Annotated in this window: 52 protein-coding genes and 2 pseudogenes (1 of these 54 cut by a window edge); 13 read left to right on the top strand and 41 right to left on the bottom strand. The window is 62.0% G+C overall.

All coding sequences use genetic code 11. From position 1 onward, the window contains the following. Positions 1-33, top strand: the final stretch of a protein-coding gene (locus PHA8399_RS02405; protein WP_058284617.1) for a heavy-metal-associated domain-containing protein. 165 nt of this gene lie to the left of the window's left edge; 33 of the gene's 198 nt are visible here — the last part of the coding sequence; its start codon lies off the left edge, out of view; it ends in the stop codon at positions 31-33. Positions 34-216: 183 nt separating this feature from the next. On the opposite strand, the gene petA is transcribed toward PHA8399_RS02405, so the two are convergent. The 16 genes from petA to PHA8399_RS02330 form a co-directional block, all read right to left on the bottom strand. Continuing rightward, positions 217-765: a ubiquinol-cytochrome c reductase iron-sulfur subunit gene (gene petA / locus PHA8399_RS02400; protein ID WP_058284616.1), complete on the bottom strand. Its 549-nt coding sequence runs from the start codon at positions 763-765 to the stop codon at positions 217-219. 319 nt (positions 766-1,084) lie between these two features. Beyond that, positions 1,085-1,375: a DUF2933 domain-containing protein gene (locus PHA8399_RS22930; protein WP_082649436.1), complete on the bottom strand. Its 291-nt coding sequence runs from the start codon at positions 1,373-1,375 to the stop codon at positions 1,085-1,087. After that, entirely contained in the window at positions 1,372-2,757 is a 1,386-nt protein-coding gene (locus PHA8399_RS02395) for an APC family permease (protein ID WP_058284615.1), read from the bottom strand. Before PHA8399_RS02395 ends, PHA8399_RS22930 begins: the two co-directional genes overlap by 4 nt. Positions 2,758-2,998: 241 nt before the next feature. Beyond that, positions 2,999-5,359: a copper-transporting P-type ATPase gene (locus tag PHA8399_RS02390; RefSeq protein WP_208856256.1), complete on the bottom strand. Its 2,361-nt coding sequence runs from the start codon at positions 5,357-5,359 to the stop codon at positions 2,999-3,001. A gap of 47 nt (positions 5,360-5,406) precedes the next feature. Continuing rightward, complete coding sequence (locus PHA8399_RS02385; protein WP_058284613.1) at positions 5,407-6,309, bottom strand: ribose-phosphate diphosphokinase; 903 nt, start codon at positions 6,307-6,309, stop codon at positions 5,407-5,409. Continuing rightward, the gene (locus PHA8399_RS02380; protein WP_058284612.1) at positions 6,306-7,811 is read right to left on the bottom strand and encodes a thymidine phosphorylase family protein; all 1,506 of its coding nucleotides are present in this window, start codon (positions 7,809-7,811) and stop codon (positions 6,306-6,308) included. The genes PHA8399_RS02385 and PHA8399_RS02380 overlap by 4 nt, the downstream gene beginning before the upstream one ends. Beyond that, entirely contained in the window at positions 7,808-9,193 is a 1,386-nt protein-coding gene (locus PHA8399_RS02375) for an MBL fold metallo-hydrolase RNA specificity domain-containing protein (RefSeq protein WP_058284611.1), read from the bottom strand. The genes PHA8399_RS02380 and PHA8399_RS02375 overlap by 4 nt, the downstream gene beginning before the upstream one ends. A 60-nt stretch (positions 9,194-9,253) precedes the next feature. Continuing rightward, the gene (locus PHA8399_RS02370; RefSeq protein WP_208856255.1) at positions 9,254-9,628 is read right to left on the bottom strand and encodes a DUF5676 family membrane protein; all 375 of its coding nucleotides are present in this window, start codon (positions 9,626-9,628) and stop codon (positions 9,254-9,256) included. Positions 9,629-10,172: 544 nt separating this feature from the next. Beyond that, a complete protein-coding gene (locus tag PHA8399_RS02365; protein WP_058284610.1) occupies positions 10,173-10,853 on the bottom strand; it encodes a TVP38/TMEM64 family protein in 681 nt (226 codons plus the stop codon). A 218-nt stretch (positions 10,854-11,071) separates the two neighbouring features. Further along, complete coding sequence (locus PHA8399_RS02360) at positions 11,072-11,803, bottom strand: DsbA family protein (RefSeq protein ID WP_058284609.1); 732 nt, start codon at positions 11,801-11,803, stop codon at positions 11,072-11,074. After that, on the bottom strand, positions 11,800-12,231 hold the full coding sequence (locus PHA8399_RS02355) for a c-type cytochrome (protein ID WP_058284625.1): 432 nt from the start codon (positions 12,229-12,231) through the stop codon (positions 11,800-11,802). Before PHA8399_RS02355 ends, PHA8399_RS02360 begins: the two co-directional genes overlap by 4 nt. Positions 12,232-12,278: 47 nt before the next feature. Further along, positions 12,279-13,580 (bottom strand): multicopper oxidase family protein, encoded by a 1,302-nt coding sequence (locus PHA8399_RS02350; protein WP_244270138.1) that lies wholly within the window; start codon positions 13,578-13,580, stop codon positions 12,279-12,281. 407 nt (positions 13,581-13,987) lie between these two features. Then, entirely contained in the window at positions 13,988-14,575 is a 588-nt protein-coding gene (locus tag PHA8399_RS02345) for a L,D-transpeptidase (RefSeq protein WP_058284607.1), read from the bottom strand. Between the two features lie 175 nt (positions 14,576-14,750). Further along, positions 14,751-15,089 carry an SHOCT domain-containing protein gene (locus tag PHA8399_RS21800; protein WP_244270137.1) on the bottom strand — a complete coding sequence of 113 codons (339 nt, stop codon included), beginning with the start codon at positions 15,087-15,089 and terminating at the stop codon, positions 14,751-14,753. 1 nt (position 15,090) lies between these two features. Next, positions 15,091-16,491, bottom strand: a complete 1,401-nt coding sequence (locus PHA8399_RS02335; protein ID WP_058284606.1) for an ATP-binding protein — start codon at positions 16,489-16,491, stop codon at positions 15,091-15,093. After that, complete coding sequence (locus PHA8399_RS02330) at positions 16,488-17,213, bottom strand: response regulator (protein WP_058284605.1); 726 nt, start codon at positions 17,211-17,213, stop codon at positions 16,488-16,490. Before PHA8399_RS02330 ends, PHA8399_RS02335 begins: the two co-directional genes overlap by 4 nt. Positions 17,214-17,349: 136 nt before the next feature. Between PHA8399_RS02330 and PHA8399_RS22745 the strand changes: the two genes are divergently transcribed. Continuing rightward, positions 17,350-17,955 carry an EF-hand domain-containing protein gene (locus PHA8399_RS22745; RefSeq protein ID WP_244270136.1) on the top strand — a complete coding sequence of 202 codons (606 nt, stop codon included), beginning with the start codon at positions 17,350-17,352 and terminating at the stop codon, positions 17,953-17,955. Positions 17,956-18,474: 519 nt separating this feature from the next. Then, on the top strand, positions 18,475-18,834 hold the full coding sequence (locus PHA8399_RS02320) for a hypothetical protein (protein ID WP_058284604.1): 360 nt from the start codon (positions 18,475-18,477) through the stop codon (positions 18,832-18,834). 382 nt (positions 18,835-19,216) lie between these two features. On the opposite strand, the gene PHA8399_RS02315 is transcribed toward PHA8399_RS02320, so the two are convergent. The 12 genes from PHA8399_RS02315 to PHA8399_RS02260 all read right to left on the bottom strand — a co-directional run bounded on the left by PHA8399_RS02315 (position 19,217) and on the right by PHA8399_RS02260 (position 28,719). Then, positions 19,217-19,396 (bottom strand): hypothetical protein, encoded by a 180-nt coding sequence (locus PHA8399_RS02315; RefSeq protein WP_058284603.1) that lies wholly within the window; start codon positions 19,394-19,396, stop codon positions 19,217-19,219. Positions 19,397-19,555: 159 nt separating this feature from the next. Next, the gene (locus PHA8399_RS02310) at positions 19,556-19,924 is read right to left on the bottom strand and encodes a hotdog family protein (RefSeq protein ID WP_058284602.1); all 369 of its coding nucleotides are present in this window, start codon (positions 19,922-19,924) and stop codon (positions 19,556-19,558) included. Next, positions 19,918-20,274 (bottom strand): MaoC family dehydratase, encoded by a 357-nt coding sequence (locus PHA8399_RS02305; RefSeq protein ID WP_058284601.1) that lies wholly within the window; start codon positions 20,272-20,274, stop codon positions 19,918-19,920. Before PHA8399_RS02305 ends, PHA8399_RS02310 begins: the two co-directional genes overlap by 7 nt. After that, positions 20,267-21,757 carry a class I adenylate-forming enzyme family protein gene (locus PHA8399_RS02300; protein ID WP_058284600.1) on the bottom strand — a complete coding sequence of 497 codons (1,491 nt, stop codon included), beginning with the start codon at positions 21,755-21,757 and terminating at the stop codon, positions 20,267-20,269. The genes PHA8399_RS02305 and PHA8399_RS02300 overlap by 8 nt, the downstream gene beginning before the upstream one ends. A gap of 5 nt (positions 21,758-21,762) precedes the next feature. Further along, positions 21,763-22,530 (bottom strand): enoyl-CoA hydratase/isomerase family protein, encoded by a 768-nt coding sequence (locus tag PHA8399_RS02295; RefSeq protein WP_167592822.1) that lies wholly within the window; start codon positions 22,528-22,530, stop codon positions 21,763-21,765. After that, positions 22,527-23,123 (bottom strand): TetR/AcrR family transcriptional regulator, encoded by a 597-nt coding sequence (locus tag PHA8399_RS02290; protein WP_058284599.1) that lies wholly within the window; start codon positions 23,121-23,123, stop codon positions 22,527-22,529. Before PHA8399_RS02290 ends, PHA8399_RS02295 begins: the two co-directional genes overlap by 4 nt. Then, complete coding sequence (locus PHA8399_RS02285) at positions 23,123-23,905, bottom strand: alpha/beta fold hydrolase (RefSeq protein ID WP_082649433.1); 783 nt, start codon at positions 23,903-23,905, stop codon at positions 23,123-23,125. The genes PHA8399_RS02290 and PHA8399_RS02285 overlap by 1 nt, the downstream gene beginning before the upstream one ends. Beyond that, on the bottom strand, positions 23,902-24,960 hold the full coding sequence (locus PHA8399_RS02280; RefSeq protein ID WP_058284597.1) for a branched-chain amino acid ABC transporter permease: 1,059 nt from the start codon (positions 24,958-24,960) through the stop codon (positions 23,902-23,904). The genes PHA8399_RS02285 and PHA8399_RS02280 overlap by 4 nt, the downstream gene beginning before the upstream one ends. Before the next feature lies 1 nt (position 24,961). Next, a complete protein-coding gene (locus tag PHA8399_RS02275; protein WP_058284596.1) occupies positions 24,962-25,993 on the bottom strand; it encodes a branched-chain amino acid ABC transporter permease in 1,032 nt (343 codons plus the stop codon). Between the two features lies 1 nt (position 25,994). Further along, on the bottom strand, positions 25,995-26,717 hold the full coding sequence (locus PHA8399_RS02270) for an ABC transporter ATP-binding protein (RefSeq protein WP_058284595.1): 723 nt from the start codon (positions 26,715-26,717) through the stop codon (positions 25,995-25,997). After that, a complete protein-coding gene (locus PHA8399_RS02265; RefSeq protein ID WP_058284594.1) occupies positions 26,710-27,474 on the bottom strand; it encodes an ABC transporter ATP-binding protein in 765 nt (254 codons plus the stop codon). Before PHA8399_RS02265 ends, PHA8399_RS02270 begins: the two co-directional genes overlap by 8 nt. A gap of 69 nt (positions 27,475-27,543) precedes the next feature. Continuing rightward, a complete protein-coding gene (locus tag PHA8399_RS02260) occupies positions 27,544-28,719 on the bottom strand; it encodes a substrate-binding domain-containing protein (RefSeq protein WP_058284593.1) in 1,176 nt (391 codons plus the stop codon). A 520-nt stretch (positions 28,720-29,239) separates the two neighbouring features. Between PHA8399_RS02260 and PHA8399_RS02255 the strand changes: the two genes are divergently transcribed. Both PHA8399_RS02255 and PHA8399_RS02250 read left to right on the top strand, forming a co-directional pair. After that, a complete protein-coding gene (locus PHA8399_RS02255; RefSeq protein ID WP_244270135.1) occupies positions 29,240-29,737 on the top strand; it encodes a methylenetetrahydrofolate reductase C-terminal domain-containing protein in 498 nt (165 codons plus the stop codon). Next, the gene (locus tag PHA8399_RS02250) at positions 29,737-30,702 is read left to right on the top strand and encodes a methylenetetrahydrofolate reductase (RefSeq protein ID WP_244270134.1); all 966 of its coding nucleotides are present in this window, start codon (positions 29,737-29,739) and stop codon (positions 30,700-30,702) included. The genes PHA8399_RS02255 and PHA8399_RS02250 overlap by 1 nt, the downstream gene beginning before the upstream one ends. Before the next feature lie 72 nt (positions 30,703-30,774). Here the strand turns inward: PHA8399_RS02250 and PHA8399_RS02245 are convergent, their stop codons facing one another. From PHA8399_RS02245 to phnD, 5 genes are all read right to left on the bottom strand, one after another. Beyond that, positions 30,775-31,677 carry a TIGR01459 family HAD-type hydrolase gene (locus PHA8399_RS02245; protein WP_058284590.1) on the bottom strand — a complete coding sequence of 301 codons (903 nt, stop codon included), beginning with the start codon at positions 31,675-31,677 and terminating at the stop codon, positions 30,775-30,777. Between the two features lie 151 nt (positions 31,678-31,828). Next, positions 31,829-32,641 (bottom strand): phosphonate ABC transporter, permease protein PhnE, encoded by an 813-nt coding sequence (gene phnE / locus PHA8399_RS02240; protein ID WP_058284589.1) that lies wholly within the window; start codon positions 32,639-32,641, stop codon positions 31,829-31,831. After that, positions 32,638-33,432, bottom strand: a complete 795-nt coding sequence (gene phnE, locus PHA8399_RS02235) for a phosphonate ABC transporter, permease protein PhnE (RefSeq protein ID WP_058284588.1) — start codon at positions 33,430-33,432, stop codon at positions 32,638-32,640. Before phnE (PHA8399_RS02235) ends, phnE (PHA8399_RS02240) begins: the two co-directional genes overlap by 4 nt. Then, on the bottom strand, positions 33,429-34,202 hold the full coding sequence (gene phnC / locus PHA8399_RS02230) for a phosphonate ABC transporter ATP-binding protein (protein ID WP_058284587.1): 774 nt from the start codon (positions 34,200-34,202) through the stop codon (positions 33,429-33,431). Before phnC ends, phnE (PHA8399_RS02235) begins: the two co-directional genes overlap by 4 nt. A 117-nt stretch (positions 34,203-34,319) precedes the next feature. Further along, positions 34,320-35,303 (bottom strand): phosphate/phosphite/phosphonate ABC transporter substrate-binding protein, encoded by a 984-nt coding sequence (gene phnD, locus PHA8399_RS02225; protein ID WP_058284586.1) that lies wholly within the window; start codon positions 35,301-35,303, stop codon positions 34,320-34,322. A gap of 263 nt (positions 35,304-35,566) precedes the next feature. Here phnD and PHA8399_RS02220 point away from each other — a divergent pair, with 263 nt between their 5' ends. From PHA8399_RS02220 to PHA8399_RS02205, 4 genes are all read left to right on the top strand, one after another. Then, positions 35,567-36,289, top strand: coding sequence for a response regulator transcription factor (locus tag PHA8399_RS02220; protein ID WP_058284585.1), 723 nt, complete (start codon positions 35,567-35,569; stop codon positions 36,287-36,289). 6 nt (positions 36,290-36,295) lie between these two features. Then, positions 36,296-38,794, top strand: a complete 2,499-nt coding sequence (locus PHA8399_RS02215) for an ATP-binding protein (RefSeq protein ID WP_058284584.1) — start codon at positions 36,296-36,298, stop codon at positions 38,792-38,794. A gap of 332 nt (positions 38,795-39,126) precedes the next feature. Beyond that, complete coding sequence (gene rsgA / locus PHA8399_RS02210; RefSeq protein ID WP_058284583.1) at positions 39,127-40,206, top strand: ribosome small subunit-dependent GTPase A; 1,080 nt, start codon at positions 39,127-39,129, stop codon at positions 40,204-40,206. Between the two features lie 4 nt (positions 40,207-40,210). Further along, on the top strand, positions 40,211-40,984 hold the full coding sequence (locus PHA8399_RS02205; protein ID WP_058284582.1) for a VOC family protein: 774 nt from the start codon (positions 40,211-40,213) through the stop codon (positions 40,982-40,984). Positions 40,985-41,259: 275 nt separating this feature from the next. Here the strand turns inward: PHA8399_RS02205 and PHA8399_RS02200 are convergent, their stop codons facing one another. The 6 genes from PHA8399_RS02200 to PHA8399_RS02175 all read right to left on the bottom strand — a co-directional run bounded on the left by PHA8399_RS02200 (position 41,260) and on the right by PHA8399_RS02175 (position 48,254). After that, a complete protein-coding gene (locus PHA8399_RS02200) occupies positions 41,260-42,990 on the bottom strand; it encodes a methyl-accepting chemotaxis protein (protein WP_158509248.1) in 1,731 nt (576 codons plus the stop codon). 204 nt (positions 42,991-43,194) lie between these two features. Next, the gene (locus PHA8399_RS02195; RefSeq protein ID WP_058284580.1) at positions 43,195-43,971 is read right to left on the bottom strand and encodes a type 2 periplasmic-binding domain-containing protein; all 777 of its coding nucleotides are present in this window, start codon (positions 43,969-43,971) and stop codon (positions 43,195-43,197) included. Between the two features lie 900 nt (positions 43,972-44,871). Further along, positions 44,872-45,468: an SDR family oxidoreductase gene (locus PHA8399_RS02190; protein WP_058284621.1), complete on the bottom strand. Its 597-nt coding sequence runs from the start codon at positions 45,466-45,468 to the stop codon at positions 44,872-44,874. 26 nt (positions 45,469-45,494) lie between these two features. Then, a complete protein-coding gene (locus PHA8399_RS02185) occupies positions 45,495-46,109 on the bottom strand; it encodes a glutathione S-transferase family protein (RefSeq protein WP_058284579.1) in 615 nt (204 codons plus the stop codon). Beyond that, entirely contained in the window at positions 46,106-47,482 is a 1,377-nt protein-coding gene (locus tag PHA8399_RS02180) for an NAD-dependent succinate-semialdehyde dehydrogenase (protein WP_058284620.1), read from the bottom strand. The genes PHA8399_RS02185 and PHA8399_RS02180 overlap by 4 nt, the downstream gene beginning before the upstream one ends. A 463-nt stretch (positions 47,483-47,945) precedes the next feature. Continuing rightward, positions 47,946-48,254 carry a hypothetical protein gene (locus tag PHA8399_RS02175; protein ID WP_058284578.1) on the bottom strand — a complete coding sequence of 103 codons (309 nt, stop codon included), beginning with the start codon at positions 48,252-48,254 and terminating at the stop codon, positions 47,946-47,948. Between the two features lie 189 nt (positions 48,255-48,443). On the opposite strand from PHA8399_RS02175, the gene PHA8399_RS02170 reads away from it, so the two are divergent. The 3 genes from PHA8399_RS02170 to PHA8399_RS02160 all read left to right on the top strand — a co-directional run bounded on the left by PHA8399_RS02170 (position 48,444) and on the right by PHA8399_RS02160 (position 50,990). Next, on the top strand, positions 48,444-48,845 hold the full coding sequence (locus tag PHA8399_RS02170) for a hypothetical protein (RefSeq protein WP_058284577.1): 402 nt from the start codon (positions 48,444-48,446) through the stop codon (positions 48,843-48,845). An 88-nt stretch (positions 48,846-48,933) separates the two neighbouring features. Then, positions 48,934-50,244 carry a hypothetical protein gene (locus tag PHA8399_RS22740; RefSeq protein WP_058284576.1) on the top strand — a complete coding sequence of 437 codons (1,311 nt, stop codon included), beginning with the start codon at positions 48,934-48,936 and terminating at the stop codon, positions 50,242-50,244. Next, complete coding sequence (locus tag PHA8399_RS02160; protein ID WP_058284575.1) at positions 50,241-50,990, top strand: COG3904 family protein; 750 nt, start codon at positions 50,241-50,243, stop codon at positions 50,988-50,990. Before PHA8399_RS22740 ends, PHA8399_RS02160 begins: the two co-directional genes overlap by 4 nt. Positions 50,991-51,402: 412 nt before the next feature. On the opposite strand, the gene PHA8399_RS02155 is transcribed toward PHA8399_RS02160, so the two are convergent. Further along, complete coding sequence (locus PHA8399_RS02155; RefSeq protein WP_058284574.1) at positions 51,403-54,816, bottom strand: chemotaxis protein CheB; 3,414 nt, start codon at positions 54,814-54,816, stop codon at positions 51,403-51,405. Positions 54,817-55,022: 206 nt separating this feature from the next. Further along, positions 55,023-55,583: pseudogene (locus tag PHA8399_RS02150) on the bottom strand (transposase); the annotation flags it as partial. Positions 55,584-55,651: 68 nt separating this feature from the next. Between PHA8399_RS02150 and PHA8399_RS21795 the strand changes: the two are divergent. Continuing rightward, a pseudogene (locus PHA8399_RS21795) lies at positions 55,652-56,086 on the top strand (transposase); the annotation flags it as partial.

Here is a 56,086-nt window from a genome sequence, read left to right as displayed (position 1 = left end):
AAAGCGGAAGGCTACGCGTCCGAAGTTTGCTGACACTGTTCAAGGGTGCCGCTAACTGCGGCACCCTTGTTTTTGGCTAGGGACACATTTTTCCCGCGTTTCCGCTGCCGGACAAGCCATGGTTTCGCCAGCGCCTTCCGGGCAGCCATCAGTCCTTCGACAGTTCCGTTGCCCTTCGCACAACAGGCAAAAGCACCACAGCAGAATTCCGCGGCATCAGCCGATCTTCACCAGCGTGTCGGTAACAAATTCGTAGGTCGGCACATCCAGGTTGCGCGGAGCCGGGCCCTTTCGGATACGGCCGGAAGTATCATAGTGCGAGCCGTGACAGGGGCAAAACCATCCCCCGTATCCGCCAGTCGGATCGCCACTTCCCTGGCCTAACGGGATACAGCCCAAGTGAGTACACACGCCGACCACTATCAGCCACTCGGGCTTCTGTACCCGCTCGGCGTCCAATTCCGGATCTATCAGCGTCTCTGCGTCATCCGCGCGCGCCTGAGCAATCCGGACTTCGGTCCGGTGGTCGATGAAGACGGGTTTGCCTTTCCATTTCAACGTGATCCGGCTGCCTGGCTCGACACCCTCAAGGTCGACCTGCACAACCGAAAGCGCCGATACATCTGCACTCGGGTTCATGCTGTCGATCAGTGGCCAGACGACGGCTCCTGCTGCCACGGCTGCGGTCCCTCCCGTTGCATAGTAAAGGATGTCGCGCCGGGTGCCGGGGCCGGAATGTTCCGGATGGGCATTGTCCTGTACCATTGTCAATCTCCCTTCCATTTGAGTGACAGCCGGGCGAGCTTCAGCGGCTGTGCCCAACTGTCATAGTGCCCCCCTCTCCAGTCCTTTTTGTGCTTCGATTGGCTTCGCCTTGGCGACGCATCGTGCTCATCCCATGTCTGGGTATGGCAATTTTCGAAGGAGCTTCCGCTTACTTTCAAGATGCCGTGAGACGGCACCCATCCATCTGTCCGTCGGTCCCGGACGGGAGCTCAAGACGGTCCGGCACACCGCCCCCGTTGGCCCGGGAGCAACGGACCGCTCTCCAAAATTGACCCGATACAGCGCCCGGAGATGACCCTTATGATGGATCGCCGGGCCCATCTGCGCCCTCCCCTTCCTTTTCGCGCCTTCCGGAACTGTGTGTCCCCGCGTGGCCCCGATGCCCCCGGTGCATCAAGAAATGCATTGCCAGGCAGGCAACCAAAAGTGAGGCCGGCGACCAGATAAGCGGCAATACGAACTCACGGTATTCCCATCCCAGTACAAGTGCGCCAAGGGCAAGTGACCCAGCCAATGGCCCCCATTTGCGCCAGATGGATGGCTTCGGGGTGTTTCGAACGATGCTGTCCTGTCCGGTTTCGCTACTCATTGCAGGTTCCTTTCTTCTTTATGTTCAGATGGCTGGGGGTGTTGGCTGTGTGTGCCGACTGCATTGTCGCGCTGCCCGTTGCGGGCAAGAAACAACCGCTCAGCCAGCAGCACCAAGGCGATGGCCGCCAGGGCAATCACCACAATCAATGGATCCGACTGCCACTTGATCGCTGAAAATGCCGCCAGAACCGCCGCGTCGAGAGCCAATGCAATCAGCAGGACCCAGCCACGCACTTCGATCTTGTGCCGCAAGTTCCGCCAGACGCCCCAATGCACTGCCATATCCATGACCAGATAGAAGAACGCCCCCAGCGAGGCGATGCGCCCAAGGTCAAACAGCACGGTCAATGCACCGGCAACAAACACGGTATAAATCAGCATGTGCGACCGGATGGAGCCGGACATGCCGAAATGGCTGTGCGGGATCATCTCCATGTCGGTCAGCATGGTGAGCATGCGGGAAACGGCGAAGATACTGGCGATCAGCCCCGACGCAGTTGCCACCATCGCCAGTGCCACGGTCAGGTAGAAGCCAACCTGCCCGAGCACCGGGCCCGCGGCCTCGGCAAGGGCGTAATCCTGCGCTGCACGGATCTCCTCTGTGCTGAGGCTGGCGCCGACAGCCAAGGCCACCAGCAGATACACTGCGGTACAAATGGCGATTGAGATCAGGATAGTCCTGCCGACACTGCGGTGCGGATCGGTGATTTCAGCACCGCTGTTGGTTATCGTGGTGAAGCCCTTGAACGCCAGGATGGACAGGGCCACCGAGGCAGCGAAGCCCAGTCCGCTGGTTTCTGCACCGCCGTTCCCTGATTGCCATTCACCGCCGCTGGCCCAGAGTGCCGCAATGCCGAACAACGCGATCCCTGCGATCTTTACGGCGGCCATCACCATCGACCAGCGACCGACCGAACGGTTTCCGGAAACATTGACCATATACGCGAAGACGATCAGCGCCACGCCGATTAACGGCACCAACGGTCCGCCATCGATACCGAAAGGCCGAAGCGCGTAAGTCGCAAAGGTGCGCGCCACCAGGCTTTCGTTGATCACCATCGACAGCGCCATAAGAACCGAGGCCGCAGCCGCCACCGTACCCGGACCATATGCCTTGGTCAGGATCATCGCGATTCCGCCGGCGGAGGGCCAGGCGTTGGACATCGCAATATAGCTGTAGGCGCTGAACATCGTGACCAGCGCACCTGCGGCGAACGACAGAGGGAACCAGGGCCCAGCCAACCCCGCAATCTGCCCCGTTAGCGCAAAGATTCCAGCCCCGATCATCACGCCGGTGCCCATCGAAACAGCCCCGGTCAGGGAAATCGACCCGGACCTATAGTCCGCGGCCTGGGGGTGTCCTTCACCTTCCTCGCTCATCGCGGGCTCCTATGAACTAATTGCCTGGTTTCATTGCGGTTTGCTTTTGCGCCTGAGATCCGGCGCGGGCCTCCCCAACCTCCTGCACCACCACGCTCTCCGCTCACGGCCCGGCCCCGGCTGTTCACTCGCCTAGTGTCGAAACAGCTGCCTGCGGCCGTCTGGCTCTGAACGCGGCGACCATACCTGGCTGCGCTTGCAACACCGTACAGAGAGGCGAGGAAAAGGAGAGTATGCCCGGTCATATCTTTACCCCGCGTAGGCGCAGGGAATTGAGCACCACGGAAACTGATGACGCGCTCATTGCAAAAGCGGCAAACATCGGACTGATCAGAATGCCGAAGAACGGAAACAGTACCCCGGCCGCGACCGGCACCCCGGAGGCATTGTAGATCAACGCAAAGAACAGGTTCTGGCGGATGTTGCGCATGGTCGCGCGCGCCAAGCGCCGGGCCCGCACAATGCCGTCCAGGTTGCCCTTGACCAGAGTGAAACCCGCACTTTCGATGGCCACGTCGGCGCCGGTGCCCATGGCGATACCGACATCCGCCTGTGCCAGCGCGGGCGCGTCATTCACGCCGTCCCCGGCCATGGCGACGCTGCACCCCTGTTCCTGCAACTCGCGGATAATTCGGGCTTTGTCCTGCGGCAGCACATCCGCGCGGATCTCGTCGATACCCAGCTTCCCGGCCACGGCGCGGGCCGTGCGCTCATTGTCGCCGGTGGCCATGATGATGCGGAAGCCCAGATCATGCAGCGCCTTCAGCGCGGAAGGGGTCGTTTCCTTCACCGGATCGGCAACGGCCGCCAGGCCGGCCACGGCGCCATATAGTACCACGAACATTACGGTTTCACCCTGATCCCGACGGGCATCGGCCGTAGAAGCAAGACCGGCAGCCTCCAGCCCCAGGTCCGCTACCAGGCGGAGGTTGCCAAGCGCCACCGCATGGCCGTCCACACGCCCCTGCACCCCCTTCCCGGTGACTGCATCAAATTCCGTGGCCTCACCGAGTTTGATGCCCCGTTCCAGCGCTCCGGTCACGATGGCCTCGGCCAAAGGGTGCTCCGAGCCTTTCTCCAACGTCGCCGCCAGCCGCAGCACTTCTGCTTCTTCATGGCCCGGCTCGGGCACAACCGCGATCAGGCGCGGCTTGCCCTCGGTCAGGGTACCTGTCTTGTCGACAATCAGCGTGTCCACCTTTTCGAACCGCTCAAGCGCCTCGGCGTTCTTGATGAGCACACCGGCCTGCGCACCCCGGCCGGTCGCGGTCATGATCGACATCGGCGTCGCCAAGCCAAGCGCGCAGGGACAGGCGATGATCAATACGGCGACCGCCGCGACCAGGCCATAGCTCAGCGCAGGAGCCGGACCCCAGATCGCCCATCCGGCAAAAGCCAGAACCGCAACAGCAATCACGGCCGGAACAAACCAGCCTGCCACCTTGTCGGCATACTTCTGGATTGGTGCGCGGCTTTTCTGCGCCTTAGCCACCATATCGACGATCTGGGACAACATCGTGTCGGCCCCGACTCTCGTGGCTTCAATCACCAATGACCCGGTGCCATTGATCGTCGCACCTGTAACACTGGAACCCTCGACCTTCTCGACCGGGACAGGCTCTCCGGAAATCATGCTTTCGTCGACCGAGGAACGTCCCTCCAACACCGTGCCGTCCACCGGCACCTTGTCTCCCGGCCTTACCCTCAGCCGGTCTCCCACCTGCACCTCATCCAGGGGGATCTCTTCTTCCTGTCCACCGATGCGGATCACCCGTGCGGTCTTGGGCGCCATATCCAGTAGCGCACGGATCGCCCGCCCGGTCCCTTCCCGGGCCCGCAATTCCATCACCTGCCCCAACAGAACAAGCGTGACAATCACTGCCGCAGCCTCAAAATAGACGCCGACATGCCCTTCGGCGTCACGGAAGCCGTCAGGGAACATGCCCGGTGCAAGTACTGCTGCAACGCTGAATAGCCAGGCCGCCGCCACTCCCATGCTGATCAAGCTGAACATATTGAGGTTCATGGTGCGGAACGAGTTCCAGCCGCGAACAAGAAACGGCCAGCCGCTCCACCAGACAACCGGCGAGCCAAGAAGCAGTTCAATCCAGAGTGTGTTACGTTCCCCGAAAATATCCCGGACACCTGCCAGGCCGGCAAAGGGCCCCATGGTAAGAACCAATAGTGGAACTGTAAGTATCGCACCGGCCCAGAGCCGCCGGGTGAAATCGGTGAGTTCTGGGTTTGGCCCCTCCTCCGCAGCAGAACCTGCTTCTCGCTCCAGCCCCATCCCGCAAAGAGGGCACGCGCCCGGTTCGGTTTGCCGAACTTCCGGGTGCATTGGGCAAGTATACACAGGGCCTTCCCAGCCAATGGGAACCTTGTCATAACCTCCACTCAGAGCAGTTTTTCCATGCCCGAAAGCTGCGTGCCCATGGTGGTGATCATGACTGGCCGTTTCCTTGCCAGTTTCTGGGACAAGGTGCATGCCGCAAATCGGGCAGCTTTCAGTTTCAGAGCTCCGAATGTGCGGATGCATCGGGCAAACAAATTTGTCTTCGTCTGCTAAACTGGAGCTTTTCTTGTTGGGAAGTTCGTTCATGTTAATGCCCTTCCGGTTGGGGAATGCTGCCATCGTGAGTTTTCAAGTCACTGTAAGGTCAACGCAGTCAGCGTATGAATTGCCGCCTCGGCTAGAAGCGGGGCGATGCCGATAGCATTGCTTTCATGAGGAATCGTATCGGTGGTCACGACTTGGCTTGCCCCGGCGGCCAGAATCTCGGCGTGAGCTTGCCCGGCAAAGACTGCATGGATTACCGCACACAGGGGCGGCTTGGCCCCGGCTTCCACCAGCCTTTCGATTGCTCCGACCAATGTTCTCCCCGAGGACGCAATATCATCGACCAGAACTGGTGTGCCGGAACATCTCCACTGGCGGCCGGAATTGCTAACCTCAACTCTGCGGTCGCCGGAACGCACCTTGCGCAAAACCTCGTATGGACAGCCGACGAGCGAAGCGACCTCCGCAACCCATTGCCGGCTTTCGCGATCGGGGCCAACCAACACCGGATTTTCAACGGTCTCCGCGATCCACTGTGCCAGCAGTGGCGCAGCAGAAACCCGGCCAGCGGGAATGGCAAACAACTCATCAAGGGCCTGGATCCGATGCAGATGCGGATCCACCGTCACAAGCCAGTCAAAGCTTTCCTCGAGGAAACGGGCGAACAATCTGGCGCTAACCGCCTCTCCAGAGTGGAACCTCCGGTCCTGGCGCATGTACCCCAGATAGGGCGCAATTAGACCGGCGTGTACAGCGCCCATCTCGCGCGCCGTATCAGCGGCAAAGCGCAGCGGCATCGCATGCCGGTCCGGGTCACACAAAGAACACAGGATCACCGACTCGCGGCCTTCGAGATCACCATGCAGGGTTATCCGGCTCTCGCCATCCGGAAACCGGTGCCAGTCCACTGGCGCCACTTCAGCCCCGATCAGCGCCGCCAGTTGATCTGCCAGTGGACGCATATTGTGAAATGGGATCAGAACGGGTCTCATTTTGGCACCTCAATGCGGAAAATCTCTTTCTGCGCGCTGGCAAAATCGCGGGCATAGGCCAATTCGCCCGGCGTCTCAGCCCATATTTCGAACAGGGGTTGTCCGCGCTGGACCAGTGTCCCGGGCCGCGCCATAAGCAACACCCCTGCGCGGGCCTGCTGCGGGGCGCCGGCCAGTTTTGCCACCCGGGCAATAAGGCGGTTGTCGATAGCTGTGATCACTCCATCGCGAGGGGCTTCAACAGGTATCCGGTAGGGGGCCTCAGCAGGCTCGGCGAACCCGCCCTGAGCCGCGCATATCGCCATGAACCGATGCTCCGCTGCGCCGCTGTCGAGCAAAACCCTCGCCCGCTCAACGCCTGCGGTTTCTCCGCTCATTTCCAGCAGGAGCCCAGCCAGTACCAGCGCCCGTTCTCTCAGATCGCCCGGCGCATCCGGTGTACGGCGCAGCACCTTCAGCACATCGATTGCCTCGAGTGCCGGACCGATCCCGCACCCTACTGGCTGGCTGCCGTCGCTGACATGAATCGCCAGGTCCAATCCAATCGCCCGGGCTGTGGCGCGCAGCCGCGCCGACAGGGCTTCGGCCGCATTTTCCGAACGCACTTTCGCGGTGGGGCCCACAGGGATGTCGATCACGACACGGTCCGATCCGGCCGCCGCCTTTTTGGAGAGAATGCTGGCAACCAATTGCCCGTCGCTGTCAAAGTCGAGAGGCCGCTCAATGCGGATCAGTATGTCGTCGGCCGGGCTAAGCCCCAAGGCACCGCCCCAAACGATGCAGCCACCCTGCGCTTCGACAACCTTGCGCATGGCAGCAGTATCGAGCGCCACCGGAGCCATTACCTCCATTGTGTCAGCGGTCCCTGAAGGCGAAGTAATGGCACGGCTGGATGTCTTGGGGATCACAAGCCCTGCTGCCGCGACGATGGCCACTACGATCGGTGTGGTGCGGTTCCCGGGCAATCCGCCAACGCAATGCTTGTCCGGCACAGGCCCTTCGCCCCATTCCAGTGATCTGCCAGCCTCCTGCATGGCACGGGTCAAAGCGATGGTTTCACAGGTACTCAGATGCTCTCCTGCACAAGCCGTTACGAAGGCAGCCAGATCCAAATCCGACAGCCGGTGTGCCAGCGCATCTTTTATGATCGTGGCGAATTGCGCTTGGTGCAGCCGCTCACCATAGACCTTGGCGCGGATTAACGAAGCCGCCTCTGGCAGTTCGGGGTGGGAGAACTGGCCCATATCACCCAGCCTTGGCCGCAATGCAGCCCAAGCTGCGTCGGATAGCGCTGCCGCTTCCGGCCCCAGCCATCCTGCCCCGGTGACAACGTTCAGCGATGCAATCACCGACCGTCCGCCGCAGGCGATCCGCACCCGGGTCAGCGCACGAAATCCTTCGGCGCGGCAAACATGGCAGTCCTGATGCATGAAGACGACAGGCTGGCTGTAAGTGTCTATTTCTGCCCGTACTAGCGGAAGGCAATGTCTCTCACGTGTCATCGCGGCGTCTCCAAACGGATTGTTTCGAGGTGCTCTGGCACCCTCGCTTTCCAGCCCAGTTCATGGTTGACGCGAAAACGCAGCGCGTCCGCCGCTTCTGGCTCACCGTGAGTCACATAGGTCATCCGGGGAGGAACCGGCGCAGCGCCCAGCCATTCAAGCAGCTCGTCGGCATCGGCATGGCCGGACAAGCTGCCTAGAGAGATCACCTCGGCCTCGATCGGGATGTCACGCCCAAAGATGCGCAAGTGATCCGCTCCGGCGGCAAGCGCGGCACCGCGCGTGCCGCCGACCTGGAACCCCGACAACAGGATCGCGTTCCGGCGGTCTCCTCCATATGAAAGAACGTGATGCAGAATACGTCCTCCAGTCAGCATGCCGCTGGCTGAAATGATGATTTTGGGGAAAGGCATGGTGTTGAGCTGCTTGGATTCTTCGACAGAACGCACACGCTTGGCGAGCTCAAACATATCCGAGCATTCGGCCCAGCTGACCTTATGCTCCTTGTGATGGCGGTGATAAATCTCGGTGGCATTTGTTGCCATCGGGCTGTTTAGAAAGACCGGCACTTCGGGAATATCACCGCGTTTGCGAAGCCGCGCGATGTGATACATCAGCCCCTGTGCCCGCCCTACCGCAAAGGCCGGGATTAGGATTGTTCCGCCCCGCCCGATAACTCGGCGGATAACACGGGAGAGCTGCGCTTCGGCATCGACAGGCTCATGCTGGCGGTTGCCATAGGTGGATTCACACACGAGGACGTCCGCCCCCGCAAACGGGGTTGGAGAGCGCATCAAAGGGTCGCTTTGACGGCCGAGGTCACCGCTGAAATGCAATTCCGTGCTACCAAGGCATAATCGTATTTGCGCCGCTCCGAGCAAATGCCCTGCCGGGATGAAGTTGGCCGTGATCCCGTCGCCTAAATCGACTGGCATGTCGAATGGCACAGTTTCCAGCTTGCTCAGCGCCTTCTGCGCATCCTTTCGCGTGTAAAGGGGGGTCGGGCGGGCATGGACCGAATACTTCTTACGGCGGGCAAAGGACGCCTCTTCCTCCTGCAGATGTCCACTGTCGGGCAGGATCAAGCCGCACAATTCCTTAGTCGATTGTGTGCAAATGACCTTGCCCGCGAACTCTGCCTTAACCAGCGCAGGGATATAGCCGGAATGATCGAGATGTGCATGTGTCAGGAGAACAGTATCGATAGATCGAGGCCGAACCGGAAAAGGCTTCCGATTGCGTAAGCGGAGCTGCTTGAACCCTTGAAACAGTCCGCAATCGATCAGGATCCTGCGACTGCGCCATTCAACGAGGTAGCGGGATCCAGTGACGGTCCCGGTGGCCCCGAGGAAGCGCAGGGTCGGTTGCTGCGACTTGCTCATTGCACGTCTCCTCTTCTATTGCTCCGAACGCTTTAGGGTAGCAAGGTGACTTGTTGCGCCTCATCCACGCGCGGCGATCACGTTGAAAATTGGCCCAAATACGAGTGCCACGAACCAACCGTAGGCAAAGGCTTCTGCTAGACCGATCAGGAAGGAAGTTGCTGTGAGCCACGTCATGCCAGGCATCAGCGAGATCCAAGCGCGGTACATCGCATACTGCGGAAAGATCAGATCGAAGCCGACACACAGCATATAAGTCACGGCCAGGAAAATGCTCAGCGCCCAGCCCAGCTTGACGACAGGGATACGCGGGGGCGCCATCACGTTTTCGGGGTCGACCTCAGAAACTTGACCGGTTGCGCAAGGGCCGCATCCAAGCCGCAGCACAGCAAAGACTAGCAGAGCTGCAGTCGCAAAATAGAGTATGGCAAACACTTCTCGAACTCCTGAACACACCACACAGCATGTGAACCGGGCCGCTTGGCTGGGCGCTCAACTGGACCGGGTGGTTGGTTCAGGAAAAATTCGGAGGGTGTGGAGACGGTGAAAGGGCTATTCCGTCCGCAAGCAGCCGGATATTGAGTACGGCAACCGACATTTCCGGCTTCCATTCAGGCATCAGGACAATTGGGAGTAGAGCCAAAGCGTGACACATTGCATGCAGTCCACAGTCACCCAAAGACGCAGGCACGCTATAGAGGTTCTGATCGTGCTGAATAGACTCTTGCTGCCCAAAATCCGCAGCTAAGGCCTGAACATGGCTATAGCCAGGCATTGAATGCTCTGCACCTACCGTTCGGTCCGACCCCGCAGACGCCATCAGAATTGCAGACAACAGCAGGACCAGGGTCAGGTGAAGCGCCGAGCGAAGGCGCCGCAGTCCAATTCTCCTGTACGTTACTCCTGCAACTCCCACGATCCGCTTCTCCAAATGACTACTCAAGTCTACATGTTATTTACCCGGAGGCCTTGATTTGCCTCAACCGCCTTGCTCTCGCTTCCAGGCTGCCCAAAGAAGAGGTGCTCCGGTCAGCAGCCCTAGCCCCAGCACTGCCCAGATGGCACTAGGTCCATCAGGCCCGACCAGCTCACTGCCAAGATGCGCCAGGATGAAGCTCGCTGGCAAAATGCCCGCCGCAGTTGCGAGTGCGAAGCGCCAGAACCGCAATGCAGTCAGCCCTGCTGCATAGCTGATCAAGTCAAATGAAACGAAGGGCAAAAGACGGCTGCCAAACACCGTCAGCATCAGTGCATTCTGCGATCCCATGAGACCTGTCTCAAGCTTAGCACCCAGATAGCGCTGAATAGCCGAGCGCCCCAACCGCCGGGCAATCAGAAAGGCGATGATCGCTCCCAACTCGGCCCCCAGTGCAACGAGACCGGTGCCCAGCACATGCCCGTAGACCGCCCCGGCTGCCACCGCTACAGGAGCTGAAGGCAAAGGGCTGGCAACGATCGCCATAGTCATGAGCCCTACGATCACCAGCGGCCCCAAGATGCCAGCCGCATCGACCCAAGCTGTAATGTCTGCACGCGTCATTGCAGGCGGCAAAGCATCAGCCCTCCAAAGAACAAGCACCAGCAACAAAGCGACGGCCACAACCGCTAGCACCGACCTGTGGCGGCGACGGAAATCCGGTAATCGTCCTGTGCGCAGCATGTGCCTTCCTCGTCGAAATCGTTGGCGCGTTTATTGATGTATCGCCATCTTCCATAGACTAGGGCATTCAGGATTGGCCGATCCACCTCGCCCGGATGGGCAATTGTATCGCTCAGTCGTAGCGAAGCGCTTTGCGACAGCTCGATACAAATAGGCGAGCTTTCCAAGCAATATTGCACCGGCCCTGAGTGCTGTTGCCCGCGATAGAGCAATCGTCGTCACTCGGCAGCTTCGCGTGCCTGTTTTACCAGTTCTTGCAGTTGCGGTTGCTCAACAAAACCGGGAATCAAGTTTTCGCCGATCACGAAAGACGGCGTGCCGTTGAAGCCCAACTTGCGCGACAGCGCCATAGAAGTGGCAATATGCTCCTCCACCTCTGGCGCGTCCATGTCCTGGCGCAACTGTTCCACGTCCAGCCCGGTTTCACGTGCGATACGGATGACCGCAGCCTCCGTAGCCCTGCCCTGCATTCCCATCAGAGCCCAATGGAATTCTTCGTACTTTCCTTGTTTGCGCGAAGCCAGAGCGGCACGCGCGGCAAAGACAGACCCGTCACCCAGGATGGGCCACTCGCGGTAGACCAGCCGGATATTGGCATCATCTTTCAGCAGCCCCTGCACTGAAGCCATCGCACGGCGGCAATAGGGGCAGTTGTAGTCGAAGAACTCGACAACCGTTACATCCCCTTCGGGATTGCCCAGAACCGGGGCGTTGGGATCGCGTTCCAGCGTGGCACGGTTGTTGTCAAGAACCACCCGAGCAGCTTCAGCTTTGGCGGCGTCCTGGTCACGCTGCAGCATTTCGACCGCCTGCATGATGATTTCGGGCCGCTCCAGGATTGCCTCATAGACCAGTTGCTTGATCTCCTCCTCTGTCAATTCTTTGGTCAGGCCGGGCAAAGGCAAAAAGGTAAGACAAAGTACCGGCAATATACGTTTAGGACGGATCATTGGTTTCTTCCTTCTTGCTGGGCTTCTACTTCTGTTCTTTCTGCTTGGTACCGCTGCTCGCGCTCGGGCCAAGCTGATTTTATGAAATTCAGGATACCGCGAATTTGCGCATCACTCAGCTGGCTGCCAAAGCCTGGCATGCCGCTGTCCAAGGCGACTCCGCTGTTTGCTAGCGCAGCCTGCCCCCCCAATTTGGTATACTCGAACAGCATTCGGTCAGAATGGTGCCAAGTGTGGCCCGTCTCATCATGCGGAGGCGCCGGCAGACGGCCATCCTCTCCTGGGCTGCGCCAATTCGGCTGGCCCTCCAGATTTGCCCCGTGGCAAGACGCACAGTACTCCGCATAGAGCACCTTTCCCTGTGCAACTGACACCGCATCAGCCGTTGGCACGAACGGGAAAGAGGGCCGGAAAATCCACGCCGCCATCAGTGCGGCGACAGCCAGCACCGCCGCCGCACTGATGGCCGCCCGCGTCATGCCTGCACCCGGATCCAGGTCATCATGCCAGAGGCCGCATGCGAAAGCATGTGACAGTGGAAAGCCCAATCGCCGGGATTATCGGCAATAAAAGCAATCTCGTGGCTTTCGCCGGCAAAGCTGAGAAGCGTGTCGCGCAGGTGGCCCATTGAGCCATCGGCATTTACGGTGCGGAAATGCATCCCGTGCAGATGCATAGCGTGCGGGAATGCTGTGTCGTTGGACACTGTGACCCGGACAGTCTCGCCCCGCGCCAACGTCGTCAGCGGTGCCTGCGTCATGCCGACTGTTCCATTGAAGGCCCAGAACTGGTTCGCCTCCACCAATTGCCGGAACCCGGTGCTCTGCCCGTTAAGAACAGCACTGCGCAGCGAACCCATTGCTCCGCCAGCCATGTCGAGCCGCAGCTCCTTCGCGGCATCCAACCCCGTCATCTCCATCGCCGGGTTCGGCGGAAGCGGCGCCGGGGAGCCGCGCCGGGCGCTACTGGACACGCCGCGCACCGGGAAGGCAGCCTGGGCATAGCCTTGACTGTCCTCGATCCGTGCGAGAAACGCCTCTTCGCCGTCTCCGGCTGTGACATCGACAATGAGATCAGCACGCTGGCCGGGGCCGAGCAGCAGATCTTCCGAAACTGCCTCGGAGGCTGGCAGCGGCATTCCGTCCAGCGCCATCACCCAGCCCTCCAAGTTGACCAGCGCCAGCATGAAGATCCTGGCGTTGGAGGCATTGATCAGCCGAAGCCGGAGCCGCTCATGCCGCTTGACCGATTGGGTCCAGGCTGACTGTCCGTTGGTCGAAATGAAATTGCCCAACCGTCCGGCATGGGAGCGGTCGTGGCGCGACTCGAAGCCCGGATACAGCTGCCCGCCATCCGGCTCCAGCAGCCAGTCGTCAAGCACAAGTGTAACATCCCGGTCGATATCCGGCGGCGTCTTTTCGTCTACGATCAGCGGGCCGTGGAGCCCGCGCGCCACCTGCTCGGCCGACCGGTTGTGGGCGTGGTACCAAAAGGTGCCTGCATCCCGAACGGTGAAGTCATAGTCGAAGCTGCCGCCCGGCGGCACCGGAGCCTGGGTCAGCCCGGCCACCCCATCCATCGAATTCGCCGCACGGATGCCGTGCCAATGGACTGTGCTTGCCTGCGGCAGGCCGTTAACAAATCGCCGCTGCACCCGACCGCCCTGGGGCACCCGGATTTCCGGCCCCGGCGTGCCGCCCGCATACCCCCAGATCTCTGTTTTCGGGTAGTCCGGCGGCAAGAGCTGCACCGGATTGACGGTGGCGTGCAATTCCATCAGGTCCGGCTCCAGGGCGCTGCCCCGGACCGGCAGCTGCGCCAGCACGCCAGCAGCGCCCGCCGCTGTCAGAAACCTTCGCCTTGAAAACATTTCCACTTCCTCTCAGGCAGGCGAACCTCCTGCCTCCAAACCTGGTCATTACTTGCCTGTGACCTGCCACCTTCCAGCACAGGAAGGTCAATGGCGGCCCACCATCAGCATTGTAACCATATGTATCCTTGGCGTGACCGCGCACGTGCCCAGGGTGGACGCGGGCGGCTGTCTGCCCGCTATCGGCTTCCCGGTTACCCGCCCCGCTTCCGAACGCGGTCTTGGCGCGCCCGGCGGCAGTTTGCGGGAGGTGCCGCCGCAACCCGGTCCAAACGCTCCGTGCCGGCAAAGCGCCGGCCCTTCGCGCAGCCGCATCAGGCAGGCAGAGTTGCCACCGGGTGCAGCACGACCCGGGTGTCCATCGGCACCCTGCCGTAGAGATCGATCATCTGGTCATTCACCAGCCTGGCACAGCCATTCGACACGCGCCGCCCGATTGTGTCCGGTTCGTTGGTGCCGTGAATACGCAGAAATGTATCCCCGCGCCCGGGCTGAAACAGGTAAAGCGCACGCGACCCCAAAGGGTTGCCGAGACCGCCGGGCATGCCATCGGCGAACTTGGCATAACGATGCGGTTCGCGCCGTATCATATCTGGGGTCGGCGTCCAGCTGGGCCACTCCTTCTTCGCGCCGATATAGAATTCGCCCGCCTCATACAGGCCAGGTCGGCCAATCCCGACTGAATACCGGATCGCGCGGCCCTCAGGCAGTGTCCAGTACAGCGCGAACTGGCCCGGATCCACATGCACCTCGTAGGGCGCGAAGCTGTTCCGGATGCGCACCTGGCGCGGCAAAAATTCTTCGGGCATGTTGTAGACCGGCAGCTTTGTCGTATGCGCGCTGCCCCGCGAGCCCAGCACGGTCAACGCTCCTGCCCCAGCAATGAAATCCCGCCTCTGCATATTGCCTCCTTTTGGTTGTTTCACCTGTGCCGTACAATTCTCCAGGCCCCGGGCAGAGATTTCCCACCGCCCTGTGACTTCAAGAACTAGAACACCCGGATGCCTTCCATTGTTCCGCGAGCCGCGGCTTCCGGCTCAGCCCATGGCCTGCGCCGCAAACCGCGAAGCATGAGAGTCATTCATCAAGTGCGGCCTTGCGGCGCCTGAACTCCTCTTCATCGATTTCTCCGCGGGCAAACCTGCTGCGCAGCACCTGCAGTGCATCGGCGGAGGCGTCCGTGCCTGCGTTGCGGTTATCGGCCAGCCACCGCACAGCCACCACGATCAGCGCGACAATGCCGCCCCAAAACAGCAACATCATCAGCGCCCCGAGCATGCCGAACCCGCCAGACCACATCATGTGGCCATACCCCTGCTCCCAATTACCGGACGCATCCGCCCAAGCCGCAGCAGACGCCAAGGGCAGAAGCATAATCGCCAGCGTTGCAACCTGTCGTTTCATCTTGGTCTCCATTTCACGTTTCTATTTCGGGTTCACCGCCCGCAAGAGGGATTGAGAGCGTCGCCAGCAGCCCGCCATCCGGGCGGTTGGCCAAGGTGATGTCGCCGCCATGGGTACGCGCAATCGTACGGGCGATGGATAAGCCAAGCCCGTAGCCGCCGGTTTCCAAAGACCGCGACGTCTCCAGCCGCAGAAAGGGGTCAAACACCCGCTCCAAATCTTCCGCAGGGATGCCAGGGCCGGAGTCCGCAACCGTGATCAACGCGCTTTTTCCGTCGTTGCCATATCCAACCCGCGCCCAGCCGCCATAGCGCAGCGCATTGTCGATCACGTTGCGCAAGGCCCGCCGCATCGCATTCGGCTGCAGGCCGACCACTGTCTCCGCCCCTGGACGCAAATCGAAGCGATCCAGCATGTCAGCTTGCAGCCGTTCCAGGAAACTGCCCAGTTCACACGTTTCCAGCGGCTCGGACACCGCCAGCCCCCGGGAGAACGCCAAGACCGCGTCCACCATGCTCTGCATTTCCTCGATTGAGGAAATGAGGCTGTCCCGGGTTTCCTCCTCGTCGACAAATTCCGCCCTGACCCGCATGGCCGTCAAAGGCGAGCGAAGGTCATGGCCCAGTGCCGCCAGAAGCCGGGTGCGATCTGCAACGAAACGTGTCAGCCGCTCTTGCATCCGGTTGAACGCCGCGGTCAGATCCTGTACCTCACATGGCCCCACCGCAGGTAGCGTAGCCAACTCTTCCCCCCTCCCCAACCGGTCGGCAGCAACGGAAAGCCTGCGCAGCGGCCCGGTTACCCGGCTCATCAGGAACCAGAACACGACAATGAGCATAAAGCCGGCGGTAAGCGCAAAAGTCAGGGTCGAATAAAGCGGCCATTGCAATGGCGGCCGTTCGAAGCGGGTACCAACATTCAGCCATTGGCTGCCGGACAACGCGATGGACAGCTTCAATTCAATGGCCGACATATGCCCGCGCATCATCTCCCGGTGCATGGCGGCCATTTCCTGGTTGAGATGCGGCAGCGGCAGCCCCGCACTGTCAACCTCATGCAGTTCCACCCGGATTTCGCGGTTGAAATTACCGTCCAGCAGTGCGCGCACACGCTCTTCGACAATCCCGCTTCCGTCGTGCGACGTATGCCCGACTTCGGGCTCCGGCGCGATGGCGAACCGTACCAGCGGCGAATTCGCAGCGCGCAAAATCGAGGCGTGCAGGCTGGCAGGCGCTTCTTCGATCAGCCGGGCCACATTGGCGGCACGTCCAGCAGTTTCCGCTCCGAGCGCCGCGCGTACCGCCAAACTGCGCTCGTCGACAAAGAGCCAAAGACTGATCGCCTGAGCGGTGGCCAGAGCGAGGATAACCAGCAGCACCAACTGGCTGTGCAGGCTGTTGAGGGCGCGCCTCATTCGTTCATTACCTCCACATCTGCCGCCAGGCTGTAGCCGCCGTTGCGCACGGTGATGATCAGCCGCGGCTGCATGGGGTCCTTCTCGATCTTGCGGCGCAAGCGGCTGATCTGGTTATCTATCGTCCGATCCAGGGGCGCTGCACGCCGGCCTGCGGTTAAGTCCATGAGCTGATCCCGGCTCAGGACCAGGCGCGCCCGCTCCAGCAAAACCGTCAGCAGCTTGAAGTCGGCCCCGGTCAGGGCAGTTTCCTGCCCGTTGCCGTCAATGAGGACGCGGCGGTCGCTGTCCAGTACCCACTGGGCAAACCGGACCTTTTTGCCGGCCAGGCTTCCCGCCAGCGGCTCGGAGCGGTCGGATCGCCGCAAGATAGCTTTGATGCGCGCCAACAGTTCGCGCGGGTTGAAAGGCTTGGGCAAATAGTCATCTGCGCCTATCTCCAGGCCAACGATCCGGTCGGTTTCCTGCCCCAGGGCCGTCAGCATCAGAATTGGGAGACCGCCTTCGCCAGACAATCTTCGGCAGACTGACAATCCGTCTTCGCCCGGCATCATCACGTCCAGAACGATCAGATCGAAATGCCCGGTTGCCAGTTTCGCATCCATCTCCGCCGCGTCTTGCGCCGCAGTTGCGCGCATGCCGTTCTTTTCCAGGTACCGTGTGACCGCGGCCCGGATTTCACGGTGATCGTCAACGACGAGAATATGTGGCATTTCATTCATTTGCATCGATAATAGGTTATTGCCGCAAGTGGTTCTGCAGAGTTTTGTCGCAGAATGTATCAACTGTTTCAGCTGTGACAGAGCGATACAATTCCCCAGCCCGGCGCACTGGCAAGCTCACGCCCCGCATCCCAGATTGGCTTTATCCAAACACTCTGGGAAAGGTCTGGACATGACGAATTTGAAACTTCTTGCGCTCACTCTCGCGGTATCCGGCTCAATGGCGGGTGCGGCACTGGCACAGGCCAGCCACGGCCACGGCGGCACAGCCGGCGCCAATACATCAGGCATGATGCAGCAGAATGCGGATTCGCAGATGAAGGGCGGCGGTATGATGTCCAACATGAAGCGCATGCACGGCAGGATGATGCAGATGCACGGGCAGCACAGCATGGGCAACGCCATGATGGACCGGCAGATGATGGGCATGGGTATGGGCAAACCCGGCATGCTGACGGACAAACTTCAATCCGCCCTGAAAGAGTACGACGCGGACAGCAACGGCACGCTTTCGATTGATGAGTTCGAAACATTCCACAGCGCTATGATCCGCGAACAGATGGTAGACCGTTTTCAACACCTGGATGCGGACGGCGACGGCGCGGTGTCTGAGGAAGAGATCTCTGCCCAGACTGCCCGCATGAAGCAGATGATGGCAGGATCCGGTATGGCCCACAGCGGCCCGCAAGCCGAAAGCGATCAGCCTGGCGACGGCATGATGGACCAGCCAAAGGATAACTGATCCTCAAGACACTTTTCTGGATGCCATCTGGCACAGCCTGACGGCATCCTTTCTAGGGGCAAGTATCTCAACGTATCCCCTAAAAGCTGGGCATCTTTGCTGTACTTCTAAGCAGCGGCAAGCTTGGGGCGGGTGATCGAACAGCTACTCGCTTGCAGATTGCTAATGCAAAGTAGATCCCTTTTGTCGCCCCATAACCGTACCCGTGTCATTTCCGCAAATGATGCATTCGCACCGTTTCCGAGACGCGGAAACACGCAGCTGCTGGACGCGTTCCCGGTGGACCGTGGAGCAGATTGCCGGCCGTCACGTCTTTCCGGACAGCTCATCCGACCTGTCGGCGCGAAAGCTCTAAAATGCTACGTTTGTTAAACATTCTGGCGCTGGCCTGCGGCATCTGGGTCCAACGCGGGGCGCATCGGAGATAGGAACAGCTCATTACGTTTCAAATTTTCGAATCGTGCGCAGCGGCAACTTGTGCTATTTTTGTCACGAGGCGAGCGCTGCGGGAGTTGGGATATGTATATCCTTCCAATAGTGTTTGGCCTTCTTCTTGTTGCCACGCCTAGCGCGGGTCAACAGACAGTCTTTCACACAGCCAATTTCCCGGACGCCACCATGGTTCAATTGAGCGTGACCCATTACCAGGTCACCAGCGAGGAAGACTTCGACTTTGAAGTGGCCATCAAACTGGTTCAAACAGATGCGAACGGCACAGTTCTCTACGACGACACTAGGAAACACCCGGTTCGTGTTAAATGCGGAGAACCAGCATATGTCGACACTGGTCTCAAAAGATTCATGATCAACACAGCCACCTCCAACGGCGATTGGCAGCACGACCTTTGGGCTATGCTCTGCACAACAGCAACATCCTGAAAGCCAGCAAAGCGTCAGATCAACCCTGAAGTTGGCTCGGAAATATTCTTTCACTTTCGCCAATCGCAATGGAGTAGGTCTTCCACTCTCATAACGCGTCACTGCGTACACATGCTAAAAAGGCGGTCGTTTGAATAGTTGCACCGATCGGCAATTAGTCCCGCGTCTTTCGTGTCCAAACGCCATGCAGAGAAAGCGCGGTTTCGATCTACCGTTCGAACCCAGCAAGCAATGACCGCTTCCGTGACTAGGGTTGCAATGCAGCGAGAAGCCCGCCGCATGCGCAGAGCGATGCTGCGCCAGCGAAGAGAAAAATCCAAGGTCGGTTTTGTCCGGCACAGCAAACCTTGGCTTTTCACGCAGCAAAAGGCAGCAATCGGCCCTATTTCGGTCCGCTGTCTATCCCACCGAGCGAGATCCTCGACAGCCGCGCTGCATCTTCCGGTTCCCATTTCTGACGCAGGGCGCGAACATAATCCGCGTCCTGCTTCAGCTTTTGCCGTTCTATGGCGAGGACGCGTTTCACGGTCCGGGCCACCAGTTGAGCAATGCGCGTGACCATTCGCATTGCTGGGCGGATTTCTCTCAACGTTTCGGCCCGCGCACCCTTGGTATCCGGAGCGGCCGCGCCCCAATTGCCCAGGGCACCGCTCCAGGCCGCCCGGAATCAGTAAAACAGTGCCCAGTCCGAACAGCCCGGACCGGACCCGTCCTCTGTCACTCAGGCGGAGAAGGCGCCCGGAACGTCTTTGGCTTTGACCAGACTGCGGCCTTCGCAGATGACCGTTCCATCCGGCGCAGTGCAACTGGCCCAAAGGTCCACAAGATGCTTTTCCGGCCGCAGCCGGATGATTTCCACTTTGGCCTCCAGTGAAGTATCCAGCGGTGCGGGCGCTTTGAAAGCCAGATCCTGCTTCAGATAGTTGGTGCCAGATCCCGGCAACTCCACCCCCAACAGATAGGAGAACAGAGCCGCGATCAGCGGTTCCGGCACACAGCCGGCACTGGCGCCGCTCAAGGCCGCATAGGCCGCCAGATCGTCCCGGGTGTAGCTGCGCGCTATCCGCGCCGTCTGCCCTGTCCTCAGCATGTGATCTCTGCCTCTCCGGTCAGGCACTCCGCGCCATCCGCCACCCGTGTGACCAGCATCCTCACCAGGCCGGGGGCCTCTTGGGCGATCCGTAATCTCAGTTCTTCGCCTGCAAAGGCCGGGTTCGGGAACATCAGGCTTTGGCTGACCTGAGACAGCCCGGCGTCATGGCGCTTCAGCATTCCCCAAAGCTTGGCATAGATCAGCATCCCGTGGCTCACCGTCCGGCCAAAGGCCGTTTCGACGCAAAACTCCGGGTCAACATGGATCGCGTTGTCATCGCCTGACACTTTGGCAAAGGCGTCGAAATCTGCCTGTGTCGGGGTCCAGCGCTCCTCCAGTTCAATCATCGGTGAAATCCTTGCGCAGCTTGGGTTTGCATACTTTGCCTGCGGCCGTGCGTGGGAAGTCCTGAACAATCCGCACATGCGCGGGCACCTTGTACCCGGCCAGCCGTTCCCGGCACCACGGACGCAATGTTTCGGGGCTGACGGTCTGGCCAGGGCGCAGCATCACAAAGGCCGCGCCCGCTTCGCCCCACTTGGCGTCGGGAACCCCCACAACCGCTGCTTCCAGAATAGCGGGATGGGCGTTCAGCACCCGCTCCACCTCCGCCGGATGGACGTTTTCGCCGCCTGAAATGAACATGTCCTTGATGCGGTCGACGATGTAGTAATAGCCGTCCGCGTCCCGCCGCGCGACATCGCCGGTGGCGAGCCAGCCATCCCGGGTAAAGGTCTTGGCCGTTGCTTCGGGGTTGCCGAAATATCCCGGCGTGACGCCCGGACCGCGAAGCTGCAGCTCGCCCGCCCCTTCGGCCCCCTCGGCCACGCCGGCCAGCCGCACGTCGACAAGGCTTTGCGGCTTCCCCACCGACCCGATCTTCTCTGCCGCGCGGGCCGGATCCATCAGGAAAACGGTAGGACCGGTTTCGGTCATCCCCATTCCGTTCAGCACATTGGCGCCCCTAGCCGCAAAAAAGCGGATCAAGGGTTCGGGCAGCGGCGCCCCGCCGCAGCCGCAATGGATCGGTGTCCAATCCAGGTCTCCGATGCCAGGCAGCAGCGCCAGCGCCTGATAAACCGCCGGCACGCCGAAGAACTGATTGATCTGCCCGGACGCCAAAAGGCTCCGCACGGTTTCCGGCTCGAATTTCGGCAGAATGGTTGAGCTGCCGCCGGTCAGGAAAACCGGTAAAGTGTAAAGGTTGATACCCGCGGTGTGAAACAGTGGCAGAAAGCACAAGGCGCGGTCGGTTGATGCAATATCTATGGCCTGCCCGATATTCACGGCATTGGCCCAGGCCATGCCTGCCGTTTGGATGACCGCCTTGGGCAAGCCGGTGGTGCCGGAGGTGAACAGCAGATACCAGGGCTGTCCGGCTGGCACCGGAGCGTTGAGAGCGGGGCCGCCGTCCCTGATCCAGCCGGCAAGATCTTCCTCGATTGTCAGAACCGTTGCGCCGATATCTGCCGCGGCTTCGCGGGCCGTGGCCTGAAACTCCGCGTCTGTCAGCAGCAAAGAGATGCCAACCTGGTCCAGGGTTTCCACCAGCTCCGGTGCTGGCTGGCGCCAGTTCAGCGGGCACAGAACGATCCCGGTCTTTTGGCAGGCAAACAAGGCAATGAAGAACTCCACCCGGTTCTGGCAGATGATGGCGGCACGGTCGCCTTCTGCCAGGCCTTGTGCTTTGACCCCCGCAGCAACTGCGTTTGCCGCGGCATTGATCCGGGCAAAACTCCAGTCCTCGCCGGTGGAGGTGTCGTGAAAAGCCAAAGCATCGGGGGTTAATGCCGCCCGTTTAGCGGCCATATCCGGGATCACATCGAACATCGCATCTATCCGGTTGATTGAAGAAACTGTGCCATCCGAGACAGGGTCTCCTGCCGCCCGATCAATGTGCGGAATGCGGCGGTTTCCGCGTCCAGCCCCGCGCGGACACGGGCCAGCCGTTCGCCGTTCCAGACCAGCGACTTGGCTGCCAGGGCAGACCCCGCGTCGATGCTGCCCAACAGCTCTGCTGCCCGGGTTTCCGGATCGGCATCAACTGCCTGAACCAGCCCGAGGCGCTGCAATTCGCCCGCGCCGTGGCGGCAGTTTGCCATCAGCCAGCCTTGGGCCGGCCCGGCGCCAATCAATTCTGGCAAAAGGGCCGTCCACCCGCCGTCCGGGGCAAATCCCATGACGCCGTAGTAGGGTTGCACAAAGGCGCCCGGTTCAGCGGCAGCAATGCCGGACGCAAATAAGATGCCTGCCGACCCGCCGGTAGCAGCCCCGCGCACCGCTGACGCTATCACCGCGGGCATCGTGATCATCCGCATGATCAGGTCCTGCAGCACCGGGACCACCGCTTCGGCGTATTGCTCCGCGCGGCCATTTCGTGCCGCCTCATGGAACCGGCTGACATCTCCCCCGGTTGAAAAATTGCGCCCGCCGAGGATCAGTGCTTTCCGGACGCCCGATTTCTCCAGCGTATCAAATGCTTGGTGCAAGTCCCGCAACAAACCGGGCTCCAGCGCATTGGCGCGCGGAGCCTTCATCGTGATCCGGAAGCAAGGCTCCCCGCCTGCCAAGTCTATTTGGTCGCAGAAGACTAATCCGCTCATGGCGCCAATCCGTTGCAAATGAATTTGTGGGCCTCGGCAACAACCCGTTCGATGTCGGCCTCGTCTTCCCAAAGCACAAACCGCTCGCCCAGGGTCTTGGCGATCCCCATCAGGGCCCAGGCGCGCACTTCGGCGTCGCCCTGCGAAATCTCTCCCCTGCCGGCTGCTTGATCCAGCTGATCCGCATAAGCCTTGCCAAACTCGGTGTAATACTCGCGGTAGGCTTCCGGGTCGACAAAGCGGGCCTCCTCGACGATGCGGTATTGCAAGGGGCGGTCGCGCACCACGGTCAGATAGGCTTCCAAACCTGCGCGCTCAGCCTCCAGCCGGTTTGCGGCCCCGGCGATCCGCTCCGCAGCCTGGGACCGGGTGGCGTGGCCCATGTCCTGCACCAGCTCTCGAAAGACTTCGTCCTTGCCCGAGAAATAGATGTAGAAAGTGCCCAGCGCGGTGTCGGCGGCACGGGTAATGTCCGCGATGGAGGCTGCGGCAAAGCCCTTTTGGCCGATCACCTGTTCGGCGGCAGCCAGGATTTTGGCCCGGCGCTCCTTTCCGCGTTTGGTTTTTGGCTTCGCAGTTGTCGGCTTGGTCATCAGGTCACTTCTTGGTCTTGATTTGGCGTCGAGAGCCCTTCGGCAGCAACAAAGCGCCGGATGGCATCGCAAAAGGCCTCAGGCTCTTCCAGATGGGGCGAGTGTCCCGAGAACGCGAAACTCTCCACCCGCGCCCGCTTGGCCTGCGACGCGATCCAGTGCGCTGCATCCTGGCTGTAAAGCCTGCTGCGCGCGCCCGAGCAGACAAGGTAGGGGACAGCGATTTTTGCAATCGTTTCCCGCTCATCCATTGCTACCAGATCGTTCCACAGCGGGCGCAGGCGTGCGGGGTCTTGCGCCAGCAGCAGGTCAACGATGTCCTCCCGGCTTGGGACCGGATCGCTGGAGAGAGCATACATATTGCGCGCAATACTGCTGGCCATGCGGGGCCACTGCGGCACGATTTTACCAGAGGTTGCCAGAATGGCTTCTGCGCTTTGCCCGATCAGACCCAGGTCCCAATCCTCCTTCGGCAGCATCCGGGGGCTCATGTCGATGGTGATCAGCCCGCGCAGGCCAGCCGTTCCATGCCGCGCCACATAACGCCACGCGGCTCCTGCCCCCAATGACCAGCCGGCCAGGATGGGCCGGTCCAGGCTGTCGATCCACCGCTTTGCAACGGCCGCGCAGGCGTCGAGACTGGCTTCGTCCGCCAGCCGGCCCCCGTGCCCCGGCAGATCGGGGGCGTAGCAGTCATACTCTGCTCCCAGCCGCTGTGCCGTGTCCTTGAACATTGCTCCGTTCATCGCCCAGCCATGGAGAAAAAGAACGGGAATTGTCATGACGCGCGCCGTTGGCGCAGCCGGCCGACAATGCCAGACGGGAAGAAATAGACGCTGAGGATGAACAGGATGCCCAGCCACATCAGCCAACGGTTCGGGTTCAGCAGATCGGGGATCAGCGGCAGGCCGGCGGTTGCCTCAGAGGCGCTGCCCATCAGATTTTGCAGATAGGTTTGCGCCAAGATGAACAGGGCCGCCCCGATCACAGCGCCATACATCGTTCCCATGCCGCCGATCACGACCATCAGGAGGATGTCGAGCATGATCTCGAAGCTGAGCGTGGTATCCGGCCCGACATAGCGCAGCCAGATAGCGAAAAGGCTGCCCGCCAGCGCCGCCGCCGCCGCCGACAGGCAGGTGGCGGCGGTGCGGTACCACACCACGCGGTACCCGATCGCCTCGGCCCGGAAATCATTTTCGCGGATCGCCTGCAGCACGCGGCCGAACGGCGAATTCACGATGCGCAGCAGCAGCAGGAACAGGATAAGCGAGGCAAAAAACACCAGGTAATAGTTCAGGGTCTTGCCGGTGATGCGTGTGCCCAGGAATTCGCCCATGCGGTTGGCCGAGGTCAGAACCCGCGGGATTTTGTAGGTCAAACCATCCTCGCCGCCGGTGATGCCCGAAAACTGCGACACAAGGACCGCAACAGCCGACGCCACGGCCAGCGTGATCATGGCAAAGAAGATCGCACGCACCCGCAGGCTGAACAGGCCGATCAGCAGCGCCAGGACAACCGCCGCCAAGGCACCCGCCAGCGATCCGGCCAAAAGCGCGTCAAAGCCGCGCCCCATGTGGGTGGATGCAAGCGCTACACCATAGGCGCCGAGGCCAAAGAACATCGTGTGGGCAAAGCTGACGATCCCGCCGTAGCCCAGCAGCAGATCATAGCTCGCCACCAGCAGGATGAAGATGCAGATCCGCGCGGCGGTATCCAGCGGGCGCACGCCGTCAAAGATGAACGGCGCACCGGCCAGGCAGATCAGGATCACCAGCAGCACTGCGGTCAGAACCGCGGAGCGCGGCTTGTCGCCGGAGAGTAGTTTGACGATCATCTTATTTCGCCTTCACGACAGGCAGCATGCCTTGCGGCCGCCACATCAGGATTGCGGTCATCAGCGCGATGTTTGACACCAGTGCCAGCTTCGGTTCCAGAAAGGCCACGTAGTTCTGCATCAGCCCGACCAGAAGCGCGCCGATAAAGGCCCCTTCGACCGACCCCAACCCGCCAATGATGGCGACGATAAAGACCAGAACCATCATCTTTTCGCCCATCCCGGCGGTGATGACCTCCTGGTAGAGGCCCCACATAACGCCGCCCAGCCCGGCCAGGGCCGATCCGGCGATGAACACCCCGACAAAGACCAGGCGCAGCCGGTAGCCGAGAGCCTCAACCATGGGCCCGTTCTCCACCCCGGCCCGGACAATCAGGCCGATCTTGGTGCGGCGCAGAACCATGCGCATGGCAATGAACAGGGCCAGCCCGACCGCCACCGCCAGCAGGCGGTATTTCTCCATTGCGGCCCCGGCAAAGGTGACGGCCCCCTTCAGGGTTTCCGGACGGTTGAAGAAGATCTCATCCGGGCCCCAGATCACGTGGATCAGTTGCTCGATAACAATCAGCCCGCCAACCGTCACCAGGATCTGCTTCAGGTGCGCGCCGTAAACCGGCTTGACGATGATCCGTTCAAATCCCCAGCCCAGGGCGCCAGTCACTGTCATCGCGGCAACGACGGCCAGGAAGACAGCGGACATGTTCAAAAGCAGCGATGCCGCCCCGGTCCACTCGCCCAGCGCGATGAGCACGGACACCCCAACAAAAGCACCGACCGATATAAAGGCCCCGTGGCCGAAGTTGATCACGTCCATCAGTCCGAAAACCAGGGTCAGCCCCGAAGCCATGATGAAGATCATCATTCCCATGGCCAGCCCGGAGACAGTCAATGTCAGCCAGGATGAGGGCACGCCAATGGCGAAAAAGCCGAAAACAACCAGTACCGGGACCAGCAGTACCGGCAACGCGCCATCCAACCGCTCTGCCAGGCTGACGCTGGCAAAATTCGGTCTATGATCAGGGGCTGCGGTCATCTTAGTGCGCCTCCATGCTAAGACCCATCAGGCGTTCCTGAAGGTCTTTGTTTTCTGCCAGCTCCGCCATCGGCCCCGTCCAGATCACCCGGCCGTCATCCATAACCGCGGCGCTGTCGCCCAGCGCCCTGGCGACCGAAAAATTCTGCTCCACCAGCAAGATCGAGGCTCCCTGCCCTTTCAGCTCCCGCAGCGCCTGGGCCATGGTCGAGACGATCGCCGGTGCAAGCCCCTTGGTCGGCTCATCAATCAGGTACAGCTGGCGGTCTTCGGCCATCGCGCGGGCAATCGACAGCATTTGCTTCTGCCCGCCTGACAGGTTGCCCGCCTCGCTGTTCCAGAAGGTCCCCAAAGCCGGAAATGCCCCCAGAAGCCATTCCTTGCGCGCGCTATCCAGCGGCCCGGAGGTGCAGCCCAGCAGCATGTTCTCCTCCACCGTCAGATCGCTGAAGATACCCATGTCTTCGGGCACAAAGCCGATCCCGCCCCTTGCGCGCGCCGATACGGGCAGGCGGGTAATGTCTTGGCCGTCGTACAGAATTTTGCCCGATTTGGCGGTCCACTGGCCCATGATGGTCTTCAGCGTCGTGGTTTTCCCAACGCCGTTCCGGCCCAGCAGCATGGTCACCTGGCCGCGCGGCACCTCAAGGTCCACCCCTTGGAGGATGTGATACTGCGCGATGTCGGTATGCACCGCCTGCAGCGACAGGATCGGGTCAGACATGATCCAGCTCCTTACCCATATAGGCTTCCTGCACCACGGCTGACGCCATGACTTCGGCAGGCGGGCCGTCGGCAGCCAGCGCGCCATTGTGCAAAACGATGATGCGGTCGGCGAGGCTGCGGATCACGTCCAGCTTGTGCTCGACCAGCAGAACCGTGCGCTCCCGGTCCGCCTTGATTTCCGCAATCAGATCCAAAATCACCGGCGCTTCATCAACGCTCATCCCCGCCGTCGGCTCGTCGAACATGTAAACCGTCGGGTCCAGCCCGATCAGCAGCGCCACTTCCAGCTTGCGCTGATCGCCGTGCGGCAGCTCGGACACCAGCTGGTCTTTCTGAGTGTCCAGCCGCACCCGTTCCAGGATGGCCATCGCCGCCACGGTCAGTTCCGTGTGGCTGTCCGCCATCGAGAACAGCCCGAAGCCTTTGTGCTGGCGCGACTGGATCACCAGGCGCACGTTTTCGAGAACTGTCAGGCTGGGGAACAGATTGGTGAGCTGAAACGCCCGCCCCAGCCCCCGGCGGCAGCGGCCAGCCACGCCAAGGCGGGTGATGTCCTCGCCCATCAGCTTCACCGTGCCGGAACTGGCCGGGATCTGGCCCGAAATCAGGTTGAAATAGGTGGTCTTGCCTGCACCATTCGGCCCGACGATGGCGGTTAGTTCGCCCGCGTGAAAGCTGCAGGACACCGCGTCGACAGCCACATGGCCGCCAAACCGCACGGTCAGCGCGTCCGTTTCAAGAAGTGTCTGGGTCATTGATCTCTATCCCTGCCCGGGACGGCCGCAGCGGCCGCCCCGGAGTATCGGCGGGAAACATCCCGCAGCTTACTGATTGCGGATCGGGATATTCATTTCGTCCATGCCGATCTCGCGCACGAGCACCGGCACGCCATAGTCCTTGCCGTCCTGGACCTCGGTGCGGAAGTGGTACATGGGCTGCATGGCCTGATGATCCTCGGCCCGGAACTGCATGGTGCCTTTCGGGGTCTCCCAGGACATGCCTTCCATTGCCTTGATCAACGCCTCGGTGTCCTCTGCGCCGCCAGCCTTCTTGATTGCTTCGACAATCGCAAGCCCGGACGCCATGCCGCCGGCGGTGAAGAAGTCCGGCGGGCTGTCAAACCGCTCGAAATGGGTTTTCACCAGCCATTCGTTCACCGGGTTCTGAGGGATCTCGTAGTAGTAATAGGTCGCCCCCTCCATGCCCGGCAGTTCTTTGTAGGCCTTCAGCGCGGCCAGAATGTTGCCGCCGGTCGCAATCTCGATGCCGAAGCGCTCAGGCTCCATGGCATTGATCTTGCCCATGGGGTTGCCGCCGCCGGCCCAGATGATGAAGAGCTTCTTCTCGCCCTCGACCTCGCCCATCCTGGTGAAAATACGCTCAGCCGCCGCCGTGAAATCGGTGGTGTCGGTCGGTACATACTCCTCGTGGGCGATTGAGGCCCCGGTCGCTTCCAGCGCTTCCTTGAAGGCTGCGACGCCGTCACGGCCGAAGGCATAGTCCTGCGCCAGGGTCGCAATGGTCACGCCCTCCCCGCCCAGCGCCACCGCATTTGCGATTGCGTCCTGCGAGGAATTGCGGCCAGTGCGGAAAATGTAGGGGTTCCAGTTGGTGCCAGTGATCGAGTCCGCGACCGCGGGTTCGACGATCAGAATGCGCTCGTACTCTTCGGCAACCGGCAGCATGGCCAATGCCACGCCGGAACTTACCGGGCCAACAGCGATGTGCGCGTCATCATCGCCGAAAGCTTCTTCCAGCTGGGCACGGCCGATATCCGGCTTCAGCTGCGTGTCCTTTTCGATCACAACGATCTTCTCGCCGTTGATCTCCATCGTGCCGCCAGTGGCATATTCCAGCCCCAGCTGCAGGCCAATGTGCGACTGGGCCGCATAGGCCTCAAACGGGCCGGTTTTGCCATAAACATGGGCAATCCGGATTTCGGCAGCGGCTGCAGACGACATCAATGCACCAGCAACCGTCAACGCAAACAAGCGCAGCATGAGGGCTCCTCCCTGATTTCTCCCTGCAGAATATGAAACATGAATCAACATTCATGTCAATGCAGGGATGTTCCAGCACTGCCGTGCAGGCCCGTGCCGCCGGCCAGAAAAGACGGCTGCACTAAGGCACAGGCCCCAACGGGGTGTTAAGAAACGGCCGCAAGCGAAGGGGTTTGCCGGGGCAAGCGGGTATGGCTTCATCCATCGTCCCGATGGACCGAAGGCCTGTCATGCACTAACAATTGTTCGAGCCTTTCTAGTGCGGCCGCAGGCTCAGGCTTGGTCCAATCCGCGGCCGCGGTCCGCAGCGGAAACATCCGGCGGGTATCGCCGGTCCGGATACAGGCCAAAACATGGAGACCCGGGGCGCAAAGACTATTTCGATACCAGTGCGGCCTGCGCAAATGGACAAGACGCTGTAAGTGCCTGGAGAAAGGGAAACTCAATGTACCGGATTCGCCTGTTCGCTATTCGTCACTCCCGCAGTTTTGAGTGGATATACAAGCGGGTGGAGCAGGTCATGATCGCCCTGGACCCGGTCCTGAGAAAAATAGGCTATGACCGGGTCGAGCGTCCCGTCGCCTTTGTCGAGAAATGCGTCAAGACTGTGCTGTTCGATTGCAAAATGTGCGGGCAGTGCGTGCTGTCCTCGACCGGCATGTCCTGCCCGATGAACTGCCCCAAGCAGCTGCGCAACGGCCCCTGCGGCGGGGTGCGGCCAGGCGGGTATTGTGAGGTCAAACCGGAAATGAAATGCGTTTGGGTGCTGGCCTGGGACGGCGCCTCGCGGATGAAGGGCGGCGCGCAGATTGCAACTGTGCTGCCACCGGTGGAACGCAATCTCGAAGGGTCTTCGTCCTGGCTGCGGGTGAGCCGCGAAAAAGCAGCCCATCTGCGTGAAGCCCGGGAAAAACGCCGCACCGCCATCGCCGACGCCTTTCCCGGCGCCCGCAAGAATGAACCCTCCGCCGCGCCGCTGGCGGAGGAGCCCGCACAAGCTCAGAAAGGGGCGAAATGATGGACCTCAGTTTGCCCCAGCCCTATTCACCGCCGCCCGAAGGCCATGTTTCGCACAGCCGGCTGGAACGGGTGCTCCGCTCCGGCCGCTTTGCCATCACGGCGGAACTGAACCCGCCCGACAGCGCTGACCCTGCGGATGTCTACGATGCCGCACGCCCGCTTGGGGAGGTTGCCGACGCCATCAATGCCACGGATGCCTCGGGCGCGAACTGCCATATGTCCTCGATCGGGATCAGCGCGCTGCTCACCCGGGCTGGGTATTCTCCAGTCTACCAGATCTCCTGCCGGGACCGGAACCGGATCGCCATTCAGGGGGATGTGCTGGGTGCTGCCGCCATGGGGGTCAGCAACGTTCTGTGCCTGACGGGTGATGGTGTCGGCGTGGGGGACCAGCCGGGCGCCAAGCCGGTATTCGATTTCGACTCCTTGTCGCTGCTGCGCACCATCAGGACCATGCGGGATGAGCGGAAGTTCCTCTCCGGGCGCACCATAACCAATCCGCCGCTGCTGTTTCTGGGGGCGGCTGAAAACCCCTGCATCCCGCCTTATGAGTGGCGCCCGGAACGGCTGGCCAAAAAGGTCGAGGCCGGGGCGGAATACATCCAGACAAACTATATCTACGACGTGCCCCTGTTCGAAAAGTTCATGGCCCGGGTTCGGGATATGGGCTTGGACAAGAAAGTCTTTATCCTGGCCGGTGTCGGACCGCTGGCGTCGGCGCGGGCGGCACGGTGGATGCGCTCGAACGTGCCGGGGATCCATATTCCGGACGCAGTTATCGACCGGATGGAGAAAGCTGACAAACCCGGACAGGAAGGCAAGAAAATCTGCGTAGAGCTTATCCAGCAGATGCGTGAGATCGCCGGCGTCTCCGGGGTGCATGTCATGGCTTACCGGAAGGAGCATCAGGTTTCTGAGATCATCCAGGAGTCCGGAGTTTTGGCGTCCCGCAAACGGACCTGATTACCGGGTTGAGCTGACCTGCCCGGCTCTTTCGCCGGGTTCCGCGGCGAAGTCCGGCAGCCGTTGAGCGGTCTAGGTCGTGGCGACAATCCAGTCAGGCCGGATCGCGCATTTGGCGATATAGGGCGCAACATCATGCCCCCGGAACAGACCGTGCTCACTGATGAGAATTGTGCCGATGCCTGCCGCGGCCCCGCCCAGCACATCTGTATGCAGCGTATCCCCCACCATCGCGACCCGGTGCCGCGGTATGCCCTCCAGCCGGGCCAGGGCGGTCTCGAAGGCATTGCCGAAGGGCTTGCCGAAGAACACGGCCCGCCCGCCGGTGCGCCCGGTGATCTCATGCGCGATCAGCCCCGGCTCAACCGACAACCCGATTTCGCGCGGCGCCACAAGATCCGGGTTGGCAACAACAAGCGGCCTTGGGTCCGCGAGCAGCGCGCGTGTCACGGCGGCAGTGTCCTCTTCGCTCCAGCGTGCCGAGGACAATAGCAAAAACCCGCCGGCAGCGCGCAGCAGCTCAGGGTTTTCAGCGAGCTGTGCGATCCGGACCGCGTCGGGCGCGTCGCTGAAATCATCGCCTTCCGCCGCCGCCGCGGCCCAAACCTTGCCCTGCAGCAGCTTTGGCAGCGCAGCAAAGGCTACATCACGGCTGGAGACCACCTCGGACGGAGAAAAATCAAACCCTAGTCTGTGATACTTGGCCAACACACCTGCACGGGTGTAGCTGGCCGCATTGGTCAGGACGACCAGCCTTTTTCCCAAGGCGCGAAGGGCGGCCATACGCTCCACGGCGCCGCTGATCGCGGTTTCGCCACGGTTCAGCACGCCAAAGGCGTCCAGGATATAGGCGTCATAATCTGCGGCCGTATCGCCCAGGTCATGGCCGGACTTTGAAACCGGCGGAAACTCTGCCTGCGGCAGGGCCGCCCGCACGCTTTCGTACCTGTCAAACGCCCAATCCGTGCCGATCATCGTGGCCCTTTTCCTCTTCAATCATCCTGCTAGCCCCGGACAGGCACACGCGCGTCCCCGCGCCCTTCCCCCCCCCGCTTGCCCGCGCTGCATAGGATACCAGCACGCTAAGGTATTGCGGCTTGGGTACTTGTTTGCCGCCCCGGTACGGTCACAGGATCTTTTTGCGCAGATAGGTAGACACCACTTCGCCAAAGACCACCAGCGCAAGGATCGTCAGCAGCACCATGGAGACCTCGGGCCAATTGAACGTGTCGATAGCGCCTTGCAGGATCATCCCGATGCCGCCAGCCCCCACAAGGCCCAGCACCGTGGATTCCCGTAGGTTGATATCCCAGCGCAGAATGGCGACCGCGAAAAAGGCGGGCATAACTTGCGGCACGATGGCATAGAGCACAATTTTGAACTGCGACGCGCCGACGGCCTCCAGCGCCTCCACTGGCTTGCGGTCGATCTCCTCAATCGCCTCCCCCAGCAGCTTTCCAAGAAAGCCGATGGAGCGGAACATGATTGCCGCAATCCCCGCCACGATGCCGGGGCCAAAGATCGCCACGAACAGAAGCGCCCAGATAATGGTGTTCACCGAGCGCGAGGACACGAGGATGAACCGCCCAACCCACAGAGCCGCCCTGTTCGGCGTGGTGTTCTGCGCCGCGATATAGGCAACCGGCAGGGACACCACGACCGCGATCATTGTCGCCAGCGTGGCGATGTTCACCGTCTGCCAGATTGCCTCCAGGATCGACGGCAGGTTGCTGGGGTCCGGCGGCATCATGCGGCCGAACAGGTCTGCCATCTGCGACGGGGCATCCCAAACCCAGGCCCAGATCACGTCGATACTGCGCAGCGCCCAGCCGACAACCAGAAGCGTCAGGGCCAGCCCGCCATACCGCAGCAGACGCTGGCGCAGAGTGAAACGCGACCAGTGGTCCTGTGCGCCGTGCAAGGTTTCTGTGCTCATCATGCGATCCGCTTCCTGACAAATCCGCTCACCGCCTCGGACACGAGGATGACACCGACGATGACCATGGTGATGGCAAGCGCGAAGTCGTAGTCATACCGGCCAAAGGCATTGGCCAATGTCGCGCCGATGCCGCCCGCCCCGACGATGCCAACCACGGCAGAGGCCCGCAGGTTGCTGTCCAACTGATAGATCCCCAGTCCCACAAGGCGCGGCATGATCTGCGGCAGCACCGCATAGGCCAGCGTGGCGATGAACCCCGCCCCGGCCGCGCGCATGGCTTCCACCTGGCCAAAGTCGATTTCCTCGATCCGCTCCGCAAGCAGCTTGGCGACAAAGCCGATGGAATAGACCAGCAGTGTCAAAGCGCCCGCAAAGGGGCCAAAGCCCACGGCTTTCACAAATATGATCGCCACGATCACCGGGTGGAAACTGCGCGCAACAATGATGATGCCGCGGCCCAGCAGATAGACGGGTTTCACCGAAATATTGCCCGCCGCCATAAATGCCAGCGGCACAGAGACCGCAATCCCCCCCGCCGTGGCAAGAATGGCAATCTTTAGGCTTTCCATAAATCCGTCAAAAAGCAGCCCGGCGCGGTCGAAACTGGGTGGAAATGCGCCGCTGAAGATCCTCTGCGCGCGGGTCAAGCCGTCGGAAACCCGCTCCCAGTCGATTGGCAGGGTTGCCAGGGTGACGACAAAGTAAACCGCCGCAACGGCATACAGCCCATAGCGTAGCGCCGGGCTGGCAATAAAGGGCGGCTTGCGCCAGGTGTCCTTGCCCGCGCTCATGCCGCCGCCCCTGCCTGCGCCCGGTCCTGTGCTGGCACGCCCGCATAGATCTCGTCCATTTCGGCCTTGCCAAGCCGCGAAGGCAGGCCGTCAAAAATGATCCGCCCGTAGCGCATGCCGACGATGCGGTCGCTGTACTCCTTGGCTTCCGCCACGTTGTGAATGTTGATGATGACCGGCAGCTTCAGCTCGGATGCCAGATCACGCAGCAGCGACATGATCTGCTCTGAGGTCTTGGGGTCGAGAGAGGCCGTCGGCTCATCCGCCAGCAGGATCTCCGGCCGCTGCATCAGCGCGCGCACCACGCCGACCCGCTGGCGTTCGCCGCCGGACAGCTCATCCGCCCGCTTGTTGGCGTAATGGGCGATGCCGACCCGCTCCATCAGTTCGTAGGCGTGGCGGATATCCTCGCGCGGGTAGCGCCGGGTCAGCGCGGCCCAGGTAGAGATATACCCCAGGCGCCCCGACTGGACATTTTCCATTACCGTCAGCCGGTCGATGAGGTTAAAGCCCTGGAAAACCATGCCGATCCGGCGGCGCGCGATGCGCAGGCTGCGGCGGTTCAACGTGGTGAACTCGGTGCCGTTGAGGTCGATGGACCCTGAGGTGGGCTCCACCAGGCGGTTGATGCAGCGCAGCAGCGTGCTCTTGCCGGCACCGGAAGACCCGATGACCGACGTAAGCTGATCGCCTTCGACGGTCAGGTCCAGTTCTTTCAGCACCGGATCGCCCGATCCGTAGCGCTTGGTCAGTTTGGAGATTTTTAGCATTGCGGACTTTCAAGCATAGCTCAGCTGCGGCTGTGCCGCGCTGCTTGGGGGCGGCGGCCTGCGGGCGGCCACGGGCGCGCCCGGCCGATGTGCTGGCCGGCCGGGCGTTAAAGCGGGTTATTTCCCGGCGAGGCCCTGCGGCGTGTACTCGACACCGTTGGACTTCTGGATCTGGCGGATCACTGCCCATTGATCCTTGTAGGTGATCGGAATGAACTTGCTGACGCCGTCGAACTCCTCACCCAGCTTGGTGCCTGCAAATTCAAAGGAGAAGAAGGCTTCCTTGATTTTCTCGGCCAGATCGGGGTCGAGGTTGTGCGCGACAGTGAAGGACGTGGTCGGGAAGGGATCGCTCTCCCAGATCTTGCGGACGTCGGCCGGGTCGTACAGACCACGCTCTGCCATACGGTCCACCACTTCGGACGCCACCGGCGCCGCGTCGTAGTCGCCCGCAACCACGCCCAGCATCGACTGGTCGTGCGAGCCGGAATAGATCACCTCGTAGTCCTGATCGGGCACCACGCCCAAGTCGGGGAACAGCGCCCGCGGCGCCTGGTTGCCGGAGTTCGAAGTGGGCGAGGTATGCGCCACACGGCGGCCGGCCAGGTCCTTCACCTTCTCAATATCGGAATCGGCCTGGGTGAAGACTTGCAGCTTATAGCCGAACTGGCCGTCTTCTGCGCCCATGATGGCAAAGGGCACCGCCCCGGCGAGGTTCACGGCAAACGGCGTCGGCCCGGTGGAGAAGCCCGCCACATGCAACCGGCCGGAGCGCATCGCCTCAACCTCGGCAGAGTTCGACTGCACCGCGAAGAACTGAACGTCCTTGCCGGTCACCTGTTCCAGATGCGCGATGAACGGCTCCCAGATGTCGGCATAAACGGCGGGGTCTTCGACCGGGGTATAAGCAAAGACCAGCGTGTCGGGGTTGCTCAGCTTTGCCGGATCGGCGGGCGTGTCAGCAACAAGATCGCCGTTTGCGTCGCAATACAGAACGTCCAGCGCGCCACGGTCCGCGCAGTCTTCGCCTGCGGTTGCAGCCACGGCGCTCAGTGACAGAACGCCCAGTGCCGCCGCGGCACGGGTCCAAATATCTACCATGTTTTCCTCCCTTTGAACGCCGCCCCGGGACTGGCTCCCGTCTATTGCGGCGCTTGCAGGCTGAGGATAGAGACGGCAGCCGAAGGAAAGCGAGCCAGGTTTTTGTTAACGGAACCCGCAATAGCGCGGTTTAATGTTAACAGTGTTACAATCGCTGTCTCATCCCCTTAAACAAAGCGGTGTTTTGCGGCACTGAAAGTAGGGCGGCCGTTCTGCCAGGCCGCAAAGCAGGATGCCGCGTGATGTAACAGGAGGAGGGTTGCATGCAGGCAGATAGGGCGCAGCCGCTCATCGCCATCGTGGACGATGACCCGAACGTGCGTGAGACGCTTTCCGCCCTGATGCAAGAGAGCGGGTTTGACGCTGTCTGTTGCGCCGGTATCGCCGCGTTTCATGCGCTTGGCGATCCGCCGCCGGTGGATCTGGCGCTGATCGACTTGCGCTTGCGCGGGGAATCCGGCCTGACCTTGGCCATTCACATTCGCGAGCGCTATCAGCTCCCCATTGTCATGCTCACCGGCATTGGCGATGAGATCGACAAGATCATCGGGCTGGAAACCGGCGCCGACGATTACATGATCAAGCCTTTCAACCCGCGCGAGCTTGTCGCCCGCATCCGCGCGGTGCTGCGCCGCTATGGCCATGGAGCCGCCAGGCCAAGCGCGGCTCCGGGGCAGGAAATCGGCTTTGGCGACCTGCGTCTGGACGTCCAGTCCCGCCGCCTTTTGGACAAGGACGGCGAGGAGATTCCGCTTACCAACGCCGAATACCGGCTGCTGGAGTATTTCGCCCGCAACCCCAACCGGGTGATCCCGCGCCCGGAGCTGCTGGAGGAGCTGGGATCCGACATGCAGCGCTATGTGGACCGCACTATAGACGTGCTGATCCTGCGCTTGCGGCGCAAGATCGAAGCGGTGCCCTCCAAACCCGTCCACCTGCAGACCCGCCGTGCGCAGGGTTACCTGTTCCAGCTGACGCCCGGCTGAACCCGGATGCCTGCGCTCTCCCGACTCAGCGTCCGCTTCCGCCTGTCCGCCGCCATTGCGGTGCTGTTCGGGCTGATCCTGCTGGTCAGCCTCATCGGCATGCGGGTGCTGAACCGGACTGAGCTGTGGATGAACGTTCTGCACCAGGACACGCTGACGGAGGTCTCCGACGCGCTCGACCTGTCCCGCCGCGCGGCCGGCCTGGCGACTTCGGCCCCCTTTCTCTACGCGCTCTTTCCGCCCTTTCAGCTGGAGCAGGAAGCGCAAAACGTCCGCGAAAACCTGCGCCGCCTCGAAGCGCACGCCGCAAGCGATCAGGCCCTTGACCTGCCGCTTGCGCGGTTGCGGCTGGCAATTGACGATCTGACCGCCGCACTGGGACCGCAAACCGCGCGCAAGGCCGTATTGACCGCTACCGGCCGCGACATGCTGCGGCTTAATCAGCGGGTCCGGCGGCTGGCGGGCGACACATCGCTGCCGCTGGCCGAGCGCGAGATCTGGGCCGGGCTGCAGCAGCTGACGGCCAGCGCCATCGGCGCCGCGCGGGCCACTGCTCTGATCGAGCTTGGCGAGCACACCCGCCTCTACGCCGCCGCCCGCGACCAGATCGAGCCTCGCCTGCTGCCCGTACACCGCGCCACCTTTGATGAAATTCAACAGGCCCTGATCCGCAGCGGCAGCCTGTTTGTGCTCAAACACCGCGAAATCGCAGCACAGCTTGACGCCGAAAACGCCCTCTTCCGCATCCGGCAAGAGACCGGCCGGATCACCGCCTATGCCGAGGAAAAGGTCGCACAGGCAGAAGCCCGGCTCAGCCAGGCGCGCGCCGAAACCTCAAACAATCTCGGGATTGCCAAGAATTCCTTCTTTGCGCTGACGCTGATCAGCCTTCTGGTCGCGGTGACTTCTGCGCTTTACGTCTCGCGCTATGTCGCCCGGAACCTGCGCCGGGTTGCCGACGCCATGCGCAGGCTTGCCGCCGGCGACCACCGCAGCGATCTGCCCCGCGCACGCGCCGGCGAGGATGAGATCGGCCAGCTGTTCGCGGCCTTTCAGGTTTTTCGCGACAATGCCCGCAAACTCGACCGCCGCACCGGAGAAATCCGCCGTCAGAACGCCCTGTTTTCCCGCGTTTTCCGAAACATCAAGGATGGCGTCGCCATCACGTCCGCCAGCGGGCGGATCGAAGCGGAGAACGACAACCTGCGCACCCTCCTGCGCCTGCCGCGGGAGGACAGCAGCCTCGCAGAGGGAATGCAGGCCCTGATCGCCCGCTCCCCTTTTATCCGGCAGGCCAGCGCCGGCGAACGCGGCGGGTTCGAGGAATACGCCGATGCCGCCGGCCACGTGCTGGAACTGCGCCACTCGCCGCTGCCAGACGGCGGCGCAGTCTGGCTCCTGTCGGAAACCACCGAACGCAAGCGCATCGAAGAACGGCTGGAGGAGATCCGCCGGGTCGAGACACTGGGCAAAGTCACCGGCGAGGTCGCACATGACTTCGGCAATATCCTGTCGAGCATCTCCGGCAACTTGCACCTTCTGGAAGGCGCGGACACGGACCAGTCGCGGCACTTCCGCGCCCGCATCAGGTCTGCCGTGGATCTGGGTGTATCGCTGACAGAACGGCTGCTGGCCTTTGCACGAAAACAGCATCTGGAACCGCAGGCGACCGACATCGGGATGCTGATTGACGGTATGGCTGACCTTCTGGAAATCGCCCTGCCCGATACTGTCTCCCTGGAATTCGAACGGCCAGCCGCTGCTGTCTTTGCACGCGTCGATCCGGGACAGCTCGAAAGCGCTGTTTTAAACCTTTGCGTCAATGCCGGTCAGGCAATCAGCGGACCTGGCACCATCCGCATTTCCGTTGCCACCGGAGAAGACGGAGCTGCGCAAGTGTCCATCCAGGACACTGGCTGCGGTATGCCGCCCGACGTGCTGCGGCGCGCAACCGAGCCCTTTTTCACCAACCGCAATGACGGCAACGGGACCGGGCTTGGGCTGTCCATGGTCGATGGCTTTGCTCACCAGTCCGGCGGACACCTTACCATCGCTTCGCGGACAGAGCAGCCGCATCGGGGCACAACCGTGACTATGGCCTTTCCTCCTCTGGCGGAGGAGGAAAGGCCTTGCGCGCGCACGCTGCCCCCGGGAACAGCGCTTGTGGTTGATGATGATCCGGCCAGCCTTGCCGCTGCAGCCAGCACGCTGGAGCGGCTTGGCTATGTCCCGGTTCGGGCCGCAAACTTCAGCGAAGCCGCCGCGCAGGTCCAGCAACAGCGCAAACTGGATCTGGTATTGAGCGACCTCAACCTCGACGACGGCGCGTCCGGGTGGGATCTGTTGCAGATGGCGCACAGCCTGCACCCCGGATGCCGCCTCGTTCTTATGTCAACGCGGGAGGCAACCCGGACCCCCAGCGCATTGAGGAGGGTGTCCCGGCTGGCAACTCTGACAAAGCCGGTATCCGAACGGATGCTGCGCGATCTGCTTGCGCCGGGCTGATGCACTTGCCGGGCTAGGGAGAATGCAATCTGGCGCGCCCGCGCGGGTTCGCGTGATCAAGCGGACCCGGTGCCGCTGGCGGAAGTGAACCCGCCCGGGCGCCCTTCGCCGCAGGAGGTTGTGCTGCGCGGGCCTTCGTCCTATGTTGGCGTCAGACAAATTGGAGATTTTATGTCCCGGTGAGGAAGGGAGGCAATAAGCCTCCCGGTGCAATACAGACAATTAAATGGCTGCGCTTCTGACGAAGTAGCGGGCCTGTTGTTTTGCACATCTTTTTCCCACACCTGACAAGCCCGGGCGATGCTCGTGGCCGAGACATGAGAGTTTCTCCAATGACACGGGACTATTCCCAGTTTTTTTCATCCACCCCGTTGGACGGCCAGGCCAAGCGCCTCACGGCGCTGCAAGCGTTGGGCTGGCAGCCGTTTTTTTCGCAGCAAATCAGCGCTGATGAGATGGCAGCGGCACCGCCCGTCCGCATCGTGGCCGTGCATCGCAATGCGTTGCACGCAGTTGGCGACAATTTCGCCACGGCACTTCCGCCGCGGCAGGACGTGACTGTCGGCGACTGGCTGATGCTGAACAGCGCACGGCCGCAATCCAGCAGGATCCTCGCGCGCTCCAGCCTTATCCGGCGGCGGGCGGCGGGCACCGGCCGGCAGGAACAGCTGATCGCGGCGAATATCGACACCGCCTTTATCGTCACTTCCTGCAATCAGGATTTCAACATCGCCCGGCTGGAGCGTTACCTTGCACTGGCACTCGAAGCGCGGATCACACCGGTCATCGTGCTGACCAAGACGGATTTGGCAGAAGACCCGCACGGCTATGCCGATGCGGCCCGGGCCATTTCCGATGCGGCCGAAGTGGTCGCGCTGGATGCGCGCGGCCCGGCGCCGAAAACCGCGCTCGCGCCCTGGTGCAAACCCGGCAGGACGGTTGCGTTTCTGGGCTCTTCCGGTGTCGGAAAGTCCACGCTGACGAATGCCCTGCTCGGCAGCCAGTCGATCGAGACGCAATCGATCCGCGAAGATGACGACAAAGGCCGGCACACGACCACGCGGCGCGAACTCCACTCAGCACCGGATGGCTGCCTGATCCTCGACACGCCCGGGATGCGGGAATTGCAGCTGACCGATGCTGCGGACGGGATCAACAGCCTGTTTGCCGGGATCAGCGAATTGGCAGCTAGATGCCGTTTCAACGACTGCCGGCACGAAACCGAACCGGGCTGCGCCGTGTTGCAGGCTGTCGAACAGGAGGTGATTGACAGGGCTCAGCTGGAGCGTTGGCGCAAGCTGATGGCCGAAGATGCCTTCAACTCCGCCAGCCTTGCCGAACGCAGGTCGCGGGACAAGGCCTTTGGCAAGATGGTCCGCGAAGTCAAGAAAATCAAAGATAACAGGAGGTGAGCCGATGCAGACAGCGAAAACCGGCCAGATCGTATGGCATGACCTGTTCACCGGGGACCGGGACGGTTCAATGGCGTTCTATCAGAAGGTCGCAGGCTGGAGCTACCAGGTTGAGCGGGCCGCAGATTTTGCCTGGGGCGGCGGGGCAAGGGATTTTGTCCTTGCCCTGTCGGACGGCGAAGCGGGGGCAGGTCTTGCCGAAACACCGGCGGGCCTGCCGGGCGGCTGGATACCTTATGCCGAAGTCAGCGATGTAGATGCTGCTGCCGCGCTAGCCAAACGTCTTGGCGGGGAAACCGTCCGCCCTCCGTTCGAGGTTCCCGGCGTCGGCCGCAATGCGCTTTTGCGCGATCCGCTGGGCGCTTTGTTCGGCATCTCGCTGTCGCGGCACGGATTTCCCGCGCCGCGCCGGCAGTTTGGCCCGGAGGTCTACCTTTCACACGGCGCGGAATTCCCCGCGGCCTTTTATGCCGGGGTTTGCGGATGGCAGCTCCCGGCGGTCCAGCCGCCGGAGCAGACTGCTCTCCCCATCTTCGGGCCTAGCGGCGATTTGGTCGCGCTTCACTATACAGCAGAACCGCTTGCCGGGTCCCGGCCGGGCTGGGTGCCGAATATCCGGGTCACGTCACCCCGCAGCGCCCGGGACGCCGCTGAGGCGCTTGGCGCAGCCTGGACGGAGGGCTTTGCCGTGCCGTACGCAGAAGCATGCGAATACTTTCTTATAGCACCTGATGGGGCACCAGCCGCGCTCAGCCGTACCGGCACTGGTTCCCCCTAAGGGCTGTCAGGAGGAAACGTATTGGCGGATGAACTGCACTGCGGTCATCCGCGGTTACACAGCCGGGGCGGATGAGGCGCTCCCTCAGAAGAGAACGCCGGGCCGGTTAGCAGGCATCAGGGCGCCTGCGGCCGCGCTTGGCCTGCCCCCATCATATCAGCCAGATAACGCGCCTTTGCGGGGCCGCGTGCACATCGTGGCTCACGTCACTGTCCGGATGTGACGGTACCGCAGGCAGCCAAGCGGGGCACAACGGCCCCGCTCGGCTGCCGGGTTTAACCTGCCAGGCGCCTTTCACTTAACGCCTGAGGCTCCCATGCCCCCGTTGCCGCGCTCTGCAGCGAGACGGCAGAAGTTTCCTGCGACGGCTTGAAACTTGCCACGAGTTCCGCAAGTTCGGCTGCAGCCTGCTTCAGCATCTGCCCTTGCTCGCTGGATCTCTCAACCATGCTGGCATTTTCCTGGGTGACGCGATCGAGCTCAGTCACACCCGAATTGATTTCGCTGATGGTTGCAGCCTGGTCACGGGAGGACACCGCGATTTGAACCGCCAATTCTGACACTCTCTGGATTTTGTCGATGATCAGGGTAATTGCTTGACCCGCTTCGTCGACCAGTCCCACGCCCACCTTCACTTTCTCCGAACTGGCGTCGATCAGGCCTTTGATTTCGCTAGCGGAATTGGAAGAAGCCTGAGCGAGGGCACGGACTTCCGAGGCGACGACCGCAAAGCCGCGGCCCGCTTCACCGGCTCTTGCCGCCTCGACACCGGCATTCAGCGCCAGCAGGTTCGTCTGGAAAGAGATGCCTTCGATCACGCCGTTGATTTCGGATATCTTGGCCGCTGAGGCGTCAATTTCGCGCATTGCCTCGACTGCCCGCTGGACAATCTCACCGCAGCGCAAGGCTTCCGCGCGGGTGTCCGATACCGTGTGCTCGACCGAGCCTGTCTGCTCTGTGGCGTCGCGCACGTTGGTGGTGATCTGGTCCAGCGCCGCGGCTGTCTGTTCCAGGGTCGCCGCCTGCGTTTCCGTGCGGCGCGACAGGTCGTCGGACCCTTGGGCCATGCGATTGGTTTGCTCTTCGATCTCGGAGATGGTGTGCAGCACCCGCCCGATCAGCCCGTCCAGCGATTCAGCCGTCTGGTTGAAGTCCGCGCGAAGGGTTGTGTATTCGCCGCTCATCTCCCGGGTGATGCGGTGCGAGAGCAATCCCTTGGCCAGATTGTTCAAACCGGCAGCCAGTTCCTGCACCACACCCGCCTGCTCCTCCGCAGCGCGGCGCGACCGCTCTTCAAGCTCTGCATTGGCCCGCATCGCTTCGATGAACTGGCCGACAGCGCCGGCCAGGTGCCCCAGTTCGTCGCTGCGGCCTTCCTCTGGCACCGGGCTGACGGTATCGCCCTCCCGCAGCGCTGTAATTCTATTGATGATCCGGTGCAGCGGTTTGGTGACCGAGGCCGCCGAGAAGAACACGATAAGGCCGACGATCAGGCAGACCGCAAGGCTGATGACAGCCGACTGCAGGTAAAGCTGCTGGATCGTCGCCTGCACGCGGCCATTATTGAACCCCAGCACCATTTGCGCGACCTGCCCTCCTTCGGGATGCAGTACCGGAAAGGTGACGTAGGCAAGCGCGCCCGCCTGCAGGCTCGTTGTGCCATCGGCCGCTGCCAGCAGTTCGGGGACCGCGGCAGTCCAGTTTTCGCGCTGGCTTTCATCCACAAAAATCTCGGCGAATGCTTCGCCGTCCACCAGAACCTGGGCAAACAGCGCATCCTGCATCTCTGTCACCCCTTGAACCGCTCCAAGCGCTGCGTCGCTGTTGAAATCCCAAACCGCAGCCGCCACCGGCGGCGCCATGAAAGTCTGCGCCAAGTTTACTTCACTCTCAAAAGCTTCAAGGAGCGCACTGGAGTGTTTCGACGCCCAGAACACTGTGTAAGCTGCATTCGAAAGGAAGATGCATGCGATGATCGGCAGCAGCAGCCGCTTTTTGATGGACATCGCAAAAATCTGTTTCTTCAAGCGTCTCATTTGACACTCCGCTTAGTGAATAAGCACAATCCTGTGCTGTCTTTGGCACCGGTCCTGGCCCGGTGCCAAAGGCGGTATCAGGCAGTGGCGGGCTGGCTTGGTGCAGCCTGCTTTTGCAGGCTGCCCGCTGCCGGCATCGCCACGGCCCTCTGGCGCTGTGTGTTCAAACCGGGGTCAGTAGGACATGTAGTTGTCCGACAGCGCGCTGCGGTATTTGTCGGTCCAACGGGTATTGATCTCAGCGATTTTGCCTTCTTCTTCGAGCTCGGCAAAGCAGCGGCTGAATCCTTCGGCCATGGCGGGGTCGCGGAAACTCATGCCGTAGGGGGTCGGTTCAAAGATTGCACGGAATTCGATCGGCTGGCTGGCATCCACCCCCGACGCGGCACCGGCTTCCTGCAAGTGCCGGGCGAATTCGGCAAACAGCATGCCATCGCCGACAATGCCATCCACGCGCTTGCCGTACAGCAGCTTGCTCTGTGTTTCCTGATCGGCCATCTCGCGGTAGGATTTGAAGCCGCCAGTCGCGTCGGAAAGCCCGGGAATAATGCTGGCAGCGCCTTCAAAAGCGACAATCTTCATGCCGTTCAGGTCTCCAAGCGTGCTCACCTGCGCGCCCGAGGACTTGAGGAACGAAATCCCGTTCTGATAGGAGACGTAGGGTTCAGTCTGCGTGCCTGCGGTCGGCATGCCGACCGGCACGGTGGCGACCGCGTCCCCTTTTCCGGACTCGAACGACTGCCAGTGGCGCGTGAATGGCTGTATGGTGAACTTGGCAGTGTGGCCGCAACGCTCCAGAGTGGTTGCGATGATCTCCGCCTCCCGGCCAGAGCCATCCTTGTTGACCATTGGCGGCAGATCGCCAACGAGGACTTCAACCTCGGCGGCGCTGGCGTGTTCTGACATGAGGGCTGCAGCTGCGCAGAGAAGCGCTGCTATACGGGTCTTCATTTATTGTCTGCTCCTGCAAGTGGTGATCCATGCACGCTAGATGGCGAATCTTAATTGTTGCTTATTGCGGAGCTTGACGGAGTTTTTGCGTCCCGCTGCCGGGCGGGGAAGCATTGGGAGCGCTTCCACCAGGCCTGGATTATCCAATGCTTCTATGACTTTACAGAGGCTTGATGTTTCCGGGGCCGATCTCCGGGAAAAGTGTTTTCTTAGAATTCTTGCAAGGCTGCGGTCAGCTGGCGTACGGACGTCACTTGGCAAAAGGTGCCCGGTCAGAGGGCGTAAAGGGGCTGGCCTACTTGTCCGGCCGGCAAATTGGCCTGAATGCGCGTTTTAATCAGGAATCCATCGCGCGCCGGGAAAAATCCCGGGGAATTAACTCGGGAGCCTGCGCCTGGACGCATTATTCGGTGCCGCAGGCTGCAGCTTTTCCGCCTAGCAGCACGCAGGCCCCGTGGTGATCTCTCACGCCAAACCCGCCACCCCGGGGCGACAGCCAGGCTCGGAGCTGCCCTGCGGCACAACCCTGCGAGGCACGTCGCGGAGGATCTGAGCGGCTATCGGGAGTGTCCAGGAAGTCGGCAGGCAACCCGGCACAGCCCCATGCCTGGCCACCGGTCAGGCAGGCCTTCAGCTGCAGTCAAAGCGGAAAGCGCGCCTTCTCTGCGAGCGGACCGAAAGCAAGCTCAGGTCCCGAGTTTGGCGCGCGGCGCCAATGCAACCGCCCTCACGTTAGAGCTAAGACGAGATCATCCAGGCTGCTCCACCGGTCGCCTTGCAAATGAAGGTAACCTTCCAAAGTGAATGCTCGGCAAGTGGTTTCGTTTAGGCGGTGTAAGAACTTTCTGCAAATGAAAGCACGGTGCCCCCGGCGACAGCATCGCCGGGGCAATCTGTCGCTCAGGCCGATTGCATGTCTAGCGCCTGACCGTCCAACCCGCCGGTTGTGGCGGCCTCTGCCAGCACTGCTGCCACATCGGCGCGGCTTGCCTTTGCAGACTTGTCGACCTGGCCGCCAAGGACGACATCGGCGCTGCGACCGCTGTCTGTCAACGATACGGGCCGCAAGATCGCGTAGGTCAGGCCGGAGTTCTTGAGGTGCTCATCGGCGGCGTGCTTGGCTTTCAGGTAATGCGCCAGATCACCCGACGGGTCGGACTGGTCCGCGCCGATGGAACTGAGCATGACGAAGCGGCCGGCACCGGCGTCCTTTGCGAGATCGATCAGCCGCATCGCGCCGTCGCGATCCACCTTCTCGGTCATTTCCGGCCCGGTCGCGCCTCCGGAGCCTGCGGCAAATATCACCACATCCGCACCGTCGCACACCCCCGGTTGCAGGTCGGTCAAATCGCCATGCCGCAGCTTGGTGCCTTCTGGCAGGCTGCTGGTGTCCGAACTCTCCCGTACAAGGGCGGTCAGGCTATGGCCTTGATCCAGCAGGTCTTGGGTCAAAATCCGGCCGGTTTTTCCGGTTGCACCGGCGATAAGGATGTTCATCGGCATGAGAAGTCCTTTCTGTTCGGTTAAGCGGGCGGTGCCATCGGTCCCGCAGATCGCGTCGCGGCGATATAGCCCGGCTGCTCTTGCAGGGCGTCCCAATAGGCGGCGACTTTCGGATGGTCAGCCAGCAGGCCGAACCGCGCCAAAAGCGCGACGATGTAGGAAAGCTGAATGTCCGCGAGCATCGCCTTGCCGCCGAACAGCAGAGGCCCGTCGCCGATGGCCTTCGCGACATAGTCGAGGTGGGTGCCGAGTGCGGCTTTCGCATCGTCCGGCACCGGTTGGCCGCGAAACGCGGGCAGGATCGCCTGCAAGGCTACCTCGGCCAGCGAAGCTTCGACGTAGTCGAAGAGCGCCTCGTGCCGCCAGAAGTCCGGCGTGCCGCGCGGCGGTGTGTGGGTGTCATCGTCATACTTGGCTGCGAGGTATCGCAGGATCGTGGATGATTCAGCGATCATCTCGCCGTTGTCCTCAATCACCGGAGATTTTCCCAGAGGGTGAACCTTGGACAGCGTTTCGGGGGCGCGGAAGGCCTCGGTTCGGTCATAGTCGATCCGGTTACAGGGCTGTCCCAAGTCTGCCAGCAGCCAGAGGACGCGGGTGGCGCGAGAGTATTGCAGTGCATGGAGTGTAATCATGGCAGGTAGATCGCTTTCACGTTGACAAATTCCTTCATGCCAAAGCCGCCGTGTTCGCGCCCATAGCCTGAATCTTTAACCCCGCCGAAGGGCATGTTTGGATCGGCTGCTCCGAAAGAGTTGATGCGGATCATCCCGGTGTCGAAATGGTCGCGGGCCAACTGCAGCGCGCGCTCTTCGTTTTGAGAGAAGATCCCGCCGCCGAGGCCGTACCGGCTGTCATTGGCAATGCGCATCGCGTCTTCGTCATCCTTTGCCCGGATCACGGCGGCCACTGGGCCGAATATCTCGTCATCATAGGCGGGCATGCCAGGGGCCACGTCCGCCAGCACCGTTGCAGGATAGAACGCGCCGGCACGGTCGGGCGCTTTACCGCCGCACAGTGCCTTCGCACCCTTAGCCACGCTTTCGTCCACCTGTTCTTTCACGGTTTCGAACTGGGCGTCGCTTGACAGCGGGCCAAGCTGGGTGTCCTCGTCCGCCGGATCGCCCATCTTGACGGCTTTCATCTGATCGACAAAGGCCGACACAAAGGCGTCATAGACCTTGTCCGCAACGATGAACCGTTTGGCTGACACACAGGTTTCACCGTTGTTGTAGAGCCGCCCGATGACCGAGTATTTGACCGCTGTTTCGATCTCGGCGTCCTCCAGCACGAGGTAAGCGTCATTCGAGCCCAGCTCCAGTACCGTTTTCTTCAGCGCCTTCGAGGCCACACTGCCGACATGGCGGCCGGCGCCGTCACTGCCGGTCAACGTCACACCGCGCACAAGAGGGTGCGCGATGAGCTTGTCGCTGGTGCCGTGATCGATCAGGACGACCTGAAACAGGTCCTTTGGCAGGCCTGCTTCGATGCACAGCTCACCCAGCCGCAAGCCCGAGCCGGTGCAAATGCTGGCATGTTTCAGCACGCAAGCATTGCCCGCCATCAGGTTTGCAGCGAGCACGCGAACCGGCTGATACAGCGGAAAGTTCCACGGCTGGATAGAGTAGATCACGCCAATCGGCTGGTAACTGACGATGCCCCGCGCGCCGCCGGTTCCGTGGGTCCGCTCTTCGTCGGCCAGGACATCGGGACCGTGTTTGGCAGTGTAGTCCAAGATTGCCGCGCAGATCTCAACCTCACGCTTGCCGTCTTTCAACAATTTGCCGGTCTCGCGCGTCATCAGCGCCGACAGCTCATCAGCGCTGGCGCGAAGCTTTTCCGCGATCTTGGTTAAATAAGGCGCCCGCTCGGCATGGGACAGCTTTCTCCACTCAAGAAACGCTTCCTGCGCGGCCTCCAGCTTCCGGATGGCCTCTTGATCTGTCATGAACGGATAGGTTTTCAGCGTTTCGCCAGTTGCGGGATTCCTCGTGGTGATCGTCGGCATGATGGCTCCTTCGGTGGTCACTAAAACAACCCGCGGGCTTCGAGAGGGGTTCCGTCTTCCGCCACGTCAGTTGAGGCTCGCAGCCCCCAACAGGCACCCAATTCACCCCCGGCACGATGAACACCGCATCGCCGCCACTCCGTAAGCCAGGTTCGGACCTCTCCTTGTTCCGCCAGGCCTTGTCTGCGCTTCCGTTTCAGAAATTAGCTCTGGAATTGAGGTCCCAATGGCCGGACACCCCCTTCCGCTTGGCGGACCGCGGTGAAGGAGCGGCTTACAGCCTCTCCTCAGGGTAACAGCGGCAAACCGGGCGGCAAAGCCGAAACTGGAGATAACCGTGAAGGAGTTATGCGCCGGTAGCGTCGAAATCCCCTTAGCATGGCGTACCCAAGCAGTGAACAGGGAGCTTCCGGCCGCCCACTTCGGGCAGGCCGCGTTTACGTCGAGTGCTGCCGCCTTAAAGTCAGCGGCTGCTTTTGGGCGGCCGGGTCAGGCGCTTGTAGTTGGAAGCGGTGGCACGGCGGTAAGGGGCCATCGCCCCGGTCATGACAGCCTCCATCGGCTTGCCAGCCGCCGCCAGTTGCGCGGCCGCCTGGGTGCTGGATTGAAACGCTTTCACTTTTTCCAGGACCATCCGCCTGTTTTCAGCCGGCGCTGCGGGGACAACGCCCATCATGCCCAGGGTGCGGATGGAAATGATGATTTGCGCTTCGAACGCCATGCGCGCAACGCTGGCGGCAAACCGGATCTGTGCGGGAAGATGCAAGAACATGAGCGGGCTCCTCAGCCATGGCCGGCGGCACCGGCCTTACAGGAACAACGCCGGCGAAGGCGCATCCGTTCCCGCCCCCGCCGACGCTGTGCGAAGTATTTCCGAATTATCCTGCGCGGGCGGGAACGAACCCGCAGGTTCCGCGTTCTCCCTGAAAAACCAGAAACATCAAACATTTCCGGGGCACACGTGCGGCATCTCCTTTTTCACTACCTTCGTGAGCTTCACGAATGGCGCGTTTTAGACACTTCCCTTTTCGGTTTTTGCGGCAGCAGCCTGCCGGAGGCGGTTGAAGAAATCCGCGGCTCCGAGGCGATCCAGCGCCATTGGATGCTGCGGACGCATGGCTTTGGCCCGGTGACCCCGTGGGAAACCGCAGACCCGGATGAAAACGGCCTTGGAGGCCTGATAGAGATCTATGCCATTGAGGACAGCTTGGCCCTTGGCCCAATCGGGCTGAGGCCTTCGCAGGTCTGGGTGGAAGTCTTCCGGGCGGGTTTCACCCCGGTGGCCGCGGTCAAGCTGGAAGAACCAGCCCGGCAGCCGGCTGTCCCCGCCAGCAATCCGGCCGGGCTGGCGGCAGTGCCATAGGCAGCTGCGGCAGCCGCTGGAGGAGACTTGGCAGCCGCCGCCTTGTTTTCCCCGCCGCAGGGAACATGTTCTGAGGGGAGGTGCCAATATGAAACGTGATATCAAGGGCCTTCGCCACGCGCGCGAAGTCGAAGGGCATTTGCAGTGGCTGGACAGCTTCACCTCGGCAGCGCTGGGTGTGCTTGCGGTGGCCTCTGGCATCTACACTTATCTCGGCGTGCGCGGGCTGCTGGATGACGATGGCGCTCTGTCGCTGTTTGCGGCCGTATCCTACAGCGCCGCGGTGTCGACCGGGATCTATGTATTCTGGTCGTACCTGTTGCGGCTGCTGCCGGCAATGCGGACAGCGGCGGCGCGGATGTGGCTGTTTCTGTCAATGGCGCTGGGGTCGGCTGCGATCGTTGCGATGTCGTCTTGGCTGAACGCTGCCGCCTTGGCCGGGTCGGCGGCTGTGGAGCAGCATCTGGCGCGCACGGTCCAGGAATACCAAACCTCGCTGGAGCGCGCGAATGCGTTTGCGCTGCAGGGCCAGGCCCTGCGCCTGGACGTCGGCAGGGCGCGGCAAGGGTTCGAGGACCTGTCGCAGCAGGAAGCAGGCGGCGGCCTGTCCGGCCTGGCTGGGCGCGGCGCCGTGTTCCGGGTTCTGATGCAGAAATCCGATGAGCTGGCGGCCCTAGAGGGGCTGATCGCAGAACAGGAGGCGCCGGTCGCCGCGGCCTTTGCCGAAGGCAACGCGATCCTCAGCCGGATGCGCGCGCTGACAGTCGCACCGGGGCCTGTTACCGCCCGCGGCGTCGAGTTTTCCGAAGAATCCGTGCGTCTGGCAGGCATCATCGCAGAGCTGCGGCAGCTGTCGGTTGCGCCGATGGTGGACCGTGCGGCGCGGGATCTGGCGGAATCCGTCGTCCTGCCGCGTCTGGACGCGGGGGATGCGGGCGGCCAGGCCGCTCAGCAGGCAACCATCACCTCGCTGCTCCAACTCCTGGCGCAACGGGCCGAGACCTTGCAGGCCGCGGCGGCGGAGGTTCTGGCGCTGGAACCCGCTGCCGAAGTTGTCTACACGCCGATCTCCAAGGCCGATGCGGTGATCCGCTACGCGGGGAATTTCGCCCCTTCCTGGGCCGGTGCCATTGCCATCGACCTGCTGCCGGCGGTCCTGGTTCTGATTGTTGCGGTGGCGCAGGGCGCCGTCCGTGCCGGGCGTGACCCGGCGGAACCCGAGGATTCGATGACCGTGGCCGAACTGCGCGCCGCTGTGCTGGCGCTGCGCGAGGTTGAGGCCGCAGCTCCCGGCGCGGCTTGGGATCCGGAAGATGAGGAGACCGCCAGCGAAGCGGAGGACGGCAGCGGTTCTCCCGGCGCTGCCGGGCCGCGCCCCGGACCCAGAGCGGTTGAATGACCTGGGGCGGCAGGATTATCGGGCGCAGTCCGGGGGCGCCCTTCCGCTGGCTGCTGGGCTGCCAGATCGGTCTGGCGGTCATGCTTGTGGCGATTGACCTCAGGCCGGCACTGCCGCGGATGCTGTCGCCGGTATCGGTGCCGGAGCTGGACCAGCCCACCCGGCCCGGTGATCAGACCCGGCATTACCGGCCGGACCGGCCCGCCAATCCTGGCCCCGGTATCGACCGCGACATGCCGCGCCGTCTGGTGGCTGAAGAAACCACGCTGGACGGCAGGCAGGCACTGCTGCTGAGGGGCGCAATTTCGCCCGGTGACGGCGAGCGGATCGTTGCGGACCTGCGGCGGCTAAAGCCTGTAACTGTCCTTCTCGATAGCTCCGGCGGCAGTGTCGCCGACGCGCTGGAGATTGGCCGGGCGGTCCGCGAGGCCGGCGCGGAGACGCGCCTGGCGGAGGCGGCGGTCTGCCTGTCGGCCTGCCCTTACATCTTTGCCGGCGGAACCGGGCGGCGGGTTGCGGAGACTGCGCGTCTCGGCGTTCATCAGCACCGGTTCGGGGAATCCGACATCCTGCCCGCCTTCCTGGCGGTCGAGGATATCCAGCGCGGCCAGGCCCGTGTGCTGGAGCACCTGGACACCATGGGCATCGACCTGCGGATTATGGGCCCGGCGATGGCCACGCCCGCCGACGAGATATATATCCTGACCGCCGAAGAGCTGGCGGAGTGGAACGTGGTAACGGACTGACCGCAGCCGCGGCGCACAGGTGAGCCAGCGCGGCAGGGCCGAGCTGTCCGCAATGGAGGGCAGCTCTAGTCATTCGGCAGCCTCATTGCCGGGTATGCCGTGTGCGGAGGCAAGACCCGGCGATGTTGAAACGCCGCGAAGCTCGCGTATGGCAGCCTCTAACCGCCTGCCTGGTTCCTTGTGGATTTTGCGCCAGTATCGAGAGGCGCGCAGCAAAGCCTAACCTCGCGGATGCCCGCGGAAAAGGCAGAGGCATTTCAGGCCAGTGCGCGTCAGGCCGCGCAGCTTGCGGCGGCGGGCCAGCCCAGCGCTGACGGTTCTAGCAGGCGCCTTGGCACCCTACAGCCGCACCACAGCCTCGAACCGCAAACGCCGCCTCGGCACCGCGGAACCCCGGTGCCGGCCCAGTCGGCTAAGGGAGAGGTATGGTCAGAGTGCTGTGCCAGCTCGACTGAGTATGCGCCTCAGAAATCCTGCCCTCTAACTGCCGGACAGAATGTTTCACCAACAGACTGCCGAAGCCGGTGCCGTTTGACGGGTTGTCCTTTCGCTGCGCTTCCGGTTCTTCCTTCCAGGCGATTTCCAGCGCATTGCCCGGCACTTTCTCCCAGGTCACATCGACCCGGCCGCCCTCGGGACGGAAGGCACCGTATTTGGCACTGTTCGTGGTCCATTCGTGGAACAGAAGCGCCAGCGGGGTGAGCTGTTCGATGTCAATCACAATGTCTGGGCCGGACAGTGCGGTGCGGGCATTGCCGGCATGCGGCCGGACCGCGCATTCGATAAGATCTTTCAACTGCACACCGCCGGTCCCGTTTTGACTCTGCGTCAGGCTGTGGGAGCGGCCAAGCGCCTCGATCCGGGCCCGGACGTCACGGGCCAGCTCCGCCGGCGAATTGGCGGTGCGCGCAGCGCCGCTGACAAAACCGCCGATTATTGCGAACAGGTTTTTCACCCGGTGGTTCATCTCCCGGATCAGCAGCTCCCGCTGTTCGGCCAGCCGTGCCTCGGGGCTGACATCAAAGCTCACGCCGATCATGCGGACCGGGCTAGCGGCATCGACGAGACGTCCCAGCCCCCGCAGATGCCTCACGCTGCCATCCGGCAGGCGGATCCGGAATGCCGCCGAGAAGTCCTCGTCTCCGGCGATCGCGCGGCGCAGCGAGGCTTCCACCCCGGGTCGGTCCTCATCAAGGATGAGCTCCATCAGCGTATCAATGCTGGTGTCCCCTCCCCCACTGACACCGAACAGCGCCAGTTCGCGCTCGTCCAGGAAGGTTTCCCCGCTCTCTGCGTGGTATTCCCAGACGCCAAGCTGGGCGACCTCTACCGCCAGCTGCAGACGCTCACGTTCCAGATCGAGATCCTGCTGCATGCGCAGCGCCTCGGTGATGTCGTTGAATACGACGGTGGCACCATCAATGGTGCCATCCTGCAGCCGGTATGGCAGCACCCGCAGCGCCCATTGCCGCTCACCGTCGGCAGAGGCAACCGTGCGCGCAGGCACGGTATCGCCCATCAGCACGGTGCGGGCGTCCTCGATATGCTGGGCGTTTTCCAGCAGGCTCGCCACCTCGGTCAGCGGCCGGCCCCGGTCATTGTCCTTGAGCGGGAAGACGGATTTTGCGGCCTCGGTAAAGCTGCGGATCTGCAAGTTCCGGTCCAGCACCACCACCGCCAGGCGGGTCGATTCAAAAAAGTTGCGCAGATCCGAATTCGCCATCGTCAACTGGTCGACCTTGGTCTTCAGCTCATCGTTGACTGTGGTCAATTCCTCGTTTGTCGACTGCAGTTCCTCGTTCATCGACATCATTTCTTCATTCGAGCTCTTCAGCTCTTCGTTGGCGGTCTCCAGCTCCTCGACCGTGCCGCGCAGCCGGTGCCGGGTCAGGCGCAGCTCGTCCTGCAGCACCTGCAGCTCGCTGTCGGCCGGTCCCAGCTCTAGCATGTCGTCTGCAGCGCCTGGCTCGAACGGGGCAGCATCACGAAACACCAAAAGCACGTTTCCGTCCGGCAGCGGATCGGCCACCACATCGGCGACCTGCTGGCCGAACTCCGCTTGCACAGTCACATCCCGGGCCACCACCCGCTTCTTCCCCGTCGCTGCCTGCCGGATCATCTGCGGCAGCACGTCGCGCAGACCGGGACGGGCCAGCGACACAGCAAAGGTGATATCCCGGCCCGGGCTGGGATACTCGAAATACTTCGCCAGCCTGCCGTAGGTTTTGATCACGCCGCCATCGGTATCAACGACCATCGAGGCAGGCGTGTAATGCTCCACCAAGCGGCGGACTGACACGCTCTCTTCCCAGCTGAGACGCGAGGATTCGCCAAAGCGAGGAAGCTCGAAGCTGCGCTTTTTTGCAGGTGCGACGCTGGCTGGCAGATTGAACGGGTAGAACGGCCGCCCTTCCAGCCGCTTATAGATGCGGGACTTCTGGTCTGTGACCGAAAACAGTTCCTCGTGGCGGCCGATGCTTTCGGAGGGGCCCAGAAACAGGTGCCCGCCCGGGTTCAGCGCATAGTGGAAGATCGGAAACACCTGCTGCTGCAGCCGGTCGCCCATGTAGATGAGCAGGTTGCGGCAGGAGATCAGATCCAGCTTGGAAAACGGCGGGTCCTTCACCAAGCTGTGCGAGGAAAACCGGATCAGGTCGCGCACCTTCGGCGCCATCTGAAAGATCCCGTCCTTGCCGATGGTAAAATGCTCGCGCAGCCGTTCGGGGATGTCGGCCAGTGCTGAGACCGGGTAGCGCCCCTCGCGCGCCAGCGACAGCATGCTTTCGTCGATGTCGGTGGCAAAGATCTGCACCAGCGGCCGCGGTATCCGCGAGGCCAGCGCATCGGCAAACAGCACCGCGATGGAATAGGCTTCTTCGCCGCTGGAACAGCCCGGCACCCAGACACGGATCTCGTCCTCGGCCGTGGCCCGCTCCACCATCGGCAGAATGACGCGCCGGTTCAGTTCCTCGAACATCTCCGGATCCCGGAAAAACCGGGTAACGTTGATCAGCAGGTCCCGAAACAGCGCTTCGCATTCATCGGCGTCGTCGCCGATGCGCTCCAGATAGGCCGAAGGCTGAGTGATCCCAAGCACCTGCATGCGCCGCTCAATCCGGCGTACAAGCGTAGATTTCTTGTAGCCCGAGAAATCATGCCCCACCGTCTTTCGCAGACTCGCGCACATTTCGTCGACGTGATCGGCAACCACCTCGGCCGCCTTCTCGCGCTCTTCCCGGGCACTGCTGCGATCGAAAAACGTGCGCAGGCAGGCGACGATGCTGCCGGGATCGCGCACAAAATCCACCAGCCCGGTGCCGATTGCCGACACCGGCATGCCGTCATAGCCTGCAGTATCTGGCTCCTGCGCGACACAGAGGCCGCCGTGTTCCTTGATTGCGCGCAGCCCGCTGGTACCGTCGGCCCCGGTGCCCGACAGGATCACACAGGCAGCGTTGTGTTCCTGGTCGCGTGCCAAGGAGGCAAAGAAATCGTCGATCGGCCGCCGCAGCCCCCGCGGTTCCTTAAACTCGTGCAGGCGCAAGCAGCCATCCTTTATGGCGAGCCCGCGGCCGGGCGGGATCACGTAAACGTGGTTGGCATCCACCCGCTCTCCGCCGGAAACCTGCTTCACCGGCAGCGGCGTCTGCCGGCCCAAAAGCTCGGCCATCATGCTTTCGTGATTCGGATCGAGATGCTGAACGATGACGAAGGCGAGCCCCGTGTCAGGCCCCGCCGCGGAAAGCATTTCCCGTATCGCTTCCAGCCCGCCTGCAGAAGCGCCGACGCCGATCACCGGCGGCGCTGAAGTCTCGTCATTTGCCATCGCGTTTCCCCAAGTTCCGGCGGCAGTGTGCCACTGAATTCAGGCGGCGCTCAAGCCAAAGCTTCCCGTTTACGTTATCAATCGAATAATTTGTTTTGCTTTTCACCGTTTTATCAGCTTCGGCGCCCATCGTGTCCGTCGTCAGGGATATTGGGACAGATGGATGCCTGAGCTAAGAGAGGATCTGGCTCATCTGGTTGGGTTGATTATGCGGCGGATCTTCGGTGAAGCAAGCGCCGGGGTTCGATAGTCTTTCCTTTGATCCTTTCTCGTTGTTTCAGGATGGTCTGGCCGCGCCCGAGGTAGACATCTGCCGGGGTGAGGTTCTGCAGGCTCTCGTGGTATCGCCGGTGGTTGTAATGCTCGACGAAGGCGTCGATCTTCTGCCTGAAATCGCCGGGCAGAAAGTAGTTTTCCAGCAGGATGCGGTTCTTCAGGGTCTGGTGCCAGCGCTCGATTTTGCCCTGGGTTTGCGGGTAGTATGGGGCACCGCGGACATGATCCATCTGCCAGTCTTCCAGCCAACCGGCCAACTCGCCCGAGATGTAACTTGACCCGTTGTCACTGAGCAGGCGGGGCTTGTGCAGAACCGTCGCCTGATCACAACCCGAAGCCTGCAGCGCCAGGTCGAGCGTGCCGGTCACATCGGCTGACTTCATCGTCGTGCAAAGTTTCCAGGCGATGATGTAGCGGCTGTAATCGTCGAGGATCGTGGACAGGCAGAACCAGCCCCAGCCGACGACCTTCAGGTAGGTAAAGTCGGTCTGCTGACCTGCCCCCCGCAAAATCCCTCACCATGAAGTAGAGTCTGTCCAACCTATGTAGGAGCAGACGAATGCGTAAGAGCCGTTTCACCGAGGCGCAAATCATCGGGATGATCAAAGAGCAGGAAGCCGGGATGCCGACGGCGGAGGTGTGCCGCCGGCACGGCCTGAGCCCGGCAACCTTTTACAAGCTGAAGTCCAAGTATGGCGGCATGGAGGTATCGGAGGCCGCGCGGCTGAAGGCGCTGGAAGATGAGAATGCCAAGCTGAAGCGGCTGCTGGCAGACACGATGCTCGACAACGTGGTTTTGAAAGACCTGCTGGGAAAAAGCTGACGACACCGAAAGAGCGGCGAGAGGCAGCGCTCAATGCAATGCGGGATCATGACATCTCGCAGCGCAGGGCCTGCCGGCTTGCCGGTGTCGACCCCAAGACGGTCCGGCGCGAACGCCCGCCGGACCATCCTGAGATCCGCCAGGAGATGAAGGAGATCGCTGGCAAACGCC

Source organism: Leisingera aquaemixtae (genome assembly GCF_001458395.1).
Classification (GTDB): domain Bacteria; phylum Pseudomonadota; class Alphaproteobacteria; order Rhodobacterales; family Rhodobacteraceae; genus Leisingera; species Leisingera aquaemixtae.
This window is presented reverse-complemented; position numbering and strand designations above follow the sequence as displayed.

Bases quoted from the DNA above. Each gene is read 5' to 3' on its own strand.
- petA (WP_058284616.1), bottom strand. From the start codon at position 765: ATGGTACAGGACAATGCCCATCCGGAACATTCCGGCCCCGGCACCCGG.
- PHA8399_RS22930 (WP_082649436.1), bottom strand. From the start codon at position 1,375: ATGAGTAGCGAAACCGGACAGGACAGCATCGTTCGAAACACCCCGAAG.
- PHA8399_RS02395 (WP_058284615.1), bottom strand. From the start codon at position 2,757: ATGAGCGAGGAAGGTGAAGGACACCCCCAGGCCGCGGACTATAGGTCC.
- PHA8399_RS02390 (WP_208856256.1), bottom strand. From the start codon at position 5,359: ATGAACGAACTTCCCAACAAGAAAAGCTCCAGTTTAGCAGACGAAGAC.
- PHA8399_RS02385 (WP_058284613.1), bottom strand. From the start codon at position 6,309: ATGAGACCCGTTCTGATCCCATTTCACAATATGCGTCCACTGGCAGAT.
- PHA8399_RS02380 (WP_058284612.1), bottom strand. From the start codon at position 7,811: ATGACACGTGAGAGACATTGCCTTCCGCTAGTACGGGCAGAAATAGAC.
- PHA8399_RS02375 (WP_058284611.1), bottom strand. From the start codon at position 9,193: ATGAGCAAGTCGCAGCAACCGACCCTGCGCTTCCTCGGGGCCACCGGG.
- PHA8399_RS02365 (WP_058284610.1), bottom strand. From the start codon at position 10,853: ATGCTGCGCACAGGACGATTACCGGATTTCCGTCGCCGCCACAGGTCG.
- PHA8399_RS02360 (WP_058284609.1), bottom strand. From the start codon at position 11,803: ATGATCCGTCCTAAACGTATATTGCCGGTACTTTGTCTTACCTTTTTG.
- PHA8399_RS02355 (WP_058284625.1), bottom strand. From the start codon at position 12,231: ATGGCGGCGTGGATTTTCCGGCCCTCTTTCCCGTTCGTGCCAACGGCT.
- PHA8399_RS02350 (WP_244270138.1), bottom strand. From the start codon at position 13,580: ATGGAATTGCACGCCACCGTCAATCCGGTGCAGCTCTTGCCGCCGGAC.
- PHA8399_RS02345 (WP_058284607.1), bottom strand. From the start codon at position 14,575: ATGCAGAGGCGGGATTTCATTGCTGGGGCAGGAGCGTTGACCGTGCTG.
- PHA8399_RS21800 (WP_244270137.1), bottom strand. From the start codon at position 15,089: ATGGAGACCAAGATGAAACGACAGGTTGCAACGCTGGCGATTATGCTT.
- PHA8399_RS02335 (WP_058284606.1), bottom strand. From the start codon at position 16,491: ATGAGGCGCGCCCTCAACAGCCTGCACAGCCAGTTGGTGCTGCTGGTT.
- PHA8399_RS02330 (WP_058284605.1), bottom strand. From the start codon at position 17,213: ATGAATGAAATGCCACATATTCTCGTCGTTGACGATCACCGTGAAATC.
- PHA8399_RS02320 (WP_058284604.1), top strand. From the start codon at position 18,475: ATGTATATCCTTCCAATAGTGTTTGGCCTTCTTCTTGTTGCCACGCCT.
- PHA8399_RS02315 (WP_058284603.1), bottom strand. From the start codon at position 19,396: ATGGTCACGCGCATTGCTCAACTGGTGGCCCGGACCGTGAAACGCGTC.
- PHA8399_RS02310 (WP_058284602.1), bottom strand. From the start codon at position 19,924: ATGCTGAGGACAGGGCAGACGGCGCGGATAGCGCGCAGCTACACCCGG.
- PHA8399_RS02305 (WP_058284601.1), bottom strand. From the start codon at position 20,274: ATGATTGAACTGGAGGAGCGCTGGACCCCGACACAGGCAGATTTCGAC.
- PHA8399_RS02300 (WP_058284600.1), bottom strand. From the start codon at position 21,757: ATGTTCGATGTGATCCCGGATATGGCCGCTAAACGGGCGGCATTAACC.
- PHA8399_RS02295 (WP_167592822.1), bottom strand. From the start codon at position 22,530: ATGAGCGGATTAGTCTTCTGCGACCAAATAGACTTGGCAGGCGGGGAG.
- PHA8399_RS02290 (WP_058284599.1), bottom strand. From the start codon at position 23,123: ATGACCAAGCCGACAACTGCGAAGCCAAAAACCAAACGCGGAAAGGAG.
- PHA8399_RS02285 (WP_082649433.1), bottom strand. From the start codon at position 23,905: ATGACAATTCCCGTTCTTTTTCTCCATGGCTGGGCGATGAACGGAGCA.
- PHA8399_RS02280 (WP_058284597.1), bottom strand. From the start codon at position 24,960: ATGATCGTCAAACTACTCTCCGGCGACAAGCCGCGCTCCGCGGTTCTG.
- PHA8399_RS02275 (WP_058284596.1), bottom strand. From the start codon at position 25,993: ATGACCGCAGCCCCTGATCATAGACCGAATTTTGCCAGCGTCAGCCTG.
- PHA8399_RS02270 (WP_058284595.1), bottom strand. From the start codon at position 26,717: ATGTCTGACCCGATCCTGTCGCTGCAGGCGGTGCATACCGACATCGCG.
- PHA8399_RS02265 (WP_058284594.1), bottom strand. From the start codon at position 27,474: ATGACCCAGACACTTCTTGAAACGGACGCGCTGACCGTGCGGTTTGGC.
- PHA8399_RS02260 (WP_058284593.1), bottom strand. From the start codon at position 28,719: ATGCTGCGCTTGTTTGCGTTGACGGTTGCTGGTGCATTGATGTCGTCT.
- PHA8399_RS02255 (WP_244270135.1), top strand. From the start codon at position 29,240: ATGATCGCCCTGGACCCGGTCCTGAGAAAAATAGGCTATGACCGGGTC.
- PHA8399_RS02250 (WP_244270134.1), top strand. From the start codon at position 29,737: ATGGACCTCAGTTTGCCCCAGCCCTATTCACCGCCGCCCGAAGGCCAT.
- PHA8399_RS02245 (WP_058284590.1), bottom strand. From the start codon at position 31,677: ATGATCGGCACGGATTGGGCGTTTGACAGGTACGAAAGCGTGCGGGCG.
- phnE (WP_058284589.1), bottom strand. From the start codon at position 32,641: ATGATGAGCACAGAAACCTTGCACGGCGCACAGGACCACTGGTCGCGT.
- phnE (WP_058284588.1), bottom strand. From the start codon at position 33,432: ATGAGCGCGGGCAAGGACACCTGGCGCAAGCCGCCCTTTATTGCCAGC.
- phnC (WP_058284587.1), bottom strand. From the start codon at position 34,202: ATGCTAAAAATCTCCAAACTGACCAAGCGCTACGGATCGGGCGATCCG.
- phnD (WP_058284586.1), bottom strand. From the start codon at position 35,303: ATGGTAGATATTTGGACCCGTGCCGCGGCGGCACTGGGCGTTCTGTCA.
- PHA8399_RS02220 (WP_058284585.1), top strand. From the start codon at position 35,567: ATGCAGGCAGATAGGGCGCAGCCGCTCATCGCCATCGTGGACGATGAC.
- PHA8399_RS02215 (WP_058284584.1), top strand. From the start codon at position 36,296: ATGCCTGCGCTCTCCCGACTCAGCGTCCGCTTCCGCCTGTCCGCCGCC.
- rsgA (WP_058284583.1), top strand. From the start codon at position 39,127: ATGACACGGGACTATTCCCAGTTTTTTTCATCCACCCCGTTGGACGGC.
- PHA8399_RS02205 (WP_058284582.1), top strand. From the start codon at position 40,211: ATGCAGACAGCGAAAACCGGCCAGATCGTATGGCATGACCTGTTCACC.
- PHA8399_RS02200 (WP_158509248.1), bottom strand. From the start codon at position 42,990: ATGTCCATCAAAAAGCGGCTGCTGCTGCCGATCATCGCATGCATCTTC.
- PHA8399_RS02195 (WP_058284580.1), bottom strand. From the start codon at position 43,971: ATGAAGACCCGTATAGCAGCGCTTCTCTGCGCAGCTGCAGCCCTCATG.
- PHA8399_RS02190 (WP_058284621.1), bottom strand. From the start codon at position 45,468: ATGAACATCCTTATCGCCGGTGCAACCGGAAAAACCGGCCGGATTTTG.
- PHA8399_RS02185 (WP_058284579.1), bottom strand. From the start codon at position 46,109: ATGATTACACTCCATGCACTGCAATACTCTCGCGCCACCCGCGTCCTC.
- PHA8399_RS02180 (WP_058284620.1), bottom strand. From the start codon at position 47,482: ATGCCGACGATCACCACGAGGAATCCCGCAACTGGCGAAACGCTGAAA.
- PHA8399_RS02175 (WP_058284578.1), bottom strand. From the start codon at position 48,254: ATGTTCTTGCATCTTCCCGCACAGATCCGGTTTGCCGCCAGCGTTGCG.
- PHA8399_RS22740 (WP_058284576.1), top strand. From the start codon at position 48,934: ATGAAACGTGATATCAAGGGCCTTCGCCACGCGCGCGAAGTCGAAGGG.
- PHA8399_RS02160 (WP_058284575.1), top strand. From the start codon at position 50,241: ATGACCTGGGGCGGCAGGATTATCGGGCGCAGTCCGGGGGCGCCCTTC.
- PHA8399_RS02155 (WP_058284574.1), bottom strand. From the start codon at position 54,816: ATGGCAAATGACGAGACTTCAGCGCCGCCGGTGATCGGCGTCGGCGCT.